59 protein-coding genes are annotated in these 56,545 nt (G+C 41.5%); 24 read left to right on the top strand and 35 right to left on the bottom strand.

Going from position 1 to position 56,545, the window contains the following annotated elements; all coding sequences use genetic code 11:
* Positions 1-51: 51 nt before the first annotated feature.
* Positions 52-840 (bottom strand): M48 family metallopeptidase, encoded by a 789-nt coding sequence (locus tag R7D93_RS16175; protein WP_017634168.1) that lies wholly within the window; start codon positions 838-840, stop codon positions 52-54.
* 201 nt (positions 841-1,041) lie between these two features.
* Between R7D93_RS16175 and R7D93_RS16170 the strand changes: the two genes are divergently transcribed.
* From R7D93_RS16170 to cutA, 5 genes are all read left to right on the top strand, one after another.
* A complete protein-coding gene (locus R7D93_RS16170) occupies positions 1,042-1,476 on the top strand; it encodes a hotdog fold thioesterase (RefSeq protein ID WP_005376340.1) in 435 nt (144 codons plus the stop codon).
* A 6-nt stretch (positions 1,477-1,482) separates the two neighbouring features.
* The gene (locus R7D93_RS16165; RefSeq protein WP_225495938.1) at positions 1,483-1,716 is read left to right on the top strand and encodes a DUF3389 domain-containing protein; all 234 of its coding nucleotides are present in this window, start codon (positions 1,483-1,485) and stop codon (positions 1,714-1,716) included.
* A 79-nt stretch (positions 1,717-1,795) separates the two neighbouring features.
* The gene (locus R7D93_RS16160) at positions 1,796-3,505 is read left to right on the top strand and encodes an SgrR family transcriptional regulator (RefSeq protein WP_225495930.1); all 1,710 of its coding nucleotides are present in this window, start codon (positions 1,796-1,798) and stop codon (positions 3,503-3,505) included.
* Positions 3,489-3,740 (top strand): hypothetical protein, encoded by a 252-nt coding sequence (locus R7D93_RS16155; RefSeq protein WP_225495928.1) that lies wholly within the window; start codon positions 3,489-3,491, stop codon positions 3,738-3,740. Before R7D93_RS16160 ends, R7D93_RS16155 begins: the two co-directional genes overlap by 17 nt.
* A gap of 14 nt (positions 3,741-3,754) precedes the next feature.
* Positions 3,755-4,087, top strand: a complete 333-nt coding sequence (cutA, locus tag R7D93_RS16150; RefSeq protein ID WP_017634166.1) for a divalent-cation tolerance protein CutA — start codon at positions 3,755-3,757, stop codon at positions 4,085-4,087.
* Here the strand turns inward: cutA and R7D93_RS16145 are convergent.
* A complete protein-coding gene (locus R7D93_RS16145; RefSeq protein ID WP_225495926.1) occupies positions 4,049-4,645 on the bottom strand; it encodes a DUF2238 domain-containing protein in 597 nt (198 codons plus the stop codon). The two genes, cutA and R7D93_RS16145, sit on opposite strands and share 39 nt — an antisense overlap.
* Positions 4,646-4,887: 242 nt before the next feature.
* Here R7D93_RS16145 and R7D93_RS16140 point away from each other — a divergent pair, with 242 nt between their 5' ends.
* Both R7D93_RS16140 and R7D93_RS16135 read left to right on the top strand, forming a co-directional pair.
* Entirely contained in the window at positions 4,888-5,727 is an 840-nt protein-coding gene (locus R7D93_RS16140) for an isopenicillin N synthase family dioxygenase (RefSeq protein ID WP_005376329.1), read from the top strand.
* 128 nt (positions 5,728-5,855) lie between these two features.
* On the top strand, positions 5,856-6,476 hold the full coding sequence (locus R7D93_RS16135; protein ID WP_225495924.1) for a DNA-J related domain-containing protein: 621 nt from the start codon (positions 5,856-5,858) through the stop codon (positions 6,474-6,476).
* A gap of 79 nt (positions 6,477-6,555) precedes the next feature.
* Here R7D93_RS16135 and R7D93_RS16130 read toward each other — a convergent pair whose 3' ends face one another.
* The 4 genes from R7D93_RS16130 to tesA all read right to left on the bottom strand — a co-directional run bounded on the left by R7D93_RS16130 (position 6,556) and on the right by tesA (position 12,258).
* Complete coding sequence (locus tag R7D93_RS16130; RefSeq protein ID WP_213877328.1) at positions 6,556-8,211, bottom strand: ABC-ATPase domain-containing protein; 1,656 nt, start codon at positions 8,209-8,211, stop codon at positions 6,556-6,558.
* 71 nt (positions 8,212-8,282) lie between these two features.
* A complete protein-coding gene (locus R7D93_RS16125) occupies positions 8,283-10,193 on the bottom strand; it encodes an EAL domain-containing protein (protein ID WP_213866348.1) in 1,911 nt (636 codons plus the stop codon).
* 180 nt (positions 10,194-10,373) lie between these two features.
* A complete protein-coding gene (gene fabV / locus R7D93_RS16120) occupies positions 10,374-11,573 on the bottom strand; it encodes an enoyl-ACP reductase FabV (RefSeq protein ID WP_213867709.1) in 1,200 nt (399 codons plus the stop codon).
* 82 nt (positions 11,574-11,655) lie between these two features.
* Positions 11,656-12,258 (bottom strand): multifunctional acyl-CoA thioesterase I/protease I/lysophospholipase L1, encoded by a 603-nt coding sequence (tesA, locus tag R7D93_RS16115; protein ID WP_005376324.1) that lies wholly within the window; start codon positions 12,256-12,258, stop codon positions 11,656-11,658.
* Between tesA and R7D93_RS16110 the strand changes: the two genes are divergently transcribed.
* Both R7D93_RS16110 and R7D93_RS16105 read left to right on the top strand, forming a co-directional pair.
* Positions 12,257-12,949, top strand: a complete 693-nt coding sequence (locus R7D93_RS16110) for an ABC transporter ATP-binding protein (protein ID WP_005376323.1) — start codon at positions 12,257-12,259, stop codon at positions 12,947-12,949. The genes tesA and R7D93_RS16110 overlap by 2 nt on opposite strands.
* Positions 12,949-15,405: an ABC transporter permease gene (locus R7D93_RS16105; protein ID WP_213867710.1), complete on the top strand. Its 2,457-nt coding sequence runs from the start codon at positions 12,949-12,951 to the stop codon at positions 15,403-15,405. Before R7D93_RS16110 ends, R7D93_RS16105 begins: the two co-directional genes overlap by 1 nt.
* 246 nt (positions 15,406-15,651) lie before the next feature.
* On the opposite strand, the gene R7D93_RS16100 is transcribed toward R7D93_RS16105, so the two are convergent.
* The 12 genes from R7D93_RS16100 to R7D93_RS16045 form a co-directional block, all read right to left on the bottom strand.
* Positions 15,652-17,400 carry a hypothetical protein gene (locus tag R7D93_RS16100; protein ID WP_225495922.1) on the bottom strand — a complete coding sequence of 583 codons (1,749 nt, stop codon included), beginning with the start codon at positions 17,398-17,400 and terminating at the stop codon, positions 15,652-15,654.
* A 5-nt stretch (positions 17,401-17,405) separates the two neighbouring features.
* Positions 17,406-18,020: a phage baseplate protein gene (locus R7D93_RS16095; protein WP_153645741.1), complete on the bottom strand. Its 615-nt coding sequence runs from the start codon at positions 18,018-18,020 to the stop codon at positions 17,406-17,408.
* A 214-nt stretch (positions 18,021-18,234) separates the two neighbouring features.
* Positions 18,235-19,077 carry a hypothetical protein gene (locus R7D93_RS16090; protein WP_225495920.1) on the bottom strand — a complete coding sequence of 281 codons (843 nt, stop codon included), beginning with the start codon at positions 19,075-19,077 and terminating at the stop codon, positions 18,235-18,237.
* 84 nt (positions 19,078-19,161) lie between these two features.
* Positions 19,162-20,232: a S49 family peptidase gene (locus R7D93_RS16085; RefSeq protein WP_153645743.1), complete on the bottom strand. Its 1,071-nt coding sequence runs from the start codon at positions 20,230-20,232 to the stop codon at positions 19,162-19,164.
* Positions 20,233-20,249: 17 nt separating this feature from the next.
* On the bottom strand, positions 20,250-20,759 hold the full coding sequence (locus tag R7D93_RS16080) for a hypothetical protein (protein ID WP_153645744.1): 510 nt from the start codon (positions 20,757-20,759) through the stop codon (positions 20,250-20,252).
* Between the two features lie 50 nt (positions 20,760-20,809).
* Positions 20,810-21,007: a hypothetical protein gene (locus R7D93_RS16075; protein ID WP_153645745.1), complete on the bottom strand. Its 198-nt coding sequence runs from the start codon at positions 21,005-21,007 to the stop codon at positions 20,810-20,812.
* 364 nt (positions 21,008-21,371) lie between these two features.
* Entirely contained in the window at positions 21,372-21,959 is a 588-nt protein-coding gene (locus R7D93_RS16070) for a hypothetical protein (protein WP_193237674.1), read from the bottom strand.
* Between the two features lie 227 nt (positions 21,960-22,186).
* A complete protein-coding gene (locus tag R7D93_RS16065) occupies positions 22,187-22,615 on the bottom strand; it encodes a hypothetical protein (RefSeq protein ID WP_153645747.1) in 429 nt (142 codons plus the stop codon).
* A gap of 162 nt (positions 22,616-22,777) precedes the next feature.
* Positions 22,778-23,929, bottom strand: a complete 1,152-nt coding sequence (locus R7D93_RS16060) for a DUF6945 domain-containing protein (RefSeq protein ID WP_225495918.1) — start codon at positions 23,927-23,929, stop codon at positions 22,778-22,780.
* Positions 23,913-24,086 carry a hypothetical protein gene (locus R7D93_RS16055; RefSeq protein ID WP_225495916.1) on the bottom strand — a complete coding sequence of 58 codons (174 nt, stop codon included), beginning with the start codon at positions 24,084-24,086 and terminating at the stop codon, positions 23,913-23,915. Before R7D93_RS16055 ends, R7D93_RS16060 begins: the two co-directional genes overlap by 17 nt.
* Before the next feature lie 14 nt (positions 24,087-24,100).
* Positions 24,101-24,256, bottom strand: coding sequence for a hypothetical protein (locus tag R7D93_RS16050; protein WP_176721303.1), 156 nt, complete (start codon positions 24,254-24,256; stop codon positions 24,101-24,103).
* Positions 24,250-24,456 (bottom strand): hypothetical protein, encoded by a 207-nt coding sequence (locus R7D93_RS16045; RefSeq protein WP_225495908.1) that lies wholly within the window; start codon positions 24,454-24,456, stop codon positions 24,250-24,252. Before R7D93_RS16045 ends, R7D93_RS16050 begins: the two co-directional genes overlap by 7 nt.
* Positions 24,457-26,181: 1,725 nt before the next feature.
* Here R7D93_RS16045 and R7D93_RS16040 point away from each other — a divergent pair.
* From R7D93_RS16040 to R7D93_RS16015, 6 genes are all read left to right on the top strand, one after another.
* Positions 26,182-26,652, top strand: coding sequence for a hypothetical protein (locus R7D93_RS16040; RefSeq protein ID WP_193237678.1), 471 nt, complete (start codon positions 26,182-26,184; stop codon positions 26,650-26,652).
* A gap of 1,336 nt (positions 26,653-27,988) precedes the next feature.
* Entirely contained in the window at positions 27,989-28,273 is a 285-nt protein-coding gene (locus tag R7D93_RS16035; RefSeq protein WP_225495906.1) for a hypothetical protein, read from the top strand.
* A gap of 19 nt (positions 28,274-28,292) precedes the next feature.
* The gene (locus tag R7D93_RS16030) at positions 28,293-28,646 is read left to right on the top strand and encodes a hypothetical protein (protein ID WP_225495904.1); all 354 of its coding nucleotides are present in this window, start codon (positions 28,293-28,295) and stop codon (positions 28,644-28,646) included.
* 14 nt (positions 28,647-28,660) lie between these two features.
* Entirely contained in the window at positions 28,661-29,032 is a 372-nt protein-coding gene (locus R7D93_RS16025; RefSeq protein WP_225495902.1) for a hypothetical protein, read from the top strand.
* 147 nt (positions 29,033-29,179) lie between these two features.
* Complete coding sequence (locus R7D93_RS16020; protein ID WP_182020411.1) at positions 29,180-29,317, top strand: hypothetical protein; 138 nt, start codon at positions 29,180-29,182, stop codon at positions 29,315-29,317.
* On the top strand, positions 29,284-29,808 hold the full coding sequence (locus R7D93_RS16015; protein WP_193272535.1) for a type II toxin-antitoxin system YafO family toxin: 525 nt from the start codon (positions 29,284-29,286) through the stop codon (positions 29,806-29,808). The genes R7D93_RS16020 and R7D93_RS16015 overlap by 34 nt, the downstream gene beginning before the upstream one ends.
* Positions 29,809-29,914: 106 nt before the next feature.
* Here R7D93_RS16015 and R7D93_RS16010 read toward each other — a convergent pair whose 3' ends face one another.
* Complete coding sequence (locus R7D93_RS16010; RefSeq protein ID WP_193272536.1) at positions 29,915-30,802, bottom strand: hypothetical protein; 888 nt, start codon at positions 30,800-30,802, stop codon at positions 29,915-29,917.
* Between the two features lie 423 nt (positions 30,803-31,225).
* A complete protein-coding gene (locus tag R7D93_RS16005; protein ID WP_225495900.1) occupies positions 31,226-32,857 on the bottom strand; it encodes a tyrosine-type recombinase/integrase in 1,632 nt (543 codons plus the stop codon).
* A 515-nt stretch (positions 32,858-33,372) separates the two neighbouring features.
* Between R7D93_RS16005 and R7D93_RS16000 the strand changes: the two genes are divergently transcribed.
* Entirely contained in the window at positions 33,373-34,812 is a 1,440-nt protein-coding gene (locus R7D93_RS16000; protein WP_213867711.1) for an FAD-dependent oxidoreductase, read from the top strand.
* A 28-nt stretch (positions 34,813-34,840) separates the two neighbouring features.
* On the opposite strand, the gene R7D93_RS15995 is transcribed toward R7D93_RS16000, so the two are convergent.
* The 3 genes from R7D93_RS15995 to R7D93_RS15985 are packed head-to-tail and all read right to left on the bottom strand — an operon-like array spanning position 34,841 to position 37,211.
* Positions 34,841-35,776 (bottom strand): biotin-dependent carboxyltransferase family protein, encoded by a 936-nt coding sequence (locus R7D93_RS15995; RefSeq protein WP_213867712.1) that lies wholly within the window; start codon positions 35,774-35,776, stop codon positions 34,841-34,843.
* The gene (locus R7D93_RS15990) at positions 35,773-36,456 is read right to left on the bottom strand and encodes a 5-oxoprolinase subunit B family protein (RefSeq protein ID WP_005386313.1); all 684 of its coding nucleotides are present in this window, start codon (positions 36,454-36,456) and stop codon (positions 35,773-35,775) included. The genes R7D93_RS15995 and R7D93_RS15990 overlap by 4 nt, the downstream gene beginning before the upstream one ends.
* Positions 36,456-37,211 carry a 5-oxoprolinase subunit PxpA gene (locus tag R7D93_RS15985; protein ID WP_053307689.1) on the bottom strand — a complete coding sequence of 252 codons (756 nt, stop codon included), beginning with the start codon at positions 37,209-37,211 and terminating at the stop codon, positions 36,456-36,458. The genes R7D93_RS15990 and R7D93_RS15985 overlap by 1 nt, the downstream gene beginning before the upstream one ends.
* 319 nt (positions 37,212-37,530) lie before the next feature.
* On the opposite strand from R7D93_RS15985, the gene R7D93_RS15980 reads away from it, so the two are divergent.
* Both R7D93_RS15980 and galE read left to right on the top strand, forming a co-directional pair.
* On the top strand, positions 37,531-39,489 hold the full coding sequence (locus R7D93_RS15980; RefSeq protein WP_085569032.1) for a diguanylate cyclase domain-containing protein: 1,959 nt from the start codon (positions 37,531-37,533) through the stop codon (positions 39,487-39,489).
* 54 nt (positions 39,490-39,543) lie between these two features.
* Entirely contained in the window at positions 39,544-40,560 is a 1,017-nt protein-coding gene (gene galE, locus R7D93_RS15975; protein WP_213867713.1) for a UDP-glucose 4-epimerase GalE, read from the top strand.
* Positions 40,561-40,895: 335 nt separating this feature from the next.
* Here the strand turns inward: galE and R7D93_RS15970 are convergent, their stop codons facing one another.
* A complete protein-coding gene (locus R7D93_RS15970) occupies positions 40,896-43,034 on the bottom strand; it encodes a TonB-dependent hemoglobin/transferrin/lactoferrin family receptor (protein ID WP_213867714.1) in 2,139 nt (712 codons plus the stop codon).
* Between the two features lie 231 nt (positions 43,035-43,265).
* On the opposite strand from R7D93_RS15970, the gene R7D93_RS15965 reads away from it, so the two are divergent.
* A complete protein-coding gene (locus R7D93_RS15965) occupies positions 43,266-44,153 on the top strand; it encodes a LysR family transcriptional regulator (RefSeq protein ID WP_017634152.1) in 888 nt (295 codons plus the stop codon).
* 77 nt (positions 44,154-44,230) lie between these two features.
* Here R7D93_RS15965 and R7D93_RS15960 read toward each other — a convergent pair whose 3' ends face one another.
* Positions 44,231-46,864, bottom strand: coding sequence for a bifunctional acetate--CoA ligase family protein/GNAT family N-acetyltransferase (locus R7D93_RS15960; RefSeq protein WP_213867715.1), 2,634 nt, complete (start codon positions 46,862-46,864; stop codon positions 44,231-44,233).
* A 236-nt stretch (positions 46,865-47,100) separates the two neighbouring features.
* Here R7D93_RS15960 and R7D93_RS15955 point away from each other — a divergent pair, with 236 nt between their 5' ends.
* From R7D93_RS15955 to yciH, 4 genes are all read left to right on the top strand, one after another.
* Positions 47,101-47,670, top strand: coding sequence for an SPOR domain-containing protein (locus R7D93_RS15955; protein ID WP_005390018.1), 570 nt, complete (start codon positions 47,101-47,103; stop codon positions 47,668-47,670).
* 149 nt (positions 47,671-47,819) lie between these two features.
* Entirely contained in the window at positions 47,820-48,809 is a 990-nt protein-coding gene (locus R7D93_RS15950) for a D-alanine--D-alanine ligase (RefSeq protein ID WP_033907069.1), read from the top strand.
* 128 nt (positions 48,810-48,937) lie between these two features.
* Positions 48,938-49,324, top strand: coding sequence for a DUF3319 domain-containing protein (locus R7D93_RS15945; RefSeq protein ID WP_005376294.1), 387 nt, complete (start codon positions 48,938-48,940; stop codon positions 49,322-49,324).
* A 1-nt stretch (position 49,325) separates the two neighbouring features.
* Positions 49,326-49,637, top strand: a complete 312-nt coding sequence (yciH, locus tag R7D93_RS15940) for a stress response translation initiation inhibitor YciH (protein WP_005376292.1) — start codon at positions 49,326-49,328, stop codon at positions 49,635-49,637.
* Between the two features lie 398 nt (positions 49,638-50,035).
* Here yciH and R7D93_RS15935 read toward each other — a convergent pair whose 3' ends face one another.
* The 10 genes from R7D93_RS15935 to R7D93_RS15890 all read right to left on the bottom strand — a co-directional run bounded on the left by R7D93_RS15935 (position 50,036) and on the right by R7D93_RS15890 (position 55,626).
* Positions 50,036-50,221 carry a hypothetical protein gene (locus R7D93_RS15935; RefSeq protein ID WP_225495891.1) on the bottom strand — a complete coding sequence of 62 codons (186 nt, stop codon included), beginning with the start codon at positions 50,219-50,221 and terminating at the stop codon, positions 50,036-50,038.
* 53 nt (positions 50,222-50,274) lie between these two features.
* Positions 50,275-50,409 carry a hypothetical protein gene (locus R7D93_RS15930; RefSeq protein WP_258458589.1) on the bottom strand — a complete coding sequence of 45 codons (135 nt, stop codon included), beginning with the start codon at positions 50,407-50,409 and terminating at the stop codon, positions 50,275-50,277.
* Positions 50,402-50,533, bottom strand: a complete 132-nt coding sequence (locus tag R7D93_RS15925) for a hypothetical protein (protein WP_263856372.1) — start codon at positions 50,531-50,533, stop codon at positions 50,402-50,404. Before R7D93_RS15925 ends, R7D93_RS15930 begins: the two co-directional genes overlap by 8 nt.
* A 151-nt stretch (positions 50,534-50,684) precedes the next feature.
* Positions 50,685-51,818, bottom strand: coding sequence for a zonular occludens toxin domain-containing protein (locus R7D93_RS15920; protein ID WP_225495889.1), 1,134 nt, complete (start codon positions 51,816-51,818; stop codon positions 50,685-50,687).
* The gene (locus R7D93_RS15915) at positions 51,815-52,129 is read right to left on the bottom strand and encodes a DUF2523 family protein (RefSeq protein ID WP_225495887.1); all 315 of its coding nucleotides are present in this window, start codon (positions 52,127-52,129) and stop codon (positions 51,815-51,817) included. Before R7D93_RS15915 ends, R7D93_RS15920 begins: the two co-directional genes overlap by 4 nt.
* A 1-nt stretch (position 52,130) precedes the next feature.
* Positions 52,131-53,582 (bottom strand): hypothetical protein, encoded by a 1,452-nt coding sequence (locus R7D93_RS15910; protein WP_225495885.1) that lies wholly within the window; start codon positions 53,580-53,582, stop codon positions 52,131-52,133.
* 132 nt (positions 53,583-53,714) lie between these two features.
* Entirely contained in the window at positions 53,715-53,945 is a 231-nt protein-coding gene (locus R7D93_RS15905) for a phage coat protein (RefSeq protein WP_225495883.1), read from the bottom strand.
* 7 nt (positions 53,946-53,952) lie between these two features.
* The gene (locus R7D93_RS15900; protein ID WP_017636224.1) at positions 53,953-54,198 is read right to left on the bottom strand and encodes a hypothetical protein; all 246 of its coding nucleotides are present in this window, start codon (positions 54,196-54,198) and stop codon (positions 53,953-53,955) included.
* Positions 54,199-54,209: 11 nt separating this feature from the next.
* Positions 54,210-54,545: a hypothetical protein gene (locus tag R7D93_RS15895; RefSeq protein WP_033905312.1), complete on the bottom strand. Its 336-nt coding sequence runs from the start codon at positions 54,543-54,545 to the stop codon at positions 54,210-54,212.
* A 1-nt stretch (position 54,546) separates the two neighbouring features.
* Positions 54,547-55,626 carry a replication initiation factor domain-containing protein gene (locus R7D93_RS15890; protein WP_225495881.1) on the bottom strand — a complete coding sequence of 360 codons (1,080 nt, stop codon included), beginning with the start codon at positions 55,624-55,626 and terminating at the stop codon, positions 54,547-54,549.
* A 129-nt stretch (positions 55,627-55,755) separates the two neighbouring features.
* On the opposite strand from R7D93_RS15890, the gene R7D93_RS15885 reads away from it, so the two are divergent.
* The gene (locus R7D93_RS15885) at positions 55,756-56,106 is read left to right on the top strand and encodes a helix-turn-helix transcriptional regulator (protein WP_017636227.1); all 351 of its coding nucleotides are present in this window, start codon (positions 55,756-55,758) and stop codon (positions 56,104-56,106) included.
* Positions 56,107-56,545: the final 439 nt, after the last annotated feature.

Genomic DNA, 56,545 nt, shown 5'->3' with positions numbered 1-56,545 from the left:
GGGAGCTTTTTTATTTGGCAAGCTTAAGTAGTAGACGATAGTAGCAATGAATTAGCCACATCTTGGTGCTTTCGCGTTATACGCAGGCAGCTTATTTATGGTTGCTTGTAAATCTTTAATGCGCGTACTGTGCGATGGGTGGGTTGAGAAGAATTCAGGTGGTTGAGAACCACCTGATGCAGCACTCATATTTTTCCATAAATCGACACTTTGACGTGGGTCGAAACCTGCTTTTGCCATGAATTCCAGCCCGACAATATCAGCCTCAGATTCCTGAGTACGACCGTATGGCAAGATAACACCGTATTGAACACCGACACCAAGTGCCGCCATCGTCATTTGTTGATACTGTTTGTACTCGGAAGCGCCAATGGCAACGTTTGCTAGAGACAACCCTGCATTTGCTAACTGACTTTGTGAGAGACGTTCATTACTGTGGTCAGCGAGGACGTGAGCGACTTCGTGACCAATGACTGTTGCCAACTGATCTTGGTTTTTCGCGACATCTAAAAGCCCGGTATACACGCCGATCTTCCCACCTGGTAGAGCAAACGCATTGACTTGTTCACTATCAAAAACAACGACTTCCCAGTCTTTAAATCCAGATTGAGCGGGAATGGTGTCAGTGATGTGTTTGGCAACGCATTGAACGTAGGCATTCGTTTTGCGATCTTTGCTGATTGGGATATCTTTCTTCATTTGTTCGAAAGATTTAGCTCCAAGCGATGACATTTCCTGATCTGAAAACATCAGGATCTGGTTGCGACCCGTCGGTGATGCGCTACACGCTGTTAAACCCGCGATAGTTAAAAGAGCAGAGGCTTTCATCCATACCTTCATAACAGGCTCCATTTAATTTTTTGTTTTGAAGCAATAGTATATACCCAAATAGTAACATGATGCATGGATCAAGTTATTCATCTGATTAATAAAGAAGGTGAGATGTTACGTCTTGAAGTTATGCCCAAGTAGCGTCTATGCTAGCTTCCTAGCACATCGTTACAACCTAACAAACCAGTTTGTGAAACTAAGAGTAAAACAATGAGTATATGGAAAAAGCCCGTAAGCATAGAGATTCTGAATGCCACGTCAAAAAATACCCTGATCGAGCACCTACAAATTAAATATACAGATTTCACTGACGACTCCCTTACAGCAACCATGCCCGTATGCAGCTTTACTCATCAACCTTTAGGAATGCTTCACGGTGGTGCATCAGTCGTGCTCGCAGAAACATTAGGCTCATTGGCTGCAAACTTCTCTGTCGATGAGGGCAGCTACTGCGTCGGTTTAGATATTAACGCGAACCATGTGCGAGCCATGCGAAGTGGTCATGTGATTGGTACGGCAAAACCGCTTCATCTGGGTATTTCAACGCAAGTGTGGCAAATCGATATCACTGATGAGCGAGGCCGTTTAGTGTGTACCAGTCGCTTGACCATCGCTGTGAAACAACACAAAACAAAGTCGGTATAAACTAAGATGGTGATTGAGTTTTCATTAGGAAAAATCATTGCAACCCAGCGTGAAATAGTGATTAAGCTCTCCGGCAGTGCAATGGTAACCTTGCAAGCGCAAACCGATGCAATTCAGTTGCTGGGTAGAGGAGCGAACGTTGTTTTATCTCATGGAGCAGAGTGCAAATGGTCTATCAAGCTGGACAGCGAGGAACAACTGGCCGAACTTTCGCGAGAAATTGGTATCGATATTCAATAATTTATAGTGTGATGTTTGCACTTTTTGGTAAAAATGAGGAAACTTAGCTTATCGACAACAAGATAAGAATTTCCTCTTTATGAGTAGCCCTCGTTTACGTGTTCAGTTCGAAACACTGTTTGAAAAATTTTCCGGTCACGATACGGACGTTCAGCTCGAAGACATCACCGAAGCGTTGTTTTGTACACGTCGTAATGCTCGTATTGTTCTAAATAAACTTGAAGAAGAGGGCTGGATTGAGTGGCATCCGGCAGCGGGTCGAGGAAAACTTTCGAAACTCGTTTTTAAACGTAATCGAAGCGACGTCAGCGAAAACCTCGCCAGGCGTTATCTCGATGAAGGGAAAATCGGTCAGGCTCTAGATGCGCTTGATAACGATGCGGCACGATTGACGCAGGTTATCCAAGGTTATTTAGGGCTTCAACATCGACAGGGCGAGCAGGTCGTGCGTTTGCCTTATTATCGACCATTGTCGATGTTAAACCCGCAGAAACCGATGCGGCGTTCTGAACAGCACATCGCCAGACAAATTTTTAGCGGACTCACTCGCCTTGATGAAAATGAACAACTTCAACCAGATTTAGCCCACACGTGGGAAGCAATTTCTGATACACATTGGCGTTTTTATCTTCGTCGTGGAGTACGCTTTCATAACGGTGAACCGTTAACAACCAGTTGTGTTCTTGAAAGTGTGCTTGCGTTAAATAGCTTGAACTTGTTTTCTCACATAAAGCGGGTGTCTTCGCCACAAGAGTGGACCGTTGATATTGAGCTCATCCGTCCTGATCGCTACCTGCCTCTGGCTCTGAGTGAGTCGCAAGCAAAAATTTTGCTACCGAGTGCTTTGCGTTCTGAAAGCTTCGATAGACAACCGATAGGGACTGGGCCGTTCCAAGTTAAAATGAATGATGATAAGCGTCTTATTTTGACTGCTTTTGATGGCTACTTTGGTTTTCGCCCTTTACTTGACCAAGTGGAGGTGTGGGTAATCGATGAAGCCTATTCTTCAATGGTTTATCCAAGCCTGTCAAAGCCGAAGATGGATAAACAAGGTTCATCCGATGAAGTCGAGCTGGACCCTGGCTGTACATTCCTATTACTAAACAAAAACACTGGGATTGCAAAAGATCCACGTTGGGCAGAGTTCCTCTCGCAAACCCTCAACAGTCACCAGATTTACTCGCATGTTCCACAAGATAAAGTGATGGAACTGGGAGTATTGCAAGCCTTTGGCCTTAAGCCTGGTTGGATTGATCTTAGGCCAGCAGAAGCGGGCAGCGTACCACAGGCTAATAAGGTAATTTCCGTAGCGTATCAGAAAAAGCATCCGATGTTTCCAGTAGTTGCCAAGGCCATCAAGACACTCTTAAAACCGCACGGTATAGAGGTTGAGTTTATTCGTTATGATTCTCAACCGCCCGCACCGGAGGAAGTGGATATCTGGGTGAAAGCTATGGGCATTGCAACGAACCGAAATGACGCGTTGGCGGGCTGGCTCCTGGATTACAGTGATATTGAGAAGTTCAGTTCAGGTTACGATTTTAGTGAATGGGCTAAACTTGTCGATCAATGGCGTGCCGGCATGCACACAGACTTTCCTGCGCGTGAGCTAGGACGACAATTAGTAAAAAGCTGTCAGGTGATTCCTATGTTTCACTGCTGGCTAGGCGTGAATAAAGACCACAGCGGTGCGTTACAAAATGCAAAGTGTAATGCCTTAGGTTGGTTTGATTTTAATAATGTATGGGTCAAACCGGATATAGAAAGTAACCATGGCGAAACCGAATAAAAAACACCCGACGAAAACCGTCGATATCTTTTGCTCTAAATGTAAAACTCAACTATTTAAGTACCGTAAAGGCGGGAAAGGCGCACTGGTTAAATGCTTCAAAGAGCGCATTGTTGACGATTTCACACAAACCCCATGTATTTGCCCCGCTTGCGGACAAGAGTTTGCAAGAGATGCCTTAGTAAGAGGAACCCCCGCTTACAAAATGATTGGCGGCAAAGTGACGATGAAATAATAAAGGGCTAGAAAATGAGTATGAAACATGACTATTGCATGGTTTTAAGTACAACCAGTAATGAAAAAAATCGAGATCAGATCATTAAAGGTTTGCTAGATGCTCAATTAGCCGCGTGTATTCAAACGATGCCTATTGAAAGTCACTATGTGTGGAAAGGGGAGGTTTGTACTGACAACGAATGGTTGCTAGTCATCAAAACTCGTCGAGAACTTTATGAATTGGTGGAAGAGAAAATAGAAAACCTGCACGAATACGAGGTCGCTCAAATCGTACAGGTTCCAATTGTTGATGGGTTTAACCCTTATTTAGAATGGTTGAGAGAATCGACGTTGAGCCGACATTAAGAATAACGACAACACTGCACCAACGGTATCGCACAACATATCTTTCTGGGCGTCCCATATGTCACCTTGCGAGCCCAGAAAGGCAATTCCCTCATCGCCACCAGCCAACTCCGCATACCACCATTCGATAATCTCATAGCCAGCAGCAAGTGACATGATAGCAAACAAAGCAAACCAGCAAGAGAACGCTTTGTTGAACCGTTTTTTGTTTATCAAGTATTCAGCGATCGGATATGCGTAAAGGCCAATTGAAAAGTGCGCAACGCGATCAAAATTATTTCGTTCTGAACCAATCATGTCGTTAAACCAGTCAAACGGCACTTCGGAGAACGTATATTTCGCACCGATAGTGTGCAAACAGAGCCAGATGAACATTAAAAAGTAAGCCGTATTACTGAACTGATAGCGAATCGAAATCGCCCAAATAGCAACAAGAATACCAGTCGCCGGGATAATCTCCGCAAACCAAACTGCACGTGAGTTAGGTTCCAACGCAGAAAATAAAAACACGATGGCATAAAAAATCGTTAATCCTAAGAGTGTCGAGGTGCTTTTCATAGAGTTACTTGATCCTTCAATTTATCTTACAGTGGGACTCCATAGATTGTGTTAATGATTGCACTTAATTGAACGGTGTGCAATTGATATTTTAATGGGTTTTTTGATCACTGAAAATGTTGATTTATTGGCAAACTGCTCAACATTAAAACGTTTGCGCGTGCACTTTTCATTAAAGTTTGATTTACAACATGCCCATCCATAGAATCCATGATTCAGTCTAATAAAAAAGAAGTAAAGCCATGAAACTGGAAACTGTCGATTATCTTGCTGACGATGCTGCTCAACAGTTCGTTACCTCTCTACGCGAAACGGGGTTCGGTGTGTTGAAAAACCACCCGATTCCTCAAGAGCTTGTAGAGTCAATTTACAAAAACTGGCATGAGTTTTTCTGTTCAGATCAAAAGAATGATTTTCACTTTAACGTAGACACCCAAGATGGCTATTTCCCACCTTCAGTGTCTGAAGTGGCGAAAGGGCACAAAGTGAAAGACATCAAAGAGTACTTTCATGTTTACCCTTGGGGCCAGATCCCAGAGCAGCTTAAAGCTGAAATCTTAGAGTACTACGAGCGTGCCAATGCATTTGCTCAAGAGCTATTAGGTTGGGTTGAAGCGTACGCACCTAAGGACGTTCAAGAGAAGTTCTCTATCGCGTTGTCAGAAATGATCAATAACAGTGACAAAACATTACTACGCGTGCTTCACTACCCACCGATGACAGGCGAAGAAGAGCCAGGCGCTATTCGTGCTGCTGCGCATGAAGACATTAACCTGTTAACGGTTTTGCCTGCTGCCAATGAGCCTGGACTGCAAGTAAAGAGTAAAGAGGGTGATTGGATCGATGTACCATGTGACTTCGGAAACTTAATCATCAACATTGGTGATATGCTTCAAGAAGCGTCAGGTGGTTATTTCCCTTCAACGACTCACCGTGTAATCAACCCTACGGGTGGCCGTCAAGAAAAGTCACGTATCTCATTACCGTTGTTCCTGCATCCAAAGCCGGAAGTGGTGTTATCTGAGCGCTACACTGCACATAGCTACCTTATGGAACGTTTACGTGAGCTAGGGGTTATTTAACCTTTACGTGATCTCCTTACAAAGGCCGATGGTGAATGACTATCGGCCTTTTTGCATTTATGCTACAAAATGGAAACTATGTTTTTTGTGCCGAGAATGGGGCCCTAAACTCGTGTCAGAGAGGATGAATGGAAGGACAACGTACTGTCAGTAGTATTGAGCCTCATGCAATAGAAAATCCGCTGCTTTGGCCAATGCTAGAAATTCTGAGAAAACAGCCCTCTAATTGGAAAGTGCACACCTTGGCAAGCTCGTTGGGTGAACAAGGTTATATTTCAAAGCTGGACGACTCTCCCGATAAGGATTTATTCAAAAGAAATTTCCTGCTCATGAATGCATTATATCAACTGCAAGACACTCTGTATCCGGATAGTTGGCTTCAAGTCGAAGCCATGGATATTCAGCTCATGTCTTCGATGGAAGCTTTGAGGCATAAGATCGATATTCATGATCCTTTGCGTGAGTATTACTTAGATTGGCGCAATTACGAAGCGGACGAAGATGAAGTGCGTCGACTGTTGAATGAATTTTGGACAACTTATCAAAAGTTCATCGGTGGTTCGTCAGTAGCCAGCGTAGATAAGACAAAGGCACTGTCACTATTTGAACTTAACACTGACGCTACGCCTGCGGAAATTAGAAAACAATGGCGAAAACTCGCGCTTCGTTGGCATCCTGATCGAGAAAATGGCAATGCAGAAAGATTTAGAGTTCTTTGTGAAGCGTGGAATGTACTGAGAAACGAATGATTCGCTAAGAATAAAGATAAAGGAAGGCAGCTAACTATAACTGCCTTTTGATTGAACTGTCTCTGTCAGCGTATCAAAACTAGCATGATGACTTAAACTGAGATTTTCGCATGCGGTTGAGGGCAGCCATAACGTCTAGTGTGCGTGGTTTGGCTAAGTCGCCTTGCTTAGGAAGAGCGGCATGCCACTCACCAGACAGCATTTCTTCAATTTCCTTCGCTGGATGATTACACCAACCTGGAAGTTGAGCAATTTGGAACCATAACCAGCCAATTGTGTTGACTTCATCGGCTGACTCTATCTGTTCCAAAGCGCTAAGATCAGTAAACTCTTTACCAAATCGAAGTGACTCTTTGCCTTTCGCATTCACACGGAACTTGCCGTCAGTCAGAATATTCATCAACGCAACGCGGTTCAGTGCTCGAGGTGGGAAGGTCTGTAAACGTTCTTCTGACTCGTTATGGCGTTGAGTAGGGTGCTGAGCGATAACTTCTTTCGCTTTTTCAGTTACATCAACGGCTTGGTAGTCGTGCATTTGAATGACGGTATCGGCAACGTCTAAGTAGTCGCCCGATCCACCCATAACGATAATGGTAGAGATATCAAGATCATCTCGTAATTGACCAATGCGGTCGACGAGAGGAGTAATTGGCTCATCACCTTTTGCCACCAATGCCTGCATACGCTCATCTCTAATCATGAAGTTGGTAGCAGAAGTATCTTCATCAATCAATAATGTGCTTGCACCCGCTTCAATAGACTCTTGAAGCCAAGCGGCTTGCGACGTTGAGCCTGATGCGTCTTGAGTAGAAAAGTCCGCCGTATCTTTACCCATCGGTAAATGGTTGATGTAGTTCGACAGGTTCAAGTGGTGTACGCATCGGCCATCTTCGGCACGAATCTTCATAGCCTTGTTATCGGCAACAATGTATTCGCGACCATCTCCTGGAATATGATCGTAAATTGAACGCTCTATTGCATTTAATAAGGTAGATTTACCGTGGAAGCCGCCACCTACGATCAGTGTGATACCTTTTGGAATTCCTAATCCTGTGACATGACCCTTGTTTGGCGCATGTAAAGTGACTTGTAGAGATTCAGGGGCTTTAAACTCAACGGCTTCTTTCATAGGAAGGTCGCAATTACCTGCAATTCGAGGAAGAATACTGCCGTTTGCGACAAACGCGACTAAGTTATTGGCCTCCAACTGTTCTCGCAGGGCATCTTGGTCTTCAACAACTTGGCAGTGCTTAATTAAAGCGGCTTTGTCGAGTTCACGCTCTAAAGTTGCTCGACGGATAAACTTAGGCAGGTGGAAAGTCAGTATGTTGTTGGCTTTTTTCCCCAATACTGAACGACCTTCGGCTGGTAAGTTAACTCGAAAACGCAGTTCAATACCTTCTTCAGTAAACAACACCGCGGTGCTATCCAGTACAGTTTGGCCTGTCAGTGAAATTGATACTGAGTTTTCTTGTTTAGCAAACTGTTCAAAACTACGCGCAATAAAATCACGTGCACCTCTTTGAAATGCAGGAGACTCGTCTCTTAGCCACTCAAGACCAGTCAAAGACCATGCGCGAGTCGCACGAAAACGTGACGCCGATGCATAAGGGTCACCCTGTACATGATCGATAAAAAAAGTGAAATCAGTGAAGTCGTATTGACCTTTGATTTGCTGATAAGCTCGGTAGTTCTGCTTTTCAATTTTCTTAAGCGTGGCAGTCAACTGATCCATGAAGATATTGGCCTTTTAATAGAAGCGGGCGGCGATTATAGAAACCACCGCCCTCATAGTAAAGAGAATGCTTAGGAAGAGTAGGCGTATTGCCCGCCAGAAAGGCGCTGATTAAACAAACTTTGCTCAAATTCATTACAAGGCATAGGTTTACCATAAAGAAAACCTTGTCCGATATCACAGCCCTCACCAATGAGAAACTGTTCTTGTTGGGGAGATTCAATGCCTTCGATCACGACTTGGAGTTCCAGTTTTTTCGCAATGTGTATGATAGAGCAAATTATCGCGCGGTCATCGTCCGACTTTTCCATTTGCTGGACGAAGCTTTTATCAATTTTGATGGCATCAAATGGATATTTCTTTAAATAGCTGAACGAGGCATATCCTGTACCAAAATCGTCAAGTGACAATGTCACGCCTAGTTTGTGCAGTTTATTTAATGTAGTGCGTGCTACGACCTCATCGGCAATTAAGGCGCTTTCGGTCACCTCGAGCTCGAGAAAGTGTGCTGGCAAATGAAAAGACTCGAGTAGGTGTTGCACTTGTTCTGCAAAATTTACGTTTTGTAATTGAATGGGAGAAACGTTGACGGCCATTTTGAAGTTATCGATTAACTCAGACCATTGTTTTGCTTTGTCTATCGCGGTTCGAAGAACAAAAGAGCCAACTTCAAAGATAAGCCCGTTTTGTTCAGCCATATGTATTAATGCTTCGTTGGATACGTCGCCAAGTATTGGATGCCTCCAGCGTAATAACGCTTCTGCGCCAATCCACTTGTGGGTTTGAGGGTGTACTTTGGGTTGAAAGTAGAGCATTAGGTCGTCGTTTCTTACCGCTTGCAATAAGTAGCTTTCCAGTTGATTGTGGTTGTTGAGTTCATTTGAATGGCTTTCACAGAAATAACTATACGCTTCGCCAGATTCTTTACACAAAAGCATGGCATAACATGCGTTCTGGAGTAGTTGTTTAGCATTGCTGGTTCGGTGAGCTTGTACAACACCAATGTAAGAGTTTAGGTGAACCTCTGTGTCTTTTACATAAAAACTTCCCATACCAATATCGGTAATATCATTCAGTAGCTGATGCAATTTTATATCGATGTCTGTGCCCCAAACGAGCAATACGAGATCATTGGAGCTAGGCCTCCCCGTAACAAAATGTCTGGACTCCCGCTTACCAAGACGATACCGAAACTCTTTCAATATTTCGTCGAAAGCTTCAAAGCCATAACGGGTTTGGATACTGCGTGCATTGCTAAAACCAATGTTTATTACGATTAATGATTGCTGACTGTGATCTAACGTTCTGAGTGTGTCACTGACTATATTTTCGAGTGCTGCTCGGTTTAGGAATCCAGTTCCTTGATCGTGTGTTTTTTGGTAGCTCACCTGCTTTTCAGCGGCTCTGCGACGATCAATCTCTTGCGTTAGGGAATAACTTAACTGCGCCAAATCTGTAGTGCGATTCTCAACTCTATTTTTGAGTTCGTTGTTAAGACGCTGAAGTTTGTGTTGCTGATGCACGATGGAAAGCTGCGCTTCGATTGAATCTTTAAAAGTCCCAAGCAATTGCCGGTAAGTGTCGCAGTATTCATTCTCCTTAAAATCAAGCATGCAAATAGTTCCAAACGTCTCTCCATTTGGCCAGAATAGCGGTAAGCCGCAATAAGAGATCATACCTAGTTTGATATCAGGGTTATTTTGCCACTCTTCATCTTCAAGCGCGTTTGGGACAATAAGTTCACTTTTGTGTTTTATGACATGCTCACAATACAAACCGTTGCCAAGCAACTCAGTATCGCCAGTACGATAAGGATTACCTATAGTTTCGCTGGATGTATTTACTTCTATGCGATCTGGATGGATACGCATAATTAATGTGGTGGGTACGTGCGTTATTTGAGCCAGTAAGTTGACGATTTCCTGCCAACTTCTTCGCATAGACTCAGGGATTTCGTAGTCTAATGTTTGCAATCTCCCCATATAGGTCATCCTTTACGTGGTTTCACTTCCTGTGAATTAAAAATGCAGACTGCTCTATTTTGTTCTCGCTTTTTAATTAAGTATAGGGTGGCTAGGGCTCGAAACAAAAAAAAGTCCTGAAAAGTGTTCAGGACTAGGAATAGTTGTCACATATCTCATCCTTGAAACAGATAACAAGCATCAAGGCTTAAGCGACATTAACGATTCAATAGAAATGTCTTGCGAATAGTCGACATATTCAAAGTTAAAGCCATTGATCTTCATAAACTCATCTTTAAAACCTTGGTAATCACCAATCTCTTTAAAGTTATCAGCATTCATTTGTTCTAAAAGAGCGTGGACTTCTTGTTGAACTTGCGGTTCAAGTTCCAAGTCATCTATTCGAATCAAGCGTTCACCGTCAACTGGCACTTTCTCTTGATCGTATAACTTCGTAGTAAACAGTCGCTGCATTTGTTCAATACAGCGTTCGTGAGTACCTTTTTCCTTCATCACTCGATAAAGCGCTAACAGGTAAGGACTTAGAGCAGGTATGAATACACTGGCTTTCGTCACCAACGCCTTACACACGGTTGCGTAAGCACCGCCGTCAAAGTTGGCGAGTTTGAGGTTTAATGAATGACTGGTTTGGTGTAAATCGATTTTCGCTCGACCTAACGTACCATCGAGATAAATTGGGTGCGTAATGTCAGGGCCCATGTAAGAAAAGGCGATGGTTTTGCAGCCGTTTGCGATAGAGTCGTTATTAATGAGTGTGTCAATCCAGCTTTCCCAGTCTTCGCCGCCCATTACTTTAATGGTGGCATTGGCTTCCTCTTCTGTTGCAGGCGTTAAGGTGGTTTCTGTCCACTTATCGTTCTCCAGCATGATAGAAGCGCCAGTGACAGGTTCACCAATAGGTTTAATGACACTGCGCCAAAACTCATCAGATTCAGGTTTAGGTCGAACACCGGTTGCCAAGCTATAGATGACTAAGTCAACTTCACCCTCAAAGTACGTTTCAATGGCTTCAATCACTTGATTGCGCACCGAACCAGAGAATGCATCACCAACAATATTTATTGCGGTACGCCCGGCTTGATTTGCTTCTTGCTTAAAAAAGACGTTGTTATACCAACCCGCACTCCCAACCCCTTTCTCTGAAGGGCCACGCTCAAATGAGACGCCAATGGTATCGGCGTTAGCGCCACCGAACGTTAAGGCGATTCGTGCCGCTAGGCCGAAACCAGAGGAGGCTCCAATAATCAAAACCCGTTTTGGGCCTTTTTTGATCTGTGGGGCGCGTTTTACGTATTCAATTTGCTCTTTAATAGATGCATGACACCCTTTGGGGTGCGCAGAGCGAGCAACAACACCTTGAATTAACGGTTCTATTCGCATGTTGTTATCTATCCTCGATGAGTGGAATTGAAAATAGATTAACGTAAAGTTACGTAAAACTTATTGAGCTAGACCATTAAAATTAGAGATGTTTAATTAATTCTTGAGCAACGAAATCAGCGATCCAAGGTTGTGCATCTGGTTTTGGGTGAAGGCCATCATCCATCATCCACTCTGGTTTGGTGACAACATGCTCTAAGAAGAATGGCATCAAGGCAACTTGTTGATGCTGTGCAAGCTTAGGGTAGATATCGTAAAACATATCGCTATAGCGCTTACCATAATTAGGTGGAACCCGAATTTGCATCATGACAACGTCCGCACCAGAATCTTTTATCATGGTAATCATTTTTGAAAGATTCGACGTAATAAGTTTAGGAGGGAAACCTCTCAGTCCATCGTTGGCACCTAACTCAATAAGTACCATGTCAGGGCTATGCTGAGTTAGCAACTGAGGTAACCGTGCTAAGCCATTGCCGGTTGTATCGCCAGAAATGCTGGCATTAATAACTGTTACATCTTGACCATGTTCTGACAACGCATCAGGGAGTAAGCTAGGCCAACTCTCTTCGATCGGCATCTGATAGCCTGCACTCAAGCTATCACCCAAGACAAGTAGCTTTTCGCTCGCATGTGCAGTAGCGGAAAAACAAAAAAATAGAACTAAGGAAAGTATACGAATCATGCAAACACCTGTACTTAATGCACCTATTGTTCAAGCCAATTTGGTTTCTAAACAAGTCTCTACTAATCAAGAACAATTAACAATCCTCAAAGACGTAAATGTTGACATCCGAAAAGGAGAAAAAATCGCCATCGTCGGAACTTCCGGTGCAGGTAAGTCAACATTGATGACGTTGCTAGCTGGTCTTGATACGCCGACATCAGGCGAAATTACTTTATTAGGTCATGAATTATCAAAACTGGACGATGAAGCACGCGCGAAAATTCGGGCTGACTCTTTAGGTTTTGTTTTCCAAAGTTTCCTGTTAATCCCGAGTTTGAGTGCATTACGTAATGTCACACTTCCTTGTCTTTTACGTGGTGAAGCCGAAGATGAAGCAAGAGCAGCGGAATTATTAGCTGCTGTTGGATTGGAAAAACGTGTCGACCATTTACCAAGCCAGTTATCTGGTGGTGAACAACAGCGAGTTGCGCTAGCGCGTGCATTTATGACACAGCCTGAGCTGTTGTTCGCAGACGAGCCTACCGGCAATCTTGACCATCAAACCGCAGACAAAGTGATTGAGCTGCTATTCGATCTTAATGAACAGCACGGGACAACTCTGATTTTAGTAACACACGATGGTCATCTAGCAAGCCGATGTGACCGTATCTATCGTATGGAGGCGGGTGAGCTTAAGGAGGAGATATAATGTCTGCAGTATCATCAAGTGAAGCAACATCCACAGAGCAAAACAGTACAACACAGCACTCGTCGAATAAAAGTTTGATACGCTGGAGTTTCGGCGAAATAAGGCAGGGGAATCTTTGGCCTATTAGCGTTGCTCTTATTCTCGTGATTGCGAGTATCTTTGCGCTTTCTGCATTAGCAGAACGAATGGAGCAGGTGATCGTCAAGCAGGGGAAGGACGCATTAACGGCAGATGCGGTGTTTGTGTCTGCTAATCCCATTCCGGACACGTTGTTAGCCTCGACTGAAAGCCTTGACCGTTCGACGATGACACGCTTTGCCACTATGGCATTTAGCGATAATGGTATGCAGCTTATTTCTGTAAGGGCGGTGGATGATAATTACCCTTTAATGGGAGAGCTCGTTCTTGAAAATAATCCAGCCGGTCGCGTTAAAGAGAACCAACTCTGGCTTGATGAGCGGATTATGACTCAACTAAGCGTAAAGTCAGGTGACAGCGTCACGATAGGCGATGCCGAGTTTACTGTATCAGGCGCAGTATTGATGGAACCAGGCTTGAGCTTTAATCCATTTCAACAAATGCCTTCTGCATACATTCATCAAAGTGACGTAGATAAAACAGGAGCAATTCAAGTTGGGAGCCGAGTTCAATACCGTCTGTTTTTACAAGCCGATGATAAAACACTAAATAGCTTACAAGATGATACGCAGCTTTCTCCGAGCGATCGCTGGCGCACGCAAGATACTGCCAGTCGTAGTAATGAGGTTTTTGAACGCACGACGCAGTATCTGTCGTTGACCGTAGCGATTGTCATCATTATGGCAGCGACAACATTGGTTCTTACTTGTCAAAATTACGTGAACAGCCGGACACAAACTATCGCGATGTTGAAAAGTCTTGGTGCGAGTCGCCGATGGATTGAAAAGTGGTTATTTATTCAAGTCACAATCCTTCTCATTAGTGCCAGTGTCGTCGGTCTATTGTTAGGGAGCGGGCTGGAATATTTATTACGCATTCCACTCAAAGACTTATTACCCGATCCACTCCCTGGTTACGGTGTCACACCATTTTTGGTGGCATTTATCTCAGCAGTCTTGATTACGGTGCCTGCTCTCGGTATACCATTGTTAGGCTTGATTAAAACTCCCGCGTTAGAAGTGCTACAGCAGGGTAAAGCGCAACGTTCTTGGAAGCGAATGTTACTTGTTCTAGTTCCCGTTGTTCCATTGCTTTTACTGTATGCAGATAACACCTTAGTTTGGATCGTGCTCACTGGTATAGCGGTACTGTTTGTGGTACTCGCAGCAGTTAGCGTCATACTCACAAAGCTGTTTGCACGTGTGTCAACCCATCCTGCAATGAAGCTTGCGTTGAGTCGTATCAACCGGACGCCAGTAACCAGCGGTCTACAGTTTGGTGCTTTGGCATTATCTTTGATGTTGCTGTCTATCATTTGGCTTGTGCGCAGCGATATTCTCGCTGATTGGGAGAGAACCTTACCTGCAGACGCGCCAAATGTGTTCGCTTTGAACATTGGTGATTATGAGCTCGATAACTACCTAGAAACCCTAGATAAAAACGGAGTTACGCGGTCACAAGCTTATCCAATAATTCGTGGACGACTAACAGAGATCAACGGTCAAAACGTCAAAGAGGTTGAGTACGAAGGAGAAGGTTCTGACGCGATACGTCGAGAGCTAAACCTGACATGGGGAGATAGCCTACCAGAATATAATGATGTGCTTTCGGGTGAATGGACAAACAAAGGGAGTGTATCTGTAGAAGCGGATGTAGCAAATGACTTAGGCATCAAACTCGGTGATACGCTGCGCTTTGTAATAAACAGTCAGAATTACGATGCAGTAGTAGATACCATCCGTTATGTCGAATGGCGTGACATGAAGCCTAACTTTTATTTTATTTTCTCATCTGACGTGATGGCTAATTTACCTGGTTCTTACCTCATCAGTTATAGGATTGAAGAAGGAAATGAAGCGTTGTTGACGTCAATGTCACGTGCTCACCCAACGGTCTCTGTTTTAGATATCCGAACTATGGGCGAGAAAATTCAGGCTTTGATTCAGCAAATCGTATCAGCAATCACCATCCTTGCTCTTTTAGGCGTTGTTGCTGGTCTGCTGCTCATCTTTACTCTACTGAGGTTAAGCTTGTCCCAACGTCAACAAGAGATTCGTTTGTATCGCACATTAGGTTCAAGTAAGAAACGGATCAACACAACCCTGTGGGCCGAGTACGGAATTATGGCGTTGATTGCTAGTGGTGTTGCGGTATTCGCTGCGGAAATTTGTGTGGCCGCAGTCATGACATATGGGTTCGATCTCAATGCACAAATTCACCCCGAATTGTGGATAGCTTTACCGCTTGCAACATTTGTTACGTTGGCACTTGTAGTGATGAGTTTGTTGAAAAGATTGTTAACGCCAGTAAACACTTAATCGCAGCGAGTGTTATCAAGTTTGGAACACTCCATGACACTTTTATTTTAGTTATCCACAAAAACAGTGGGACTCTCAGCCCATTAAATCAGTGGCTTACATGATAATGCTTGAATTTGTATACCACTGATATCATCAGCGTATGACAATTTTAATGAGTCTGTCAAATCTTCATAGTTGATTTACGTGTAGTTCTAGACATAAAAAACCCCACCTTATTGGTGGGGTAATGTCATATCTTAGATTCTAGTTTGAAGGTGATAGGTTGCTATAAAATGCCACCATTCGATCATCCTCAGCGCGGTCAATTTCACCACGAACAACAGGGATGATGTTACCAGAATTATCAACATCAGAACGAACGTGAAGATTTACATCTACTTTTTGAGGTTGTGTTTGAATTGAACTAATCTCTTTACCAGCACGACCAAGTAGATCGAAGATATTTGTATTTAAGAACTCGGTATATTTATTTTTACCAAAAAAGTTTTCAGGATCTAACAAGCCGCCTTTTCTGCCCTCATATACAGCGTATCCGCCCATTAACCAAGGGTTGGCTCTTGCTGCCATACCTGCTGCTGCTCGTGCTCCACCTGCTGCTCGTGCGGCTGCACCACCTTTAACACTTGCACTTGTTGCACTACCAAGACCTAGTGCACTTGCTGCACGGCTAATAAGCTTGAATAAACCTTTGAATGCATTTGTTAATGTATTTACAACACTCAAGCCACCGCTTAATACAGTGAAGATTTTCGAACCGACCCAAATTGAAGCAATTGTTTTACCAATCGTGATAATCTCATCACCATGTTTAACTGCTGTGTTAACGAAAGACCTTACAGATTCACCCATTTGTCGGAAAGTAGGCTGTAATTCTTTTAAGTCAGTCATAATGGAGTTGATATTACCTCCACCAAACCCAACAAGAAATTCATCCATTAGGCGACCAAACCCTTCCCCGATTAACGAAATGTTTTGACGTGCTTTTACTAATGTTTCAATATCTTGCTGTGTGAGGTTGAGGTTAAATCGTTCTCGTTGTGCTCGAATTTCCTCAATATTAGCCATCGCTTTGAACTGGAGGATTGCGTCATTACCGAAACTTTCCATGAGGAACGTGAGCTTATTCATATCCGTTCCACGGCGTTTAGCTTCTTCTTGAATCAACTTCATTGCTTCGAGAGGTTTTAGCTCTTTTAGCATCTCCTCGGAGATCTTATTGTTCTTCTTCAACCACTCAGCCACATCGGAGAATTCGCCTCCACCTGTTAGTTGGTAGTCTCCGAGCTTGTCTGCGAAGTCTTTGTACTGGTCTGAAACGCTGTCCATTGATAAACCGAACTTTTCTGAGGCGGCGCTAATATTTTGAAACGTGATAGCATCTAAACCACTCTTTTTAATGGCTTGGTCCAGCTCGGTAGCTCGTTGTAAACTCTGCTGTGCGCCTAAAGCGGCTAAACTACCAACCGTTAAACCTGCTGCCATACCAGCACGTTTGAGTGATGACGCTGCCGCCTTACGGCGTTCATTGTGCTGATGGGTTATAAGTGCGCTCTGTTTAGCAAGTTCTCGTGTCCTTTGTTTCTCGCGGCGGTTGCGATCTGAGATTTGGTTTTTCAATCGTTTCTCAAGGTGAAGCAATTCTTCTGTGCTTGAAGCTTGTTTGAGCTTGTTCAGTAAAACTTTCTTCTCAGCAACACCCATATCACGAATTGTACTTGTGGATTGAGCAAATCGTAGCAACACTTTCTTCTGGGTAGCTTCGAATTTCTCTTGTTCAAGCTGTAATTTTCGATAATGTTTTATGTGAGAATCTTGATCTTGTTGTCGTTGTCGCCTAGCTCTAGGAGAACCACCAACACCAAGAACATTTTCAGGGTTAGCTTTCTCAAGTTGTCTTGCAAGCTGCTTGGACTGTTTTAATACTGAGTTCCAACTGGGGCGATCTAATTTCCATGCAACGGTATTTGTAAATTTATGGAGTTGTCGAGCCATAATTATTAACCTTCTCTGTTAAAAAATTCTTTAATCACTTGTTCGTTCGATTTTTGTTCTAGCCCCATCAAACTCACATAACCGTCTTTATAGAGGTCAGGTAATTCGTTCACCTTGCCACTAAAGCCACTATTAGTGCTGTTGGTTTTTCGTTGAGCATCGAGTGTCTTTTGTTCATCTGCAAACGTTAATAAGTAGCCTCGTTCATAAGAGACATTGCGGACATGCTCTAAGATCAGACGGTATTCCATACTATCTGTTGTCCCAACTTGTTTAGGGGTGTATTTAACAATGACGTAATCTTTGAGGTTATAAAATTCATTCACTATCGTTAATTTAGTGCTTCTATTAAACCAATTGAGTAGAATTTCATGCGCATTCAAAGGGCGTTTGTCATCAACACTTAACAAATTACCATTTATATTTGAGAGGGGATTCTTACCAACGTAACAGGTAAGTGATAATGTAGGGTTGCTCTTAACTACATTTGAAGTGATAACGCTCTTATCGCTTACTGGGTATTTGGTAGCATTAGCTTGATAACTGGGTAACACCTCAGTAAACGCATCGGCGTAAAATCTTCCAAGGTTGTTATCCATAATATATGTGGGTGTAATCATAAATCTTCCTTATTTTCTCAGTTCTTCATCCACAATCTTCTTTATCTTCTTCAATACTGTTCGATAATCCTCTTTAGGATCTTTCTCTTTTGGTTTACCAAATAGGGTATTGATAATTAGAATAGGGATGAGGATCAGAAGGAGGGGAGGTAGTTGTATAAATTCCATAGGCTTTTTATAAACCACCCCTTAGTTAAAAGGGGCAGTTATCATTTTATTTGTTATATTGGATACTCTTATAGTCTAGATTTTCAGCTTCACTTTCTTTCACCCAAAGTTTATGCTGTTTATCATCAGCGAGATATTTACGAAGAGGGATGAAATTTAAATGGGTAAGAACTTCTTCGATATCTTTGTTTGAGGCGTTTCCACACATATCTTTTAACTCATCAAAGAACCAATAATCTCTTGACTCAATGCTATCAAAGTATTGTGAGAAATTAACATACATATCATTTAGGCTATTAGCTTCACTAGCTGCTAATTCAGCAATAGCTTTATCATAAGCTGCTTGCTGTTCAGAATGCTTGTTTTGAGCCCAATTCGTTGCTTTTACAACATCCATTTTTTCTTTACGTTCAATCTCATAAAGTTCATTAATAAGAGATACAACTTGTTCTTTGATAGTTTTAATATCTTCCTTAATCAAGCAATCATGCTTCTTCATGATAAGCTTATTAACACTCAATTGATGGAATAAATTGTGTTCTTGACTAGAGACTGTTTTATATCCTTCTTTCAACAATTCATCATGAGTCACTAGAAGCTGTTGTAATCCTTCTCGGATAAATTCGTGGTGATATGCACACAGTTTATTTTCTTTAACAAGGTTGCTACCGCTTAAAAGGTATGTAATTTCATCTTTACGTGAACTAAATGCTTTAGGTGCGGACGTGTTGATAAAAGGAAGGTTATAAGAGGCTAGGTTGAAATTAACCACCTTATCAACACGTTCCTGATCAATTTGTTCTGGTTTAGTCACTTGAGTGCGATAATATTCTTTGATAAGTTCTTCAACAGTTTGGATATTTGGTAAGGTGTCGGTTGCAATGCTCATTTATTGTTATCCTTATTTTGTTTTTTAATTAGGGATTGGAGAGTACGGAGTTTCTGTAAAACTAGTTTGGTTTCTTCTGCCATATTACAAACCACCTTGTTCTTGTTTACGTTTCATCGCTGCTCTACGAACTGCTGCTTCAAGTTTGAGTTTGTGTTCTAACTTTTCTTGCTCATAAGTTAGTTCTGGTTCTGGCTCATCACTCTTGACTACGGGCTTAACACTTGCTTGTGCTACGGCTTTAGCACGTTCATAGCCAGTTAAAGTACTTGAAGTTGGTTTAGAGGTTGATGTAGACGCTTTTGTTTGTGAATTAACAGGTTGATGTAGTTTTGAATTTTTCAAAAACTGAAGAAACTCATCTGGTGTTTTGATTCCATTGACTAAGCCAATATCTAAACATTTATTGGCAGAGAAAACCTTAGCTTGCGTATCTCTTACTTGTTTAGCTGACATAGGGCGGTTAGATGCTACATGATTGATAAAATCTGTATAAAGTTCATCGACGCTTTGCTGAAGGTCTGCTAAAAACTCATCTTTGAAGTGCCCTGATTCATTCACGCTAATTTTGGACTCACCTGCAGATACGAAAATTCTTTTAATTCCCGCCATATCAAGAGCTTTTGATGTATCAGTAAGCTGAACAACTACACCAATAGAACCAAGCTGACCCATAGGATGTGTATAAATGCTCTCGCAAATCGCTAAAAGTGCATAACAAGCGCTGGCTGCCATTCCATCACAGTATCCAATGAGCTTAATATTATTCTCTTTGGCAATACGTTTGATTGTGGTTGCAGCTTGAAACACTCCCATAGCCTCACCGCCGCCAGAATCGGCAAGCATGACAACGGTTTTAACTCCATTAGCTGCATAGCTTTCCATTTGTGATACAAGGTCTTGATAACTGCACCCACCACACAACATTTGATACGGATTGCTGCGGTAAGTACACGCACCCTCTACATTTAAAACCTTCGTGTTAGGTAATGATTCAATTTTATTAATCAAAGTGTTTGTAGATTTAAAACCGCTATTATCAGAGGCTAATTGCTTTCGAAGTTCTCGATCTTCAAGAATCTCACTAACAGTTGTAAAAAGTTCAACACTCGCTAATTGAGGTCGTGATAAGATTTCTTTTGAAAGGTAATTCATGATATGCCTTGTTATAGTTATTTGATGTAGGAAATTTTGATATAGCCAAATGTTACGCCATCGTTTACATTAATAATCTTATTATCTTTGATACGTCGATATAATGTAGCGAGTGAAATGTCTAATACATTCTTGTTGATTTCATAGAAAAGCCTCACACTATTAAAATACTCGACCTTTCCAGTCAGACTGTCGTAAATCTTGAATTCATATCCAGAACTTTCTCTAATATTGGCCTTTCTGCTCCGGATAATGCAATTGGTCGGGGAATACGCCCCTTGATCAAAGATTCGACAAATATTAGGATCTTTAATCTGAAAATAATCTCGACCTTTTTCTTTTTCACTTAAAATGAAGTCGATAAATGAATTTAAAGCTGTAAAGTTGAAATCAACATGGTGATAGTGCTTATGATGATGACTTTTACTATTACATCTAGATTTAATATTATTGAAAGTGGTGCGGAGTCTAATTAATTGTTGTTTGGTAAAATGTGGGTACAGTTCGATAAGCTCATTTAGCTTCATGTTACTTCCTTTTTATTATTATAGTGTTGCTGCTATTGGTAGGGGATAGATTAGAAATCGATTAATTTTATTTTGTTTGATGCTTGATACATTTTTATAGCTTCGTCTATGATCTGAAATTGCTCATAGTCATCATAAACGTTTAAAGCTCGATAACGTAATATGTAAGTATTTTGGATTGTTCGTTTGCCTGTAATAAGCTCATCGAGTAAAGCTTCAGGAGAGTTATACAAAAGCCGTTTTCGCATGGTTTTGTCTCCATTAATTTGATTAGGTTTGATTTAAATTAGGTAAGGGTATAACTTATTTTTATTTCACTGGAGAGGTGAATAGGGGTATATAGAGTATTGTAAACATTTTGATTACAATTCAATCTTGCAAAACCTCAACTTAAAACAATAGCTAAAGGAAAGGAGGTGCCCGTCACTACTATTAAGCTGAGTAAACATGAGGAATGTTTGAAGAAGCATTGCAACACTAGAGGTAACATATAAAAGAAGTCTTATGTCTTTTTATTTACTCTATGCAACCATTATACCAAATAATAGATTTTTATACAATAATAAATTTGAAAATAATATATACTTTTGCTTTTTGTTGTGCTAGGAAAAGTTATTCTGTTAGGTTGTTTATAAGAGTCTTAATTTTTTCTTTTGATATATTGCATTTATAACGCCAATCGTAAACGGTAGGAGCACCTCGTACACCTTTCATTATATTTTTAAGGTGTGGACGTAAAACTATGTTTAATTCGTGCAGGGTATCAAGACACTTTTTCAAGTCACTGCCGTTATCGAAGGATTTCAACATTAACTCGAAGCGTTCAACAAGGTTCTTAGGTTCTTTTTTCTTCTTTCGTGGCGTTAATGCTCGTTCCAGCCATTTTAAAATAAATGGTACACGCTCCTTTTCTCCTTTCTCTTTATATGAATACAAACCAACATCTAACAAAAAAATTGTATCTGTCTTTGAATTCTTGAGATAGGTTTGAAAGCGCATCTTACTCACTGCAACACCTCCACCAACAGGCACTAGTACTGGGGACTGTACAAGGTGTAGGTTTGGGTGTTCTTCCAAAACTGTATTTAAATCTTGCTTATACTGAGGCAACCATTGATCAACAATATTTCTTAACTTTTCTTGCTTAACTGGTTCGAGTTTTGAGTATAGAAGTTCATATTTGTTGTTTAAGTCTTCCATTAGTTCACCTCTTATTTGTTCAATAATGAAAAGTTAAAACGTTTACGGCTCTTTCTGATTGCTTTGATTCGGTATTTCTTCACGTTATTATCCTTATAGTTATTTCTGCCCCAAATTACGTGCGTGAGTGTGTCTACAAGCGTTTCAGCACGTATAGATAGGGCAATATATTAGGTTTTATTTAGATAGGTTCTGAGGGTGTTACAGAGGGTTGTATTGGGCTGCTGTTACTTATCTTTCAATGGGAATTTCTGATAGATTTCATAAACTTCACGTTCAAGTTCTGTTGCCAATAGTGAGAATTGTTCCATCAACACCGGATATTTTCTTAAATCTGATAGTTCAATCAGTTTGCTTGCAGCATCGGGGTAATCACGTAGGATAATAACAAACTCATCTACTGTAATTGGGTCATAAGCAAAACCACCATGTTCAATCCTTTTGTATGGGATCTTGATATCGTTCATATCGATCCATTCATCAAGGTATAAGTATATGCTCTCCTGAACTTCTTCATTGAGTTCGAGTTCACACCAGCTTAATGATTCAGGTGTTGAGCTTTTTAAGATATCAAGGGCAATATCTCGATCTTGAGTTATGAACAGCGTTTCCGCTTCTTCTGGTTTTAAAAGAATAAAAGTGTCATTAGTGTTCATATCATTGTTTCCTCTTGTTTGGAGTGATACATACAAGTAGCCCTACATTGTGCTTCATTCAAGCATGTATCAGGTTTGTTTTAGTTGTGGGTCTAGCGTTTGGTCTAATTGTCAGCGTTGCACTGACGAGGGTTTAAAAGGGAAGGGATGATGCTTTATCATTTAGAACGGTAGCCTGTCGCTTTCTGGACACTTGCTGTCTTGACACCAACCGAAGTTATCGAGTTTACCTTTACAACAATCACAAGTGAGCTTTTGACGTATTGCCTCTACAATTGTTTGATCTGGTGAGTAGTCATCCCAGAAATGTGTATGCAACACTTTCAACCAACGTTTTGTATCTGCAACATCAAGTTCATTTCTGGCGAGTGGTGCAGCAAACCAACCAACTCCTTTAGATTCAACATCTATATCTGAAACATCAACGTTTCCGATCAGGCTGACCAGCTTGGACTTGTCACCTTTCGGTGCTGTTACTTCTGTTGGTGCTTCAACAATCGTTGTTGTTGCCTCTGCTGCTTCAACAGGTGCCATGTGTTTAACTGGTTCGGGCTTTCCATCACTAGACTGAACAAAACTATATACTGCTGCGTCCTCTCGTTCTTCTGTTTCTTCATCCACCATTAAACACTGTTTGTAACTTGCTAACTCTGCAGCACACATATAGTAAGTAGGGCATGGATCGTTAGTTGTAGTGTTTATATCATCGACAAATCCGAAATTTGCATCTGTTTCGTCGTCATAACCATCTGGTTCCGTAAGAGCAAACATATAACATTCGACGTGTGGGTGTTCGGTGAAGTATGATTCTGTTCCGTAACAAGGTTGCTTTCTGTCTTCTTCTCGTTTTTTCTGTTCTTCTAATCGTTCAGCTTTAGCCTCATTACGTTGCTCGGTTGCTTCTGGTGTATCGAAAGTAGAAAGGGCAGGGTTTACCAGATCGTAATCTTTCAACACATTATCAAGCTTTCGGATTGACTTCTTACCAGCATTTTTAATCGAACCTTTAGAAGTTGTTGCCACATCAAGTAAACCAATCTGCATTAGCTTTTTTATACGTGCTCTGTTACTTCCACTAGAACGATATGAACTACCAGTAACAGCAGTGCAAATCCTGTCTAGGCTTTCGAAGTAGGGAGAATGTTTAACGTTCTTGAAGTAGGCTTCACGTTGAGTAATAAAGGTAATGATCTTGAAGTCCACACCATCAAAAGGAATGATCTCTCCTGTCTTTTTATTCTTAAATCCAGTTGCCAGCGTATATCTAGCATCAATCTGAACAAATCCAATATTCTTGTTATAGTCGCTTACCACTTGTATTCTCCTTTGCCTCCACTTGGGCACTTGTTTCAGAAAGTTGACGTTGTAATTGCTGCATTAGCTCGATTGTTAATTGAGTCGGGCTGAGTCCTGTCTGATCTGCCAAATCACCAACCAATTTGTCGTATGGGTGTTTGAGTTGAATTTTCACGAGTGTTACTCCTATTAGTGCGTTTGCGGTAGTAGACCTAACGATTTTACTAACTCTTTAACTTGTGGTCGTTTAGATAACCATTCCCACGGAATCTGCCCCTCTAGGGCTTCCACTTCTTCTAGGTAGCATTCAAGTTCAATCTCTCTGATTTCTTCTGGTGTTAGCATGCTGTTGTCTCCTGTTTCTGTTGACGGTAATAAAGAGCCAGAATGATGTCATTTTGCATACACAAGAGCAGGTCATCTGGGTTGCGGTATGATGTTCTCACAATAGCGGTGCGCTTTATCTCATCTCGCTCAAGTCGCTTTAGTTGGTATCGGATGTAATCCCAATCGAGCTGGGGAATGTTATTAATAATGTCGTTCATTTTAAGATTTCCTTATATAGCAGATACACGAAAACTGCCCCTGTGTGATTCCTTCGTGTAAAGGCACAGTTGCAAAGGTTAGATTGTGGTGATGTCACCTTACGGAGTAGGTGTAACTAGGTGGTCAGGATGACCGATAGAGCAGGGTAATTTGATTGGTTAATTTCAAACTATACAATAATCATACCAAGATATGAGATCTTTGTCAAGAACTTTTGTTATTTGTCATTGACTACTGTTTTTGTTTGTGCTAGCGATGTTTCAATAATCTCATGAACTAGATTATTTTGCAAATTTTAGAGCTTATCACTAGGAATCGTTTAACTGTTAGATATTAAATTTATTGGAGTGGTTTTATCTGTCCAAACACAGACTTTTCATAAAAAATATAGGAGATTAACAGAATGCTATTTATAGAATGATGTTTGGTAAGGTGAAATTATTTTCAATTAATTTTGAAATGTCGTGATCTACCTAATCTTCCTCTTAGCTGAAACAACACTTTGCACTCTTGTGAAACCAGTCTGTATTTCTGCCTAAATTTAGGCAATTCTAAAAGGTAACATCGTTTTGAAACTGCCTAAATTTAGGCAATCTTTTATTTCTACATATCTAAACTTTGCCTGATTTCAGGCAGATTTATCCTACCAATAAGTAAAAGTGCCTGAATTTAGGCAATCTTAACCTCAAAACTGCCCGCTAGAGGTCACCTATGTTATATATAGATAATACTAAGTCAGATCAGAGACTCGTAAACTCGTCAAACCAATATATGTCAGATCTTCACTACGTTCATAGACTCATTACATTCGTCCTAAACACCATATGTTAGATCTCGTTCGCTGTGCTCACTCAAGACTCACCATGTTCGTCTAACCAACACAGTAATATTTGTATTAACAATATTAATATATAGATATGTAAGATCAGAGACTCACTGTGTTCGTCTGCCCTAAAGGGCTTACTAATATGTTATATAGAAGAGACTCGTAACCTCGTCCTCAACGCTACGCTTATGTGTTTTCTATGTTCACTGTGTTCACTAAGAAAAGAAACCCTGTGTTGTCTTTAAGCTCCGCTTACACATGTTGTGTGTTTATCACTTCGTGATAGTGAATGTGTTTTATAGCTCCGCTATCTATGTGTATGTAAGATTCACGATACAACCCACCTGTAAAGCTCATAGACAAGCTATTTCACTTTCCATGTGTGATGTGTTCATCTAACCCCTAAAGGGGCTGTGTGTTGCTTTCATAAATCTTGTGTTATTCAAAGAGTTCGCAGTGTCGTAATCCAACACATTGCTATACTTAACCTCATGATACTTTTAACTCTGTTCAACGCTGAGACATCACCATGAAACGTTTATTGCTGGCTGCTATGTGCTTACTTACGGCTACTGGACAAGCAGAAAGCATCTGTAAAACCGATGCGATAGGAATAACACGTTGTAAGGACTCCAATGGGGTAGAGACAAGGTACAGGACGGACACGCAAGGCACTGTTAGATCATCGGACGGAACAACGTATAAGGTTGACGCTCATGGAGCTATACGAGGCTCAGACGGCTCAATATATAAGACTGATGTAAACGGAATCATTAGAGATAACAAGGGTAATACGTGGCGAGAAGATGCTCACGGAAACTTGAGGGGGTCGGACGGATCAATCTGTAAGAAAGATCCCCACGGTGCCGTAAGATGCACAGATTAATAGATGAGGCTTATGATGAAAAGAAAATACGTTACAACGTTGTTGGTAATAGCAATATCAGGCTGTGGTGACTATGAATCGGTATCTATCCCTAGCTTAGAATTAACGGAAGAACAAAACCAAGTGCTCTTGGGAGTAACAGCGTCTAACCTGACATGTGCTGCTATCAGCAGATATTCAAATGATATCGGCTCACCGATTGAAGATCGGAGTTATCTAGAAAACGCAGAAACTGCTTTTAGTATTATCGCTAATTCTAATCTAAGTGATAGAAGTAAAAACTGGGATGAAACTTATAAGCAGATGAAAACCGTAGTTTATAATGGGGTTATTACAGATTTGAATAATGCACCATCTTTAGATGACTTTTACGATCATGTATTTCCACATTATCAAGAAGCCTTAAAAGTAAAATCTATCCGAGATTGTGCCGATGTAAGTGCAGTAACTAGGCGTATTCTTGACCCGTTGTTGGTTCTGTAAAGTAGTCGATAGTGGATGATAAAGAGGTCATTACTAGTGAAATTAAGCAATACACCTATTAACGATAGGTTTCTTATTACTTGCTAAACAAACCTCTCTATCCATTCTTACCCCACAGATTAAAACTTTTCATAAATGGTAATCAGTTTACCAAAAATGCAACATTCGATGCTGAATAATAATTCAAGAAATGCATATAACCCATTTGTGCAATATAAATGCAAATACTCTGATATTAAGTCGATTTGTGCACTGGATGTGTGAGTGTGGGGTAATTGGTGAGCAAATGCTTCTATGCGGCTCAGACAAGCGTTTTAGCGGTGAATTGGTGTGATTGTATTGATGTTGATTAGGATGTGCTTAGAGGGAGGGAGATAATGAACAGTGCATTAGTAAATTCTAATTTATCTTTATATACGATGTTGGTGAGGTATCTATACAAAGCTACCTGTTTTTGCAATGCCCCAATATAGTGCAAATAATTTCAAACTTTTCTTGTTCAAAACTCCCAACTTTAAAGATAGAAAACTATCGAAAATACACCATTCAACCTCAATTCATAAATATTAGAACAGCCTAATTTAACATAATGGATCTATCGCGCACTTGAAATGTTATTATTACGGTAGTAAAACGCTCGAATCCCTTACTGTATAAGGCTTGGTGTATGATTGTGGTTTGGTGCGCACATAATAATTTTTGTATTGTTTAATGAAATTATGTTGGTCACACCGTGACAATGTATTGTAGCTGCAACACCGTTGCAAAGGGTAGTGTTTAAAGCTTATGTACGCTTCTGAGAGAAGGTTAATTGTGTGAAGAATACACTTGCATCGAGTTGTCCTAAAACGGCTGTGTGTGCTTGTACGGACGTACATAGAGTGGGGTGTTTGAATAGAGTGTCTTCTGTATGCAGGTAAGGTGCATAAATATTTCTACATTTCTACGGTTTTCACATCTGGGCGTGTGTGCCGTGCTCAGTGAGTCGATCTCTCAATTTTGAACTTCAAAACCTTGCCAGCATTACCTTATCTATCCATTTAGATATTTTGCCATATCTACACCAGAGCCAATATTTTAAATGCTTATGTGTCAAATTTTATTTTATAAATATGCAGGCTTTCATGAATAAATATGCTGTTTATGTTATAATTAGACATATAGAAATATTTCTATCCTTCCCGAACTAGTCCAAATACCCCAATTTTAAGCAGCACACCACAAATTACACATAACTTACTGAAATATAGGTAATTTATATTTAATTTTGGTGTATTTACACAAAAATAAGCAGTACACCTTTTTTCATGATATTTCAGCACATCAAGGTATCCCAATGACAACAAAACAACGCCTTGCAGAATTAATTCAATCAGATTTAAGAGCTCTTACGTTCTCATTGATAGGTGATACACCACGGATCGCAGAGAGTACAGTTATCACAGTCTGGTTGTTAGGTTTGAATCTAACACCTAAGCAAGTGGTAGAACTTCAGCCAGCCGTACACAACTCATCCCCGACATTAACAACCGTCTACAAGGTTTCTAGTCGATTCAAAGACACAGTGAAGTTACTAAAGATTGAAGCTCACGAACTCTACACAAAAGCCAACCTACTATAAAAAATAAGGAAACAACACAATGTCAGCCGTAACAGTGAACATCCCAGTTCAACCAAAAAATACAAACCAGCGAATTCTTGACCAACAGTTAGATCAAATCCTAGACCTGATTACGCAGAAAAATAAAAGCTTAGGTGATCTCACGAAAGCATTCCCAAAGCTCACAAAGGTTATCCTCGACGCTGCCACGGGTAAGAACAAGGATATTTCAGGAGTCCAATTGAAAGCGGTTCAAATGGCCTTATCAATGGTTACAGATTTAGAAAAATCTATCAAAGACAGTGAGCAGATTGTCTTAGCTCTTGAAGCTGTCAAAGAAGCAGAAAAGACAGCACCAAAAGATAGTAAATCTTCTCTTCTCCCTAAACTTTAATCGAGAGGTGTACTATGCAAATTCGACTTATTGGTGAGCACATCTCACTGCTGTACAGATACTTAACACACCTTGGTTACAGTGAAGAAGAGATCCAAGAGAAAGGGGTGTACTGTCCATTAATCAGCCTAACCTCTACCGAAACACACCAAGTTTTGTATGATTTCATTCTGAGTGAACATGGATCACTGTTCGAAATTCTTAAACTAGGCGGGTTCAACCATTTGATTTTTGTACTACAACAATTTGTTGAAAATACAGGCTTACCTTTTTCGCCACCAACACAAGAAGAACTCACACAAGCGTTCAATGATGCTGTGAAGCTCTACAACAAAGAAAAGGTTGTTGGTTGTGAGATCATAATAGGATTTGGACAAAGTAATTAGCGTACATCCCCTGTACTCTAGATAAGCTGCCTTGAAGTATGCTCGGGTATAGGTTGTGCTATAACATTTTATCAAGATACTCTTGGTTGATATTGGAATGTATAAATATTATACTCTTACGGACACATTAAGTGTGGAGGTTTTACCATGAAAAAACGTACAAATAAAACACGTCCAACTGCTCTACAGGCTGAAGAGTTCGCAAAAGCTGTACAAAGCGTTAGGCGAACGAAGGAGCAGTCTTTAGAAAAATGGAAAGTGAAGTCTCCAGTGACATCTTTATAAAAAGACAGCAGTTTGACTATAAAGAGAGTCACTCTTTAGTTTTTACGTTAGATGCCAAATTAGATGACGGCGAAGCATTAACGAAAGTTTATACAGACTTTATAGACTACAAATGTTCATCAAGTGATGAGGATATGCCAGCGCCGAGTGAAGATATCCAAAAGGACTATGAACCTCAGAATAGTTTCTTTGGTAAAGATACTGCTAACCGATTCCCTAAACCAAAAGTGGCAAATGAGAATATTCACCATGTTCATGTTTTCGATGGATCTAGATCGTGGAGTATTTGGGAAGCAAAAGAACAGTTCTATAGGGTTTGTGACACACTGTTGTTTTACTCATCATTTTTAAAATCCAACACAAGATATTTTCATGTATTGGATTTTCTATACAACCCCGTTGGAGATAATAAATCTCATCAAAAAATGAAGGACGATATATACATGCAAGCATTGGCTGATAGGGCTGAGTTGTATAGAAAATCCTTATGAGAGGAGCCTATAGGCTCCTTTTTAGTGCCTGTAAGAAAGGTTTAAGCTATTGGTTTAGGTGTGTAACTTCATGTTATTTAGCAAGTACTCTTGTAACTAAGGGAAGTTACTTGTTGGAGCTTTCATAAACCAATTCCTCTCCAGGTACTAACCTAAAAATACAGTCTTCAGCTTTTAAACCATTAAACTTCAACTGGTTAATGTACTCACCTTTAGTAACTAAGTCTTGAAATATGCATTGCTCCAGCTTCTCAACATGGGAAAGCATGTGAGCAAAATCGCTAAGTATGTCCGTAGTTTCTTCTTTAAGTTGTAACCTAGATAATTCGGAAGTCCGTATATTTAACTCTTGAATATCCGAGTGGGCTACCTCAGAGTTTCTTAGTTTATTTACAAGGTTCATATGATCCATTGCACAATGTTCAAACTCTAAACATAAATGGTAAGGGTGTGCCAAAGAACCAACCATAGAAACAGGATGACCTTTCAAACCCTTCGATGGTTTACAGGTTGGACAGGGGGATTCAAGCAATTGCCCTAATGCCATTCGCCCATATAGTTTTTGTGGGAACTCAGTACAAAAAAGAAGCTGTTTAATTGCAACCTCACATATCCTTGCAGAATACAGAAGAATTTCATTATATAAACGAATCCTCTCTATCTCTGTTTCTATCTCGTCACAGGTCGGATCTACTTCATGAGCATAATCATGAGCTTCGTTAATAACTTTACTCATTAGTAATGACAGGGTAACTGCACTGTTCGTATATGGGTTATAGAAGCCTCCATTTTCAGGAGCTTGTTTAGGCGGTGACAGGGATAGATGACCTTCCTGAAGCATCCATGCTCTCAACTCAGTAGCAATAGGTAGAAAATTCACCCCGTAGATACACTCTCCTGACCACCTGAAAGCTCGAGGGGAAAAGTTCCAATCAAGGTGTGAACCATGCCAATCACGTTTACTATGCTGTTCTTCTGCTTGTTTACTTGGCACTTTTAATCCCCTCTTAATTATAATTTCAGGTTAAACACGTTACTCTCACAAAGATACGAAACGCTTTCAATATAAATGAATGCTGTATATAAATACAGTGATGGTATATCCTAGCATTTTGAGCAAGTGAGGGTGTCAATATGAAACTTACTGAGAGCCATTGTACACGACAGTTAAAATCTGCATTGCTCGTAGAATACCGTTGTGAATGTGGTGAAGGTTTTTATCGTGTATCTCAAGACCACCCGATAACGAGACACAATCAGATACCACACCTTTGTACTAGCTGTAATCAGTTAGTCTATTTTGCTGCGCCTTACCCCTTTGTAAGAGTTAACAATGATCATGACTTTGTACACTGGCAAACGTTGAGAGGTGCAAACTTAAAAGGTAAATAAGGCGGCCACGTTGCCGCCTGTAGTTCTACATGAATTCATAGCTTAAGCAATTGATACTCTCCGCTAATGATGGAACGTGTTCAACACCTCTATCTATGTAACGTTGTTTTGTTCCTGTATGGCTGTGACCCATTAACCATTCAATGTGAAGCTCTGAAACACCACCAGAAGCCAAACCAGAAGCAAAGTTATGTCTAAAGCTGTAAAAGCTTAGTGGTAGGCCTTTGCTATCTTCTTTAGACATACTGAGAGATTGCATCAAACGATTAAAACGTTGTGTGATGCTTTGAGAGGTGTATATTTCACCACCTGCTTTAATATAGTCGACCACACCGAACTCTTTTAGCTTAGAGTGAATAGGGATGTAACGCTCAGCATTGACGGTTTTAGTTCCTCTTACATGTATGTAATCAACACCTTGCTCAGTCTTAATATCTTCTGGTTGAATGTTAGAGATTTCACTATTCCTCATCCCACTATACATTTGAAGAAGGATCGCTACTTTGAAACCATCTAAATCATTAGTCGTTGCAAAGGTTTGAAAGTCATTCAACTGAGCTTTTGTAAATGAACCACGTTCACCACCTCCAACAAAGTCATTAAAGCGCATATCTTTCACTGGATTGTTATCTATCACAGCCAAACGCCAAAAGTGGTCAAAAAACAAATTAACAGCCGTTTTAATCCTACCTAGTGTTTTACCTACACGTTCACCTTTTGGAACGTCACCTTGTTCTGCTGCTTCTATGCGCTCCTCAAGGGTCATTGACTTCCAAGGGTTGTGTTTGGTTAAAGGGAACTGGCTATACAACCTGAAAACTCTATCAATCTCCTTACCGTTGATGTCTCCGATTGGTTTATCCTTCCACAAGTGCAGAATTAAACGTGATAGATAGTTAATCTTTTCATCTGAGGCTTTCTTACTAACAGGCTTGTTTTTCTTAATGTACAAGTTGCTCGATTTATCATGAATATATTGATCTAAGGCTTCTTTGAAAGTCGGTGTGGTTGGGGAATCTACCAACTCAGTTTGTGACGCTGTATCAATCTCAAAACTTTGTTTTAAAGCAGCTAGGTTGTTGTGAGCCGTAACTAGGTCATCATTCGCTAGAGCGTTAGCAATCGATTTTTTATATGTGTCGAGTAGTCCTAACTCTTGGGTAGGCTGTTCATAATGTTCTTCTAAACCACAATCGTTTTCATCTGCTTGAGGTAAATTCGAAGGTCGGCGAAGCTTATCAACCTGTGATTCTCTAAAAGTAGGCACATGTTTGTAATGCTGGCTTAGATCTTCGATTGCCATTCCTTCTGCATCTTCTACCTGCATATTGTGTAAGGTCGCGCCTATAGTCTGCTTGTAGTGAGCTTTGATAGCTGCCTTACCTTGTAAAGAACGAGGGTAGAGTACCGCTGTTGCTGCTTCTATGGCTGTATCAATCTGATCATCAACTATCGCTTTTAACAACTCTACAGACATTTTCCCAATTCTCCTTGTTTCGATTAATACATTTTCTACCATTTCTTGAGCAACAGGTAGTATATCGGTTTTAAGTGACTTCCTAAAAATTTTCCCTTCGCAACGGATAGAAATATAAAAAAATCTTCCTCTTTTTATTAGGTAATTTGAACCATTCGTGTATGACAAGACGTATGACATGTGTATATCATCCAGATAATCATGCTAACCTACCGGAAAGCACGTGTTTTACTTATCTGAGAACCCCGAATTGTGGATAGCTTTACCGCTTGCAACATTTGTTACGTTGGCACTTGTAGTGATGAGTTTGTTGAAAAGATTGTTAACGCCAGTAAACACTTAATCGCAGCGAGTGTTATCAAGTTTGGAACACTCCATGACACTTTTATTTTAGTTATCCACAAAAACAGTGGATAACTTTTGGGATAACTAAATGGTGTAAAAAGTGGGGTGTTTCTGCAGGCTTTGCGCCATGGGTCTTACAGTGAAATTCTTATTCACATAGACACAAAAAAGTGTCTTCTTAACCATGTCGTCAAGTACTTTTTCGCAAATTTTTTCTACTTTAATGCACTTTACAGGCGCTGTTGGATATTTCGCAAACCCATGAACTTTTTGTGATTTTAATCAAGTCCAAACACGAGTAGAATTCACCGTTAGTAAAGAATTTTCCTTATAAAATTTTTAGTGAAGCAATGAAGTCTGAGTTTCCAAGTTATAAAGATAAGCATATCGCTGTTGTTGGTGGCGGTGTAGCAGGTGCAACAGCAGCAATTCATTTTGCGGAGCTGGGTTTTAAAGTTTCCGTAATAGAGAAGGGCGTATCACTAGTAAATGGTCCACCCATTTGTCATTTGCATGCTGGTGGTAATTTATATCGAGAGATTTCCCAGCAACAATGCTTAGACTTGTTAGAACAATCTATTGATACTGTTCGCCTGTATCCGCTTTCACTGAATATTCGTCCGACAATCATCGCGGTTCCTCATTCCGATGGTGGAGACCCATCCACACTAATTCCGCGATTAGAGGTTGTGAAAAGTGCTTATCAGACGCTCGTTGATAAAGATGAGAATAATAAAGTGCTCGGCGAGCCAAGCGAATACTACAAACTGTATTCAAAAGCGGAGCTAGAAGCTCTCGCGCAACGTACTCAACCAAGTCATCCTACAAACTTCGATGAGTGGTGTATTCCTTTTGCTCAACATGCTGATCTTGAAGCGCTAAAGTATCCTGTTGTCGCAGTTCAAGAATATGGTTGGAGTGTTTTTCGCCTCGCTGCAATTGCCAACTTAACACTAGATACGCTTCCTAATGCTTCAGTCTTCACACAAGCAATGTTCAAGCAAGCCGATTGGACGGGGGAACACTGGCAACTTGGCTATGAACGTGAAGGTATCGATTACCTGATGACATGCGACTACTTGGTTAACGCGTGTGGCTTTGAAACAGGCTCAATTGACAACACAGTTGGTGCCAAGCGAGACAGGTTGGTGGAGTTTAAAGCCGCTTACGTTACGAGGTGGGCAGACTGTCAACAACAATGGCCAGAAGTTATTTTTCATGGCCCGCGTGGAACCGATAAAGGAATGGCTCAATTGACGCCTTATGGCGATGGTTACTTTCAACTTCATGGTATGACAAAAGGAATCACGCTGTTTGAAGATGGTTTAGTGGAGAGCACGAACTCATCTGCTCAACCTGAACTGCCTATGCCTTTACTCTCGAAGATCCGTAACGGCTGGAGAGAAGAAGTGTTAGAAGAGCGAACGAACAACGCCATCAAACACATGGCACAGTTCATTCCCGACTATCACTCTGCTGTAAAAGGAGGAAAAGCATTATTTGGCGCTCAGCAAATTCCCGGCACAGATCCAGTACTCAGAGCGGCAGATGTGACTTTTGAAGATAACCACTACGCGAGAATAGAGGTGGTAAAAGCGTCATCGACACTACTCGCAGCGCAAAAAATGCTTCAATTCTGGTTTGACATCGATCCTAACCAAAATGTGGAAACACAGCATCCGGTCGCTGTAAAGTGGTCTGAACAAGAGGTCGAGCAGTACGCGATTAAACTCACTCAAGAGCGAGGCTATCCACAAGCTTTAGCAGTGCGTTATGGTATGCCTGCATAATCGGCTGTGTTTGGGCTCAGTGGTTGTATTAATACCCAAAAAACTGAGCCCATTGGCACCATACTTCTTGCAAGCCTAGTCTATCTCCTTTCACAAAATTGACTTTTTGTCCGGGTTTCGCCTGTGCTAGTCTAGGTAAGTCAATACGGGCTACGCAGCCAAATTTAGGATACCCGCCAATAGTCTGGTGATCGTTGAGCAGCACAATAGGGTTACCATCGCTAGGTATTTGAATTGAACCTAATGCAATTCCCTCAGATAGGACGCCTTCGTATGGTGGACGAATGTTATTGCCCTCAAGACGGTAGCCCATGCGATTCGAATTTGGGGAGATGATGAATGCTTTGTTATAAAATGCTTGGCGAGTGTCTTCATCAAAGTCCTCGTTCTGATAGCCTTCAATCACTCTCAGCTTAATGGGTAAGTTGTAATCTGGCTTAAAGCGAAACGTCATTTGCCTTGGTTTACGTTTCGGTAAGTTATGAGGGACAAAGGGAAGAATATCGCCAGCTTTCAAAGCGCCACCATTTGAATCATAACCACCTAGAGATTCTCGCGAGACGGTCGATGCGCTTCCTAAGTGCTGAGCAACATTGAATCCACCTTTAACCGCTAGGTAGGAGCGAAGTCCATTCCTTGCGACTCCGAACTGAAGCTTCTGTCCTTTTTTCAACGTAAAGTCAGACCAATTTGAAATAGGTTCACCATCTATTTTTGCATTTAAATCACCGCCACATATAGCAAGGTGGCAGTTATGCAATGCAATAAAACAAGCGTTACCCAGAGTAATTTCAATCGCAACGCAATTGACTACGTTACCAAGCAAATGGTTGGCCCAACTGTAAGCATAGTCGTCGACCGGGCCACCTTGAGTCACACCGACATGCGCTAAGCCAAAACGACCAAAGTCTTGAACTAAAGAGAGCGGTCCTGGCTTTTCCACCAGTAATCCACCGTAACTCATAGTACGCCTCCTAAATCGATAAACTCTTGTTTTGAAATAGCATTAAAGGTGACCTTGTCACCCACTTCAAACGGTATAAAAGGAGGAGAGTCGGAGAAGAGCGCAAGCGGGCTTTTACCAATAATGTTCCATCCGCCAGGACTATCTGATGGATAGACGGCCGTTTTAGAGTCTGCGATTCCTACACTTCCGGCCGGCACTTGAGTTCTTGGTGTGGCAAGCCTTGCCATGTGCAATTGAGTATCAACGTCAGAGAGAAATGCAAAGCCTGGAGCAAAGCCAATTGCAGAAACCGCGTACTCGGTTTTCGTATGCAGGGTAATAAGATCGTCTAATGACAGACCTCGCTTTTGAAAACGAGATAGATCTAACGCGGTTTCTTCAGAGTAATATACAGGGATAGTAATGTGATTCGGCTGGGAAAGCTTAAGTGATTGAGTATCAAACTGGCTCACGATTTGTTGCAGCTCATTGACTAAGTTTTTTTCGTTGATTCGAAAAGGTAAGTAATCAATGAGAATAGTTTGATAGGAGGGGACAACGTTCATAACAATTGAAGCGAAAGTTTCTCTTATGCTGCGAGCAAGCTCTCCGACTGCATTTTCAGAAATACTCTCATCAAACTTAATGAAAATACTGCACTCGGAGATCAAAGAGATATTAAATTTCTCTTTATGCATTAATTTCCTCCAGCGTATAGGCTTTGGCGGATCTTTTGGATCAGCGCGATCGACTCTTCATTGTCACCATGAACACAAATTGTGTCGGCTTCCAATAATATGTAACCGCCTGAAGCGGTTTTGACACGCCCAGAGTCAGCTAAGGTCCGGACTTGCTCAAGTATCGCGTGCTCGCTTTTTAACACGGCATTGGGCTGTGTTCTAGGAGTCAGTAAGCCGTCATCTTGGTATAAACGGTCTGCAAATGCTTCAAATAGCAAGGGAACATCATAATCGTCTGCGATTTCTAAGTATTTTTCGTTTTCCTGTGAAGCTAGGATCATTAAAGGTACTTTGAACAGTGCTGCCGCCTTTACTACCGCTCTAAATATCGCATCACTTTTCATCATATCGTTGTATAGAGCGCCATGAGGCTTTATGTAACTGATGTCTGTGTATTGCGCCCGGCATAATGCTTGTAAAGCACCAACCTGATATATAACCATGTTCGTAATTTCATCACCCGTCATGCTTATGCTTCGTCTGCCAAAGCCTTGTAGGTCGGCGTAACCTGGGTGTGCGCCAATATCAACATCGTTGTCATTCGCTAGGGTGATGGTGTCGTGCATGACATTAGGGTCGGAGGCATGAAAACCACACGCGATGTTCGCCATATCAACATGGGGCATCACTTCTTCATCTGCGCCCATACTCCAAGAGCCAAAGCTCTCGCCCATATCACAGTTCAATGTAAGTTGCTGTTTATTCAATGTCATACGTTTTATTTCTACACAAGCAATGGGTTTACGATGCAGGAAAATGCATCTAGGTTCAGTGACTCACTTCATTCTTCTATCATGAAAACGAAGCTTTTTGAGCAGATAGCTGACGAAAAAGATCACGTTAGTCCATAAAGATGTTGCCGTTATTTGAGTTGATCCGAATTTTAAGGTATTTCGTTTCTTTTCCATCCAATTTTTGAGAATTTAAGGTTATTTTGCATTAGCATCGTGTTAATCTTGTCGCCCTTCATGGGTGATAGATTGCATAATGGTTCTTCTGTCATTTTTGTGGTTGTCTGCGACAGGAATATATATGTCATTACGAGCGAAGCTTATTTGGCCTCTTCTGGTCTTTTTAACGGCTATCTTTGTTATCTCAAAAGGTTACACCTCGTATACTGTATACCAATCGTCTAAGCATGAACTGGTCGAGCAGACAAGAAAGCTGATTAACAATGTTTCTTTCTCAATTAAAGATGCGCTGACAACAAAGGACAAGCAAAAAGCTCAAACTATTCTCGCCAACTTTTTAAACCAGCCAAATGTAACGCGGGTCAAACTTTATGACCAAGATGACCAACCATTCGCTGTTATGGAGATAAGTGGGGCACTAGCACCCGTTCCAAGTCAAACCGAAAGAAGTAGGTTGCACGCTCTAGGCTATGCCTTATCAACCAAATTTCTTTATGTTCTAGAGCCGATTATCCATGATGGCTATGTCATTGGTAGCATGAGAGTTACGCTTTCTCATCGCCCAATTGTAGAAGCCATACAATCTTTACTTCAAGATGGCGCTTTACTTCTTCTGTTTCTGATCGCTGGTGGCACTGTTTTTTACATAAGTATCGAGAGGCTTGTTCTCAAGCCCGTTATGGAGCTTAGCCGCTTAATAGAGAATGTGACACACGGACGAAGCACGGAAAATCAAGCACGCTATTACGCCAACGATGAAATTGGAGAGCTCGCGAGATCTTTCAATCAAATGATGAATAGGTTAACAGTACGTGAGAAGCAGCGGCAACATTCGCTAGACACACTAGAACAAAAGCGCGCATTTTCAGAAGAGGTTATCGAATCTGTTCAGCATGCATTAGTTATTACAGACAATTCCGGACGTGTTATTCATTGTAATACGGCGACCCAGCAAATATTTCAAAAAAAATTAGATGAACTTAAATACGCCAATATTCGTGATCTAATTAAAACCAAAACACCGAATGAGCTGAGTCAGATCCTGAGTCGAGGCTTAGAGTGCGATGATATTCACCTCAAAAATGCAGATAACGAACAGCAGTTGAGCCTAACCAGTCGTCGCCTCTCGACACATGAATACTTACTGTTTTCGATTCAAGATATCACCGAAATTGAAGAAGCCATAAACCGGCAACGTGTTGCGGGACGTGTTTTTGAAAGCAGCCAAGATGGTCTCATTGTTCTTAATCATCGCGGTGTCATTACGATGGCAAACCCTGCCGTCACTAAGTTAGTCGGCTTAGAGGTGGATCAGCTTATTGGGAAGTCATTCATCCAAACGCTAAAGTGGCGCAAGTTACAGGAAATGATGCCTAGTATCATCGAGTCGATAGAAAATTATGGCGTTTGGCAAGGTGAAGTTATCGAGAAGAACCATATTGGTCAGTTTGTACCGATGTTTGCTCGAGTCAATCGTATCGTTAAGTGTGAAGACTATGGTTTCTATGATCTGGTTATTGTTCTTACCGACCTTTCCGGCGCAAAAGAGATGGAACGATTAGAGCATTTAGCTCATCACGATGCTTTAACGGGGTTAGCCAATCGATCTAAGTTCCATTTAGAGTTGGAACAACTAGTACAACGCTCTGGATACTTGCGTGACGAATTTGCAGTTTTGTACCTCGATCTGGATGGATTTAAAGAAGTTAACGATACCTACGGTCATGATGCAGGTGATGAAGTTTTGAAAAAAGTTTCCGAGCGTCTAACATCTGCGACGAGACATAGTGATTTAATCGCAAGACTTTCTGGTGATGAATTTGTCATGTTGGTAAATCCCGCCAATCAAAAAGTGGTCACCCGAATAGCAGAACAGTTGCTCGAGAGCATATGTGCTCCAATTGAGTACAAAGGTCACTTACTCAAAGTTGGCGTTAGTATCGGCGTAAAATTAGTCGGCGTAAATGAGCGCGATGCTACTCGAGTTTTAAAAAGTGCGGATACGGCAATGTATCAAGCAAAGAAAGCCGGAAAAGGCCAAGCAATATTAATGGGATGCGAATTACAAGAGACAGTTTAAATCGTAACGTCAAAGCTTTAAACTAACCCAATTCGCGTCAGAAGGAATAATAAAATGAAAGTACTCGTTACGGGTGGTATGGGCTATATCGGTAGTCATACGTGTATTCAAATGATCGAAGCTGGCATGACGCCAGTGATTCTAGACAACCTGTACAACAGTAAATCTACGGTATTAGATCGAATTGAAAAGGTATGTGGTGTAAAGCCAATCTTCATTAAAGCCGATATCAGAGATAAATTGGCGATGGTAGAAGCACTAAAGTCGCACAATATTGAAGCTGTTATCCATTTTGCAGGTTTAAAGGCCGTCGGTGAGTCTGTAGCAAAACCTTTAGAGTATTACGACAACAACGTTAATGGCACTTTAGTATTGGTTGATGCAATGCGTGAAGCCGGAGTTAAATCGTTGGTATTTAGTTCATCAGCGACTGTATATGGTGATCCTGCATCTGTACCCATCACAGAGGACTTTCCAACTAGCGCAACTAACCCATATGGGCGCAGCAAATTAATGGTAGAAGAGTGTTTAACCGACTTCCAAAATGCGAACCCTGACTGGAGCATTACACTTCTTCGTTACTTTAACCCGGTAGGTTCACATCCAACAGGCGAGCTAGGTGAAGATCCTCAAGGTATTCCAAACAACTTAATGCCGTTTGTTTCTCAAGTTGCGGTAGGGCGAAGAGAGTTCCTTTCTGTGTTTGGTAGTGATTATCCGACCAAAGATGGCACAGGCGTACGTGATTATATTCATGTAATGGACTTATCCGATGGTCACGTTGCTGCATTAGAAAAAGTAGGTAGCAAAGCTGGCCTTCATATCTATAACCTCGGTACTGGTAACGGCTACAGTGTACTGGACATGGTGAAAGCATTTGAAGCCGCAAGTGGTAAAGATGTCCCATACCAACTTGTTGAGCGTCGTCCAGGTGATATTGCAGAGTGTTGGGCGGATCCATCAAAAGCGATGAATGAGTTAGGTTGGAAAGCAACTCGCACTCTAGAAGAAATGACTGGCGATACATGGCGCTGGCAGTCTACTAACCCTCAAGGTTATCCAGACGCCTAATATTTAATTTACATAATAGTAACAAAAAGGCGCGTGATTGCGTCTTTTTTGATCCAAATCGGAAAAAATCGTAAATTACTGGTTAAAAGGTAGCAAGTATATATAGAGCTGTTAAACTATGCCCGACTCTTAATTTGGGTTATAAATTTTCTCATAGCTATTGGGGTAGTTCATGGAACTCGGTCTGATCATCACTTTCATCATTGCAGCAGCAGTAATGGTGAAAAAAGAGATGGCAAAACAGTAAACTTTCATTTTTCATACTTTTCTTTACATTTTTGAAATGAAAGCCATAAAAAAAGCCAGCATTACGCTGGCTTTTGTGTTTTTAAGGTTTAGAACTCGTATTTAACACTAATGTTGTAATTACGCTCAGCTTGCGTTTTGTCTCGACTTAACTCAGTCTTACCGCGAACATCGTTCCAAAGATGGTATTCTTCATTCGTTAGATTCATAACACCAGCACGAATGGTTATATCTTTCATTGGTTTGTAGTACGCCGTTAAGTCAACGACTGTCGCAGACGGCAAAGCAACTTGGTCTTTGATTCCGCCTTTATCACCATCAGAGTTGATATCACTGTTCGATTTCTTAGCCGTGTAGTTTACTTTTAGGCTTGTCCCCCAAAGTGCATTTGGTGAATCGTAATTTACAGCAGCCACGGCATTCCATGGGTTTACACTGTTCAAAGGATTACCATCACCATCTTCACCTTCTGTGTATGCTGCAACAAAGCGAGTTGTTACGCCTGATGGAAGACCGGCAATAGCATGCCAATCAAGACGGTTAGAGAGCTCAACCCCTTTAATGTTTGCTTCACTAATATTGATATTTGTGAATTCAGTTAAACCACCATTGTTTGATGACGTTTGCTCAATAAAGTCACTGTAATCACTGTAGTAGAACGCTACTTCAGTTGCCGACGCTGCAGTGTTATGACGGTAACCAAGCTCATAAGACAAACTCTTTTCAGATCCCAAATTTGGGTTAGGGCGGTTGGTATAGCCATGAGCCGGATTATCGTAGGTGTAGTAAAGCTCGTCGAACGATGGCGCTCGGAACCCTTGGCTCACTTGCGCGAAGATCGTGCCTGGTTGCGATATAGAGTAAGTTGCTCCTAAACGACCAGTTAATGCAGAGTCGCTAAACTTCTCGAATGACTCTTCAGAAGTATTTGAAGGATTAGTAGAGAAGTAATCGTAACGCACACCTGGAGTCAGAATTAGCTTGTCATTAAGAAGCGAAATTTCATCTTGCAAGAATAAACCAAAGCTTTCTTCTTTTGCATCCGGTGTGTAAACGTAAACAGTATCTGACGTGCCAGGATCGGAATTAAACTCGCGATTGGTATTACTGATGTCACTATGTTTGTACGATATTCCGTAAACAATATAGTGATTTTGAATCTCTTTATCTAACTGAGTTTCGAATTCAAATTTGTCTTCAGTATATTCGTAATCTTTTTTCTGTTGGTTGTCACCACTAGGCGGTACGTAAGGTGGGTAACCAGGGCTGGCTTCGATAAAGCGATTAGAGACGCCGTTTTCTTCTTTACCAATCCATGTAAGCTTGGACGTGATCGTATCCGAGATAGCTGCATCTGCAAACCAAATGTGCTTGAGCCCAATGCGATTTTGCTTGGTTGTGTCTTCAGCGTTGAAGTTTTTGTAACTTTTATGTGCGATCTCTGAGTCAGTCTCGTTGTAAATAACTTCTCCCAAAAACTCCAAGCGATGGGCGTCATTCAATTGAGATTGAAGTTTTACCAATAGATCGTTTTTGTAATAATCTTGGTTGTCCACAGAATAGTTATCGTAAGGCGCCTTAGAGAAGTTTTGTAGCTCTGCACCATCACGGCGTGTAAAGGCTATAAGTGCTTCTGTATTACCGAAACGCTTTGCTAAAGCTACATGCTCACTAAAAGAGTTATCTTCCGATGAATAAGAGAGTTTAGCTTGACCACCAAAGTCTTTACCATCTTTGAGGAAATCCTTCGGATCTTTTGTTTCGAATGCGACAACACCGCCAATTGCATCACTACCATGTAGGCTAGAAGCTGCTCCTTTAACAATTTCGACACTCTTTAGCATATCGGGGTCGACAGTAACGGCACTAGAATTGATAAACGAATATGGTCCACCGCTGAATACACCTGGTTGAGATGCACCGTCTACTAAGATTTTAACTCGTTTACCTTCCATCCCGCGAATGTTAATACTTTGGACGCCTTGGCGTTGAGTGCCATTAACAGTAACACCTGGCGTATACTCGAATAGATCATTCAAGTCCTTTACCATGTTTTCTTCGATGTCTTTCTCTGATACAACAGCAACAGAAGCAGCAACAGTGTTTATGGTTTGGTTGGTACGGGTGGCCGACACAACGACTTCTTCAAACTTAGAAGCTTCTTCCGCATAAGCAGTATGGGAAAGGGCAACTAAAATGGAGGCTGACAAAATTGATTTTTTATACATTGGCTTCAATACCTTAGATCCATAATAGGTAACAACACGCGGATATTAATGGATCTAAATGGTAATTACTATCATTACCATTGTCATTTATTGATTTGTATTGAATCTTCTTCTTAGGCTATGAGCATTCCTAGTCTTTAGTTATCAATATGTTATATTATTTGTCGTTAGTTCTTGATAAGTTTATCCAAATACAACGAATGTGATGGATATCACATTAAGAGAGGCCATGTGCAGAGTCCAATTACGTTAGAAGCACTCCATATTCTAGATGCTATTGATCGAAGAGGGAGTTTTGCTGCTGCTGCGAATGAGTTAGACAGAGCCCCGTCATCGCTGAGCTATCAAATCCAGAAACTCGAGCAAGACTTAGACATTATTATCTTCGATCGCTCTGGTCACAAAGCCCATTTTACTGAAGCAGGTAAGCTTATTCTTGAAAGAGGAAGAGCCATTTTACAAGCCAGTGAAAAGTTAGTGAACGATGCAACGTTATTGGCGAATGGCTGGGAACTGGATATTACCATTGCCTTCGATGGCATTATTCCTATATCCAACTTTTTCCCGATGGTTGATGCGCTGGCCGAGGTCAGCTCAACTCGAGTCAGGCTGCAAGAGGAGATTCTGGCTGGTAGCTGGGAGTCGTTGAATACGGGGAGAGCTGATTTACTGATTTGCCCATCACTGGATACGCTTCCTCAAGAAGTTAAGTCAGAAAAAATTGGTAAAATGAGTATGTATTGGGTAGCTTCCGCTGATCACTATGTTCACAAGCGTAGTGGTAAGTTTGATGAAGCAGCGCGAGAAAAGTATCGGATTATTGCTATTGCAGATACCGCACGTGAGCAACCAGCGCTCTCAATTAATATCATTCAAAAACAGCCTCGCTTGACCGTCACCAACTTTACGGCAAAAGTAGAAGCGCTCACTGCAGGTTTGGGTATTGGTACATTACCAAGCCAAATTGCACAACCTCTTATTGATAGTGGTGTATTGAAACGAATCGAAGGCACTGAAGAACAGCCGATGGATATTATTTTGGCATGGCGCCGGAACACTATGGGTGAGGCAAAATCCTGGTGTATTCAGTACTTAAAAAAGAATTGGAAACTAAAGTAACAACGTAACTTTTAACTCTTAGATTCCCATTGATTATCGAATGTAAGAAGTAAAAGTCATCGCTAATGCTGCGCTTTTCAATTTAAAGGGAGCACCATATCTGCCGTACCGTCTGCAAACTGGACATCGATCTCAAACCCCAAGTTCTGAGCCAACATCAACATTCCTCTGTTTGTTGGCATGGTCATTCCAGACATTTGCTTTGTGCCTTTAACTTTGCAATAGCTGATTATTTTCTGCATCAGCACTTTGCCTAAACCTTTTCCTTTCAAATCTGAACGAATCAAAATAGCAAACTCAGCGTCACTATTGTCTGGTGTAATCAATGCGCGGGCTACCCCTATGATAGACGGTCCGTCAGTATTAAACGCTACCGCAACAAACGCCATTTCGCGGTCGTAGTCGATTTGAGTAAAGTTTGCCAAAGCCTCATGGTTGAACTCTCCAACTTCAGAAAAGAAACGTTTATAGAGATCTTCTTTCGATACGCTATTAATGAATTGAGCATGTAGCGGCTCATCCTCAGGCAAGATAGGACGAAGCAGGATAGGTTGGCCATCTCGAAGCGTTACAGTTTCGACAAACTCTGCCGGGAAAGGGCGAATCGCTAGCCGTTTTTGGGCGTCTCCTTCGTATTTACACAGTGTGACATCTGCATCAAGGATAGTTAAATCGCTTCCGGACACCAGTACTGGATGGATATCCAGTTTTTGTATTTCTGGTAACTCAACTGCCATTTGGGAGATACGAACCAAGAACTTCGACAACTCAGTAATATCGAGCGCATCTTTGTGTTTCTGCAGGCGAATCTTTCCAGACTTTAAGGCAACAACGACAAGGTAGCGCGCAAGCGTCATGTTCAAAGGAGGAAGTGCAGCGACGGCATCTTGGGCTATATTCCACTCAGAGCCGCCTTGACCAAGCAAGATCACTGGTCCAAAGACTTTATCTACTGCAATACTAACCCGTAGCTCTTCAGCGCTGCCGAGCTTTGCCATCCCTTGTACCAACAGCCCATGTACATTGGCGGAAGGGTAACTGAGCTTTACAGTATCTAAAATGGATAGCGCTGCGTTGGAAACTTCTCGACTGTTTCTTAAATTTAGAGCGACACCGTGAACATCCGATTTATGAGGAATGTCTGGAGAACGCAATTTAACCGCAACAGGATATCCAATATTTTCTGCCATATGAACGGCTTCAATGTCGTCAGATGCAATCCACGTAGGCAAAACGTTAAACCCGAACAGCTTAAATAATGGGCTGGTTTGATGCGTATCCAAGGTGACTGTGTTTTTATCCAGTAGTCGTTCGTTTACCCATTCTTTTGCTGAACTCACACTTCCAGAATGTAATGGCTCTGCCGTCGTTGGCGTTTCCATTAGTTGTTTCTGGTTTCGTCTGTATTCGACCAAGTGCATGTATGCTACAACCGCACTTTCAGGTGTTCTATAGGTTGGAATGCCTGCTTGAGTAAAGGCCAGTCGCGCTTCTTTCGACGTTTGTTCTCCTGACCAGTTGGTCAAGATATTAAAATGCTTATGCCGAGGGTGAGATTTGATGGCATTAATAACGACTTGAGCAGTTTCAAGAGGATCAGAAACAGCAGAAGGACTATGCATAATCAATATCGCATCTGCACAGTCGTTATTCATCAGTGCGTTAATGGTATCAATATAGCGTTTTTGGGTTGCGTCACCAGACAGATCAATTGGATTTCGAGCACGCCAGTTGGATGGAAGTACTGCTTGTAATTGCTCAATGGAAGCGTCATCAAGCGTTGCGAGTTGGCCACCACGTTCAATCAAAGTATCAACGGACATAACAGCAGGGCCGCCGCCATTGGTGATGATCGCTAAACGCTCTCCACGAAGTGGCACAGAATGCGTGAGTGTTTCTACCGCGGCAAAAAGCTCATGCGTATTGCTGACTCGTAACATACCAGTTCTGCGAATAGCAGAATCGTAAATTACGTCAAGTGTATCTCCGTCTTGCTGCTCAAAAGTATTCATCTCTTTAGAGCGGCCCGCTTTTAGCACCAATATACGTCGGTTACGTGAAGCGGCGCGCGCAGCAGACATAAATCGGCGAGCGTCTTGGATATTATCAACATAAAGCAGAATAGCTTCAGTGTTTCCATCCATACTCAAATAGTCGAGCAAATCTGCAAAATCGATATCTTGTCCGCGCCCAATCGAAATGAACGAAGAAAAACCAATGTTCTTATCATTTGCCCAGTCTAAAACCGTGGTACAAACCGCCGCGGATTGTGAGATGAAAGCAATTTTTCCGGGTTTAGCTGCAACAGGGGAAAACGTGCAGTTAAAATTGTGCCAAGGAAGGATGATACCTAAGCTGTTTGGGCCTAAGACTCGAATGTTCAATGATGAGATATCTAAAGGATTAGGGTCATCAGAGATAACAATCGCAAACGGTGTGCCTCTCTCATCTAGCTCTTTAAGCAATTGCTCGTTACGTGAAACGTTCGTACACAAAATTGCAATATCTGGCGTATAGGGCAGGGAAGCTACATCAGGGTAAGCGATCACGCCAGATACGGCTTTATATCGCGGCGTTACTGGCATAATCGCGCCACCAAATCCACTTTGTAGAAGGTTGCGCATCACAACATGTCCTGCTCGCAATGCTTTTTGAGATGCCCCAATAACGGCCACAGAGTTGGGTTTAAAGAGTTTATGTAGTTTATTCATGCTGACTCCTGGCCGTTTGTAAGTCACGTTGGCTTCTCGGTTTCATATCAATCATAAACGAATAATTTACTGATAAAACATCTTCAGACCAGACATTGCAGAAAATGTGTACGATGCTTATGGAGTTTGTGTTATTCATCACATCAAAATCACAGATTATTGTATTTGATGCTTGATAAACGGCCCTGCTATCGGCATGATTTATCGTAATATTTATCCAGAGCATTTGTTACTTCATGAAAAAAATCGCAATCATCGGCTTGTCAGTTCTGCTTTCTGCTTGTGCATCTGAAACTTACATCACGGATGTGACCTCAGAAAGTTACCGAGAGGACTACAAATCAGATCGTATCTCTAAACCAATTATGGCGTCTGAAAACGCTGTAGTAGAAAAAGACGTACAACCAACTGTTGTGAAAATGACGGCAAAGCCTGAAGAAAAGAAAGTAGTCAAGCTAACGCCAAAAGAGCAGGCGAAGCCAGTTAAGATCGTACCACCAAGTAAAAAGCAAGCTGGCATTCAACGATTCGGCTATACCATTCAAGTCGCAGCTGTGGGTAGCCAAGCTAAAGTCGATCAGTTTGCAAATAAGCTGCCACAGAACGGTCAGCCAATTTGGGAAAACTACAAAGTTGTAAACGGTACTAAGTGGTTCTCAGTTTTATACGGAGACTACGCAACAAGCGCAGAAGCCAAGCAAGCGATTTCGACTTTGCCAGCTCAATTTCAGCAGTTAAGACCATTTGTTAAAAGCATTGATGCAATCAAAAACTCAGCTTACCCAACGCTTAACAAATTAAATTAACACATCAAATAAGGGAGCGAATAGCTCCCTTATTTATTTGCTCAAATCCTATTCGAACAACATTCCTCACATTAAAATTACTGTACGTCACACTTCAAAGGTTTATCATAATAAATAGTATCTTTTGTAGGTCACGGAAAGATGGATTCATGATTAAAAATATTCTTTTACTATGCGGCGGTGGCTCTTCTGAGCACGAGATTTCATTATTGTCTGCAAACTTTGTCGAACAACAACTAAATCTTATTGAAGACGTTCACGTTACACGCGTAGAAATAAAAAACGAAGGTTGGATGACCAACCAAGGTGAGTTGGTTTACTTGGATCTCAATACCAAGCAGTTGTGCTCAAGTGAATCTAATCAAACCATTGATTTCATCGTGCCTTGTATACATGGTTTTCCTGGCGAAACAGGCGACATTCAATCTCTGTTTGAAATCGCAGGTATTCCTTATCTTGGCTGCGGGCCAGAAGCGAGTAGCAATAGTTTCAATAAAATCACATCTAAGCTTTGGTACGACGCTATTGGCATACCCAATACGCCATACTTATTCTTAACGCGAAACGATGAAGAAGCTCACGTTCAAGCTCATAAAGCCTTTGAAAAGTGGGGAAAAGTTTTTGTTAAAGCCGCTCGCCAAGGCTCTTCCGTTGGCTGTTACAGTGTCACAGAAAAAGACAAGCTTTCTAATGCAGTAAATGATGCTTTTGGGTTTTCTGACCAAGTGTTGGTTGAGAAAGCAGTAAAACCTCGAGAACTTGAAGTTGCTGCATATGAGATGAATGGCCAACTACATATCACTAAGCCAGGCGAGGTCATCGCGCCTGATGGTGCTTTTTACTCGTACGATGAAAAGTACAGCAGTTCAAGTCACTCGCTCACAGAAGTTGAGGCGAAGAATCTAACTCAAATACAATTAGATTCCATCCAACACGCGTCAGAGACGGTATTTAAACAAATGAATCTTCGTCATTTATCTCGTATCGACTTTTTCCTAACGGAAGATGATGAGATTTACTTAAACGAAGTAAACACATTTCCAGGAATGACTCCGATCTCAATGTTCCCTAAAATGCTTCAAAACAACGGGCACAAATTTCATGAGTTCTTGGAAGATTGTATAAACAGTGCAAAGTGATTAACGTTATCGAGACGCGTTTTATGATACAAGTTGTTTTCTAGAGCAAGGATTATTCAAGCCGTATTTGAATATTGCTCAGTAGCAATTATGATTATATCAACGCATTAAACAGATGACTCAGTGGTATGGCGATTTCAAATTATAGAGGTTTTAACCTGCAGTCAGTCGGATCAGATGGCAGTGTTTGGAAGGTTAAAATCAAGAACCACGTTTTACAGGGCAGTTTGACGGCGGTAAAGAAAAGCATTGATTGGTGGTGTGACACCGCATCGATTATTGATCCCAAAGAGTTTGCTTCACTCGGACAAAGAGTGCAGCAAACTGGTGTTGCAAAATCAGAGGTCTTTAACGGCTATACTATTCAAAACGATACAGGCCAACCTAACTCTTGGTACTGTATGTTTAATGGTAAACTGATTAAGGGCAGTAAAGCCGCTATTCAACGCCATATCGAAGCTTATTTGGTTGCAAAGCAAAAAGCGATGCAAGCTCAACAACAAAAGAAACAATAGAATGACTCTGGTATATTCAACAGAAACCGGTCGAATTAAACCGGAAGAAGAAAAAGTATCTCGCCCTAAAGGCGATGGTGTTGTTCGGATTCAGCGCCAAACGAAAGGCCGTAAAGGTAAAGGCGTATGCATTGTTACAGGTCTAGACTTGGATGATGCACCTTTAAAGTTATTAGCGGCAGAACTCAAAAAAGTCTGTGGCTGTGGTGGCTCTGTAAAAGATGGCAATATCGAGATTCAAGGTGATGCTAGAGACAAGATCAAGGCACATCTTGAAAAGAAAGGCATGACAGTCAAATTAGCCGGTGGCTAATTTAATATTTCCAGTAAACAAAAATGGCGTCTAAAGAAATAGACGCCATTTTTTATAAGTTGCTAATTGAAGAGCAAGCAATCGTAGATTGATAGATCGATATTAGCTATTTTATGGTAAATAACCATTATGTTTAATGCTCACAGTAAGGCCCTTAAATTTAAAATCTGCAGGGGGAATAGGAGCATACTCAGACAACATTTAGCGTACAGCAATACACAATTTAACATAATATACATAATGCGCACTAACGGTACCGAGTAGTAATGAAAATGCAAATAGATATAAACACAAAAAACACTGCATCAAGTAAAAGATAAGGCAGACGCTCTTGAGCTTCTGGGGAACTAGCCCAAGCCTGAAAAGATTCAATCATTCCATAATCTCCATAATGCGCACTAAGGGTCTAATAAATCATCATCAGGGTCAGTAACATCATACCAACTACATTGACCACAATAGTCATAACGACAATTATCTAAATCGACAAAAACTAAAAACTCAGATAGCTGTTTGCATTCTGGGCAGGTATCTTCGTATTTTCTTAAAACTGTAAGGTCTTCAGTATCTAAAGTTATAGACATATCTATTTCCTCGCTAATCTATGAATCATTTCACTATCTCGACATAATGCGCACTAAGGGTAAGGTTTGTAATGGTCGATAACCAAATCCCAAAGGAAGTAATAAATAACGCTAGCAAAAAACCAAAGCGGTAAATGCCAAAATGAAAACTCATAAGAGCCTAGCCAAGCAAAAATCGAATCAATCATTGCGATAACCTCCTACAAGCAGCAATACCAGCAAGAAAACACCAAAGAAGATAAACCCTTCATAAACATCATAAATCCATTCCATAATTAAATCAGGTGTGAACCTGCCAAAGATTAATTTCATACATGTTCCGCTTCCTCGAAGCGATTTTCGCAAGCTCAATATCACTTCTTGCGGCGAGCGGTCTAACTAGAGGCTGACCATCTGAATAGCATTATTGTTCCCCAAATGCAGAAGCCCCAGAACAAAGCCCAAAGAATGTTTATCAACATTGCTATATCTGAACAGGAACGTTTTGTTGAAGAATGTCAGTTGGCTTTTCGCGTTGGCCGCAAGTGAAGATCCTTTCTGAATCTTCCCAAGTTACCCGATAGACACAATCCGAAAGAGCCTCGAACTGGTAGCCGATATCAACCAAATCTGTATGGTCGAAGCTGAAAAGTTTATCCGTGCCGTCGTAAACATCGATGTATATCTTGTAGAAAGTTAGGTCACGGTTTAACTCAGTGATTGGCCTCAAACTAGCTCCTGCTATTTGTTTTGCGTAACCAGTGACAAAAAAATCGTAACCATCTAAGGGACCAAAATCAGATTTAGACTTTTTCTTTGCTGGCTCTGCCGTTCCTTGTGCTGTTGGCGTGCCAGCTGGAATTTCAACGTTAACATTTTGCTGCTTTACTGGTTCCGGTGCTTTTTCGGATTCAGGCCACCACGCCATGATATTGATAGGCAAACCAACACCCAAAAGCAAAGCGGTACCGATAACAGGCCATCGCTTCCAGAAAGGTCTAATGTCTTTGGCTTGCGCTTCTTGCACATGCTTGTTGGATTGAGAGTGACTTTTATAAAACGGAAAATACTCAGACTTGTAAGATCGTATCGACGTATTAACCACCTCACCGTTGCAACCATCTTGAACCTTTTTGGTGTATGAATTGCTGGAACCCATTGCAGTATTTTTAGTGCAACGGTAAGTGACTTCAATCATATCTTTGATATCACGATGCACCTTGCGTATGTTCTGAGTCAGCAAGATGATATCGACACCATAGTGACGGTGTATCGAAAACCACTCAAGAATAGCAGCCGGAAGCCCACGAGATGGTAAGCTCATATGAGCCTCATCAACAACGTACAAAGGCCCCTGTCCTTTCTCATTTCGCCACTCATCTGAATAATCTTCAATTTGACTAAAAGGCCGACTTGTAGAGCCAAAATCGGTCAAGCGACCGTCAACTATCTTGATTAGGTCGCGCACATCCTCACCGAATATCTTTGCAAACCAATCAACATTGAGCGTAATGTTAGTGATAACTTTACGCCCTTCCTTAATGGCCGGAATGATGTGATAAGCCACGGCCTCGTAAGTTTTACCGCCTCCAGGTCTTCCTGCTATTGCATAAATCATGAACCTAACCTCGTAAACGGGATCAATTGAAGCAACAAACGAATAGTGATTGCAGCAAGGATAATTGATAAACACTGAGGAACGCCGACCGCAGCCAAAACCCATGAGACAGTTGGAGGAATCGACGTCATATACTGACTCATATCAACAGGCGCAAAGAGCGCGAACACGCCAGAAAGCAGCATGTTAACCATCTCCATTACCTGTTCAACCGCCCAGAAAAACAAGTCCTTAAGCATGTTAAAGAGCGAAACTAAAAGTTGATACAGGAACACAAGAAGCTTATTAAATAAATCGACTAACCAATCCATATTAACCCCCGAAAATGACACGACGCGCTGCGAAGATGGACGACATAATCAGAACTGCACGAACAAAGCCGAAAACCCAGTCAAAACTAATGTGTTCTTCAAAACTGAAGTCACCAAAGAAAGGAACCGGCAGAACGAAAGAAGGACGTTTAGCATTAGACAAATCAATGTCGCCAAACGAATTAACAAAGTCGTCAATCACATTGTTTTTTAGATCATTCATTTGACCAGACACCAAACCACCTAGCCCATTTGGATAAGCAGACTGATAAAAGCCAGTACAATTACCAGACTCGATACAAGTCCCCCCCGTACCAGCGCCGGACGTGTCAGTGTTGGCGATTCCATCCAGTGTTTCAGAAATACCAGAGACATCCTCAGCAATACCATCCATAGCGCCAGCAATTTTTTCAACGTCCTCACCAACTCCGTTAATAGCATTGGTGTTTTTGTTCACCGATGATGTTATGTCAGCATTGGTCTGTTGAATAAGAGCCTTTGTTTTACGATAGATTTCATTATCGTTAAGTTGCTGCTTTTGAATGGCTTGCGTATTGGTAACAACTGAGGCATTCAGTGCAATGATTTGATTCTGAACATCAGCACTTGATTGATTAATGTCGATATTCATCTCATTAAGAGCCTTGTTAACATCCTTATTCATTCCAGTTATTGCGCTAACAACTGCCGTATCTGTTGATTCATCTGTTGGCGGGTCTTCTACGTCTGGCTCATCCGTTGGTGGCTTAGGAACCACAACGTCACTATCAGAGTCCGGTAAAACGCTAGGGTCTTGAATGTCACCGCCTGTAGGGTCGTCAGGGTCGTGTGTTGGGTCAGTGACGTCGGGGTCGTCCGGTTGAGTAATTGGCGGATAATAAGGGTCATTCGTATAGTCATCAGCAGAACCAACACATTCATTTCCCGTGTAATAACTCTCTTTTACTAAGTCGCCACCGGACGCAAAATAAGATTGCTTAGCCTCGCACATTCTTGTTGTTTCACAGTAATAACGAGTAGTTGTTAGAGGTTGCCCATCTTCAGGAATGAAGCCAGGCGAAGGGGCGTCTTTTGCTTTTAATTCTTCACATGTTTTAGGTGGTAACTCACAGTTACCTGATTGCTCATTTATTACTTGACCTTCGGGACATTGGACTCGAACAATCTCGAAATCAACGTAATAATCAAGCCCGTTTTTGGCTGTACAATAAAGTCTTTGGTCCCATTGGTTGTTTTTATAATGCGAATAGGTGCAGGGTTTAACTGTTTCAGAGACACAATTATGTGATGTGGCCCATTTAGCCCCCAAGGCATCTATAGAACCCGCTTTTATAGTACTCCCCCCACACAATTGACTACCATAAACAGCGTAATAAGTTTCTGTATCACCTAAAGCACTAAACGAAACACTCAAAAGTATCAACAGTGCCGCAATGCTTTGTTTAATACTCATATATAAACCTCATTAAAAAAGGGGACCGAAGCCCCCTATCCTCTAAAGTTTTGAGAGGCCACAAATCCAGCCATGCCACCCAAAAGCACAAAGACGATGAGAATGACATCGTGAAGAATGGCCAACATAAACTTAAGCCTTATTCACAGCACGCTTAGCAAGAGTGATGGATTTAAGAGCCATAGCGATACCAACAATTAGCAAGCCAGCCGCACCGATTTTGGTCGCAACGCCAGCAAGGTCGATTGCACTGAATGGGTCAGCACCTGCCTCACTTGCGAAAGCAGCACCAGAGAAAGCAGTCACAGCAACAGTAGCAGCACCACGTTTTGCGAATTTCTTCGCTTGATTGATGTATTTCATAAGTACCTCAGAGAAGTTTGATTAAACGTAAAGCCATCTTGATGGCATAGGTAGAAATGAAGCCCCCAAAGAACACCAAGGAAAAACCAAGGCCGAACATTTGAGTGGCTTCAGGGCCAGTAACCTGAGTGAAATCCATCAGCGAACCGTATTCTTGAGCCGTAACCATGACGTAACCGCTACAAGAAGCAGCATCAACTTCAGGAACGACAGCAATAAAACCGTCAGCGTTTGGAAGTGCGCACACAGGCATAATTAAAAACCTTACTTAGCTTTTTCAGAGACAGGACTGTCGAACAGGCTGCGAATGACTTTGAAGTCACAAACCAAGTTGCGACGCGGGTCTTCTGGGTCAGGTTCATACTCGAACTCAACAAGAGCCGGACACATCGTTGTTTCGAATTTAGCGAGAAGTGCATCGTTTGGCGCAAATGGAACCTCGACAGATTCAATACCAAACGCAATTTGAGAGCCGTTTTCGTTTTCCCAAGGCTTCAACGCCTTACCAGCAAACAAACGACCAATTTCATATTTTTTACCAGATTGCTTACCAACGCCTTTTGAGTAAGTGCCACCTGTTAGAACGTAACGAACAGCCATGCTAATTCTCCATTATCTCTTTGATTATGTGTTTGTATGTATCAGGCAAGTTGAGCAAATCACCCTGCGTATCCTCAGATATGAGCAACCCGAAAACTTTCTCCAAGTCACCATCCAAGTACTTAGCAATATCCGCTAACGTGCGGCCAACTTGACGACGAGCCCAACGAATGCGCCCGTGCATATCGAGCGCAACTTGTTTCTTTTTTGTAACCACCTTTACTGGAGAGCTGGATACGATAGATGCGCTATACGCACAAATTCCGGCGAAGTAACCGCTGATATTGAGAAGCACATCGATTGGCATCTCCTTCAGCTCACACTCACTTCTAAACCAAAACAGATCGAGCCCAAGCTGAGCAGCCTTGTTATAAATACGCCAGTAAATACGAGATTTGCGATTGCCAACCTCGAACGATTCATTGATAACCTTGCCGGAAGGTTCAGCGAAATAACGCTCACCTGCACTAGGGCCGCAACCCCTATCAGATGTGCGAAACGCATTATCGGCATAGGCTTTTTTTGCATACTCACGACCGAACAAGCCGTGGAAGTCATCGACTGCAAGGTCGATTCGAGATAGACGGTTACAGTCGAGAAGCTCTAACCACCAATGCAAACGGAATGCACTTGTGTGCTCAAAAACGTGTTTGCACCCTAGCCCCTCAATTTGGAAATAGCAGGTTCCGCGATTGCCACCCAAAGCAACAAAACCAACGTGCTTGTTAGAGTGTTTGGTCATCAAGTGACATGAATCCTCGTAACCGTATAACCCCTTACCGCGCCAAGGTGACATGCGAAGGCCAAGAACGTGCAAGCAAAAAACCTCCAAACGTTCCATCATTGAAACGTTCCATTGCTGTTTGTATCGCTCGATTAACTTTTCTTTTTGCTCAGGAGTTCTAGCCATACGGTAATTTGGCTTAGGGATTGGAGCCCAGATAGCAGAAGAAAGATCTGACTTGTGAGCGTGACGCAAAGATGAGTAAGGGATTGTCCAAGACAGGTAATCAACAAAAACAAAAGGACTCGCCTCAGTATCGATTTCCAATTCTTCAGGGGTGAATACTTGTTTTTTCATGTTCTCTGAAAACCTGTCAAGAGTAAATTTATTGCATATCTTGGGTAAATATTTTTACCTTGTCAAGATACTGTATGAAAAAACACTCCTTATAATGAGAAAAAACATGGACTCAATAAGGGGTTTAACATGCTAAATGAGAACATTAAGAGACTCCGAGAGGAAAAAGGAGTCACTCAGCTTGAAATGGCTAAATCTGTCGGAGCATCGGCAAAAACCGTTATGAACTGGGAATCAGGCAAGACTGAGCCAAAAGCATCAGAGCTAGTTTTAATAGCTAAAAGACTTGGGGTATCAGTTAATGAAGTACTTGGAAGAGAACAGAATCCGCACGAAAGACTGATAGAGAAAATTAGTTCAGCGATTGGAGATTTCAACGACGCGGAGATCGAATCACTGTCGATAATGGTCGAAGGTTTGTATTTGAGGAATCAAAGCAACAGAGCTAGAAATAATTTCTCCTCAGATAAGACTCGCTAACGCTCAAACACTGGCGCGCTACGCTTGCGAATACACGGAGAACACTGATGGTTCAGTGGAATTTACCCCCGTAATACTAGACGGGGGTTTAGCTCCGCTTTTAGGTCCCTCCCGCAAAGCGGGCCCCTCCCAAAATGCTCGCTCAAACGGTCGTTAGCAAGCGGTATGTTAAAAAATGACATACCGGAAAGGGTTGGTATGTCATTTCTGTAGTGCAGCATTATGTGTGTTATGTTACGGGCTCTCACTTGAAAACGATTCTCTCTCATCTGCACCACGAACAAGTTCGGCTGAGCCACTTCGCACCGCCCACCTTTTCGGCGTTCTAGGCCAAAGGCGAACCGCTCAACATAACACTCACCCATAATGCGCACTAACGGTACCGAGTAGTAATGAAAATGCAAATAGATATAAACACAAAAAACACTGCATCAAGTAA

It is taken from the genome of Vibrio sp. YT-15, assembly GCF_033337445.1.
In the GTDB taxonomy this organism is placed as follows: Bacteria; Pseudomonadota; Gammaproteobacteria; order Enterobacterales; family Vibrionaceae; genus Vibrio; species Vibrio alginolyticus.
Note: the sequence above shows the minus strand (reverse complement) of the source record. Positions and strands in the feature narration are given on the sequence as shown.

What these genes read in the sequence shown, in the direction of transcription:
- R7D93_RS16175 (WP_017634168.1), bottom strand. Translation starts at nt 840, where the DNA reads ATGAAGGTATGGATGAAAGCCTCTGCTCTTTTAACTATCGCGGGTTTA.
- R7D93_RS16170 (WP_005376340.1), top strand. Translation starts at nt 1,042, where the DNA reads ATGAGTATATGGAAAAAGCCCGTAAGCATAGAGATTCTGAATGCCACG.
- R7D93_RS16165 (WP_225495938.1), top strand. Translation starts at nt 1,483, where the DNA reads ATGGTGATTGAGTTTTCATTAGGAAAAATCATTGCAACCCAGCGTGAA.
- R7D93_RS16160 (WP_225495930.1), top strand. Translation starts at nt 1,796, where the DNA reads ATGAGTAGCCCTCGTTTACGTGTTCAGTTCGAAACACTGTTTGAAAAA.
- R7D93_RS16155 (WP_225495928.1), top strand. Translation starts at nt 3,489, where the DNA reads ATGGCGAAACCGAATAAAAAACACCCGACGAAAACCGTCGATATCTTT.
- cutA (WP_017634166.1), top strand. Translation starts at nt 3,755, where the DNA reads ATGAGTATGAAACATGACTATTGCATGGTTTTAAGTACAACCAGTAAT.
- R7D93_RS16145 (WP_225495926.1), bottom strand. Translation starts at nt 4,645, where the DNA reads ATGAAAAGCACCTCGACACTCTTAGGATTAACGATTTTTTATGCCATC.
- R7D93_RS16140 (WP_005376329.1), top strand. Translation starts at nt 4,888, where the DNA reads ATGAAACTGGAAACTGTCGATTATCTTGCTGACGATGCTGCTCAACAG.
- R7D93_RS16135 (WP_225495924.1), top strand. Translation starts at nt 5,856, where the DNA reads ATGGAAGGACAACGTACTGTCAGTAGTATTGAGCCTCATGCAATAGAA.
- R7D93_RS16130 (WP_213877328.1), bottom strand. Translation starts at nt 8,211, where the DNA reads ATGGATCAGTTGACTGCCACGCTTAAGAAAATTGAAAAGCAGAACTAC.
- R7D93_RS16125 (WP_213866348.1), bottom strand. Translation starts at nt 10,193, where the DNA reads ATGGGGAGATTGCAAACATTAGACTACGAAATCCCTGAGTCTATGCGA.
- fabV (WP_213867709.1), bottom strand. Translation starts at nt 11,573, where the DNA reads ATGCGAATAGAACCGTTAATTCAAGGTGTTGTTGCTCGCTCTGCGCAC.
- R7D93_RS16110 (WP_005376323.1), top strand. Translation starts at nt 12,257, where the DNA reads ATGCAAACACCTGTACTTAATGCACCTATTGTTCAAGCCAATTTGGTT.
- tesA (WP_005376324.1), bottom strand. Translation starts at nt 12,258, where the DNA reads ATGATTCGTATACTTTCCTTAGTTCTATTTTTTTGTTTTTCCGCTACT.
- R7D93_RS16105 (WP_213867710.1), top strand. Translation starts at nt 12,949, where the DNA reads ATGTCTGCAGTATCATCAAGTGAAGCAACATCCACAGAGCAAAACAGT.
- R7D93_RS16100 (WP_225495922.1), bottom strand. Translation starts at nt 17,400, where the DNA reads ATGGCTCGACAACTCCATAAATTTACAAATACCGTTGCATGGAAATTA.
- R7D93_RS16095 (WP_153645741.1), bottom strand. Translation starts at nt 18,020, where the DNA reads ATGATTACACCCACATATATTATGGATAACAACCTTGGAAGATTTTAC.
- R7D93_RS16090 (WP_225495920.1), bottom strand. Translation starts at nt 19,077, where the DNA reads ATGAGCATTGCAACCGACACCTTACCAAATATCCAAACTGTTGAAGAA.
- R7D93_RS16085 (WP_153645743.1), bottom strand. Translation starts at nt 20,232, where the DNA reads ATGAATTACCTTTCAAAAGAAATCTTATCACGACCTCAATTAGCGAGT.
- R7D93_RS16080 (WP_153645744.1), bottom strand. Translation starts at nt 20,759, where the DNA reads ATGAAGCTAAATGAGCTTATCGAACTGTACCCACATTTTACCAAACAA.
- R7D93_RS16075 (WP_153645745.1), bottom strand. Translation starts at nt 21,007, where the DNA reads ATGCGAAAACGGCTTTTGTATAACTCTCCTGAAGCTTTACTCGATGAG.
- R7D93_RS16070 (WP_193237674.1), bottom strand. Translation starts at nt 21,959, where the DNA reads ATGGAAGACTTAAACAACAAATATGAACTTCTATACTCAAAACTCGAA.
- R7D93_RS16065 (WP_153645747.1), bottom strand. Translation starts at nt 22,615, where the DNA reads ATGAACACTAATGACACTTTTATTCTTTTAAAACCAGAAGAAGCGGAA.
- R7D93_RS16050 (WP_176721303.1), bottom strand. Translation starts at nt 24,256, where the DNA reads ATGCTAACACCAGAAGAAATCAGAGAGATTGAACTTGAATGCTACCTA.
- R7D93_RS16045 (WP_225495908.1), bottom strand. Translation starts at nt 24,456, where the DNA reads ATGAACGACATTATTAATAACATTCCCCAGCTCGATTGGGATTACATC.
- R7D93_RS16040 (WP_193237678.1), top strand. Translation starts at nt 26,182, where the DNA reads ATGATGAAAAGAAAATACGTTACAACGTTGTTGGTAATAGCAATATCA.
- R7D93_RS16035 (WP_225495906.1), top strand. Translation starts at nt 27,989, where the DNA reads ATGACAACAAAACAACGCCTTGCAGAATTAATTCAATCAGATTTAAGA.
- R7D93_RS16030 (WP_225495904.1), top strand. Translation starts at nt 28,293, where the DNA reads ATGTCAGCCGTAACAGTGAACATCCCAGTTCAACCAAAAAATACAAAC.
- R7D93_RS16025 (WP_225495902.1), top strand. Translation starts at nt 28,661, where the DNA reads ATGCAAATTCGACTTATTGGTGAGCACATCTCACTGCTGTACAGATAC.
- R7D93_RS16020 (WP_182020411.1), top strand. Translation starts at nt 29,180, where the DNA reads ATGAAAAAACGTACAAATAAAACACGTCCAACTGCTCTACAGGCTGAA.
- R7D93_RS16015 (WP_193272535.1), top strand. Translation starts at nt 29,284, where the DNA reads ATGGAAAGTGAAGTCTCCAGTGACATCTTTATAAAAAGACAGCAGTTT.
- R7D93_RS16005 (WP_225495900.1), bottom strand. Translation starts at nt 32,857, where the DNA reads ATGTCATACGTCTTGTCATACACGAATGGTTCAAATTACCTAATAAAA.
- R7D93_RS16000 (WP_213867711.1), top strand. Translation starts at nt 33,373, where the DNA reads ATGAAGTCTGAGTTTCCAAGTTATAAAGATAAGCATATCGCTGTTGTT.
- R7D93_RS15995 (WP_213867712.1), bottom strand. Translation starts at nt 35,776, where the DNA reads ATGAGTTACGGTGGATTACTGGTGGAAAAGCCAGGACCGCTCTCTTTA.
- R7D93_RS15990 (WP_005386313.1), bottom strand. Translation starts at nt 36,456, where the DNA reads ATGCATAAAGAGAAATTTAATATCTCTTTGATCTCCGAGTGCAGTATT.
- R7D93_RS15985 (WP_053307689.1), bottom strand. Translation starts at nt 37,211, where the DNA reads ATGACATTGAATAAACAGCAACTTACATTGAACTGTGATATGGGCGAG.
- R7D93_RS15980 (WP_085569032.1), top strand. Translation starts at nt 37,531, where the DNA reads ATGTCATTACGAGCGAAGCTTATTTGGCCTCTTCTGGTCTTTTTAACG.
- galE (WP_213867713.1), top strand. Translation starts at nt 39,544, where the DNA reads ATGAAAGTACTCGTTACGGGTGGTATGGGCTATATCGGTAGTCATACG.
- R7D93_RS15970 (WP_213867714.1), bottom strand. Translation starts at nt 43,034, where the DNA reads ATGTATAAAAAATCAATTTTGTCAGCCTCCATTTTAGTTGCCCTTTCC.
- R7D93_RS15960 (WP_213867715.1), bottom strand. Translation starts at nt 46,864, where the DNA reads ATGAATAAACTACATAAACTCTTTAAACCCAACTCTGTGGCCGTTATT.
- R7D93_RS15955 (WP_005390018.1), top strand. Translation starts at nt 47,101, where the DNA reads ATGAAAAAAATCGCAATCATCGGCTTGTCAGTTCTGCTTTCTGCTTGT.
- R7D93_RS15950 (WP_033907069.1), top strand. Translation starts at nt 47,820, where the DNA reads ATGATTAAAAATATTCTTTTACTATGCGGCGGTGGCTCTTCTGAGCAC.
- R7D93_RS15945 (WP_005376294.1), top strand. Translation starts at nt 48,938, where the DNA reads ATGGCGATTTCAAATTATAGAGGTTTTAACCTGCAGTCAGTCGGATCA.
- yciH (WP_005376292.1), top strand. Translation starts at nt 49,326, where the DNA reads ATGACTCTGGTATATTCAACAGAAACCGGTCGAATTAAACCGGAAGAA.
- R7D93_RS15935 (WP_225495891.1), bottom strand. Translation starts at nt 50,221, where the DNA reads ATGTCTATAACTTTAGATACTGAAGACCTTACAGTTTTAAGAAAATAC.
- R7D93_RS15930 (WP_258458589.1), bottom strand. Translation starts at nt 50,409, where the DNA reads ATGATTGATTCGATTTTTGCTTGGCTAGGCTCTTATGAGTTTTCATTT.
- R7D93_RS15925 (WP_263856372.1), bottom strand. Translation starts at nt 50,533, where the DNA reads ATGAAATTAATCTTTGGCAGGTTCACACCTGATTTAATTATGGAATGG.
- R7D93_RS15920 (WP_225495889.1), bottom strand. Translation starts at nt 51,818, where the DNA reads ATGATTTATGCAATAGCAGGAAGACCTGGAGGCGGTAAAACTTACGAG.
- R7D93_RS15915 (WP_225495887.1), bottom strand. Translation starts at nt 52,129, where the DNA reads ATGGATTGGTTAGTCGATTTATTTAATAAGCTTCTTGTGTTCCTGTAT.
- R7D93_RS15910 (WP_225495885.1), bottom strand. Translation starts at nt 53,582, where the DNA reads ATGAGTATTAAACAAAGCATTGCGGCACTGTTGATACTTTTGAGTGTT.
- R7D93_RS15905 (WP_225495883.1), bottom strand. Translation starts at nt 53,945, where the DNA reads ATGAAATACATCAATCAAGCGAAGAAATTCGCAAAACGTGGTGCTGCT.
- R7D93_RS15900 (WP_017636224.1), bottom strand. Translation starts at nt 54,198, where the DNA reads ATGCCTGTGTGCGCACTTCCAAACGCTGACGGTTTTATTGCTGTCGTT.
- R7D93_RS15895 (WP_033905312.1), bottom strand. Translation starts at nt 54,545, where the DNA reads ATGGCTGTTCGTTACGTTCTAACAGGTGGCACTTACTCAAAAGGCGTT.
- R7D93_RS15890 (WP_225495881.1), bottom strand. Translation starts at nt 55,626, where the DNA reads ATGAAAAAACAAGTATTCACCCCTGAAGAATTGGAAATCGATACTGAG.
- R7D93_RS15885 (WP_017636227.1), top strand. Translation starts at nt 55,756, where the DNA reads ATGCTAAATGAGAACATTAAGAGACTCCGAGAGGAAAAAGGAGTCACT.